Genomic DNA, 54621 nt, shown 5'->3' on the forward strand with positions numbered 1-54621 from the left:
GCGACCCGCACCTGCTGTGGTGGGAGGCGGTCGCTACCGTCGTCGTCGGTCGGAGACGCACTCTCCGGCCACATCGGCCCTGGTGGGTCTAGCCACCCACCAGGGCCTCTGGCTACTTCGGTCAGGGGTTGTGTCAGGTTTTCGCGGTCAGACGCCCAAGTCGTCGAACCATCCGGGCGGTGCAGCGACGAACTCGTTGCGCAGCGCCGGGGTGTTCTGATGGGAATCGCGGCTGCACCGGTACATCGGGCCGTGTTCGGCGTCGAGCATCGTGCGCAACTGTGGGTCGGCGTGATGGACCCACCACCCCGACATCGCCGCCCCGTCGTCATCGGCGGCCGTCGCGGACTCCCACGCGGTCCACAACGAGTGCAGCCGCACCACGACTTCGGGGTGCTCCCACCAACTCGGGCAGAACACCTGGTTCTTGCCGGGCGAGGATGACAGTTTGCGGGACACAATCGCCGAGAACCACGCATCGAACCAAGCGTCGAACGTGGGAAATCGTCGGGGCTTTTCTTTGTCGGTCGAGGGGATCTCGTCGTGTCCGGTCTCGTCGAATGTCGTCTCGTCGAAACTGGTCTCGTCGTATTCGGTCATCGGTACGGCTCCTCGTCGCTGATGGCCGTGACTGTCTCTGCGGTCGGGGCTGCGGTTCGCTCGACCTGGATCCGGTCCTTTTCGGGGATGCCGTAGCGGGCGAACGAGGAGTTGATGCCGTCGGCGTTCGGTCCGTCGGACCAGTACACCTTCACCACCAACACCGGCCGGTTACCGGAAATAAGAACCAGTGCACGGGTTTTCGGGATCGCTCCGAGGTCGTCGACGGTCAGGATCGGCTCTTTCGACCAGGACTGCGACTTCGAGGACGAGCCGCTGTCGAACATGCCGCCGCTCCGGGAGTTGGACCAGCGTTCGACGTCGTGGTCACCGACGAGCGCGGACAGCTCGGACAGGGTGGTCTTGTCCTTGAGTCCGCCGCCGTACCAGAGGAAGTTCGCGGCATCGAGGAGCTGCTTGACTCCGTCTTGGCCCCACACCTTCTGGGCCTGGGAGAGGTTCTGCACGATTGTCATCACGCAGATCCCTTGCGAGCCGAGGTGGGAGTACCACGCCGGGAGTTCGGGGAGGCGGCAGACGTTCGCGGCCTCGTCGAGGATGCACAGCATCGGTACCTGTAGCCGGCCGCGCGGGCTGCGGCGTGCGACGCGCTGGGCGGCGTCGATGATCGACCCGATCAGCGCGGTGGTCAGCGCCGAAGAGGAATCAGGGCCTTCCTTCGACAGCGCGTAGAGGGTGTCACGGCTGGTGACGAACTTCTCGACGACGAACTCTGTCATCGCGTGCGGATATCTCACTCCGGCACCGATCGTGGTGTCCGGAGTGTCCTCGACCCCGAGGTCGGCTCGGTTCGGTGGCAGGATCGACATCGCGTACGACTTCTCTTCCAGCAGGCCGATGAACCGGCGAGCCATGTCGTACAGACCATCTCGCTGGCGCGGGTTGAGATCGCTCGTCGATTTCAGGCGCATCGCGACGATGGCGTGCCCGTGCTCCAGCAGCAGCTTCTGGGGGAGCTCGTTCGCCTCGTCGGACAGCCAACCGTAGACGTGCAGGAGATCTCCGCCGCCGCACGCGGCCGCGAACATCATCTGCGCGAGCAGTTCCTGCGCGCCGCCGTCGAAGTAGGCATCGACTTTGGCCGAGTCATCGCGCGATGCGGCAGCGAAGTACGAGGCGAGCTTGCGGGCGGCGACGATGGTGTCGATTCCGCGCAGCGGATTCCACCAGAACCCGTCGCCCGTGGTGTGCGGCCCTTCGGCGATCCCCTGCAGGTCGTAGCGCCACACCGTGCCGACCTCCTCGCGGACACCGCGAGTGAAGTCGTGGCCGTCTCGCTTGTTCGAGGTGAACAGCGCCGCGCCGGGCGCGGTGCACAGTGCGTCGATGGCCAACGCCGCAGTCTTGCCCATACGCGGACCGGCGAGGGCGAAGAGCATGTCCTCCCACGACATGAACACCTTCTGCTTGCCCTGGACGGTGCGTCCGACGACGACTCCGATGTCGGAGTCGTCCAGGGAGTCCAACTCGGCAAGATCGGATCGCAGCGACTTCGCGCGTTCGCGTGCCTGCTTGCCTGTCACCCCGGTCAGCTTCGATGTCGGTCCCATCAGGCGGGCCTTGGCGTCGACATCGTTCTTCTTGCCGCTGCCCGTCGCGCGGGCTGCTGCGGCGACGCCGGTGAGACCGGAGACGATGATCACCGCGATCACGAAGATCCATGTCGACACGCTCGGCCACGTCAGCGTCCCGCCGGCGACCGAGAACAGCGCCCCGAACGGGTTGACGGGGATATTCTCACCGGTGTCGACGAATACGTGCCCGAGCCACAGTGAGCCGTAGCCGAGCGCGATCAACACGATCACCACCGAGACGGCGATCAGCGGGAACGCCGACGACGATGTCCCGGCTCCCTTGGAGGTCGGCTTCTTGGTCACCATGCGTCCACACCAGCCCCGGTGGCCGTGTCGACACCGCGGTCGATCTCGATGACGTTCGCGACTCGGTCGGTGATGTCGACGACCGAGTCCGACGGGCGGTTCTGGCGTGGTGTCTCGAGCATCAGATCGGCCAGACGGATCGGTTCCACGTCCGCAGCGGTGGAGGACACATCGAGGGTGCGTTCGGCGATGTCGTCGAAGTCGAGACCGTCGAGCTCGGCCGGTAGCTCGAGAGCATCCAGAGAAAGCCCTGGACGCAGCACAACCTCGTCGATGCCGTTGTCGATCAACCGTTCCCGCCAGGCATCCTCGTGCACAGCCGTGCGGTCGAACGTGGCGTCCGCCCACTCCTGCTGCACCGGGTCGGTGAAGGTCTGCGCTGCGATCAGCTCGTGTGCGACACCGGTCGCGGCGAGAAACGCCGCAGCCCGCGCCAGCGAGAGATCGGAATCGAGCAGACCGAACGCGCGACTGTCACTGCGCGGCTCGTAGGAGTGCGAGCGTGCGCGAATTTCTTCGCGCCGGGTGTGTGCCCGGTCGGGGAGACTGCGGCGGCGTGCGGCAGCCAGGGCGGCGCGGCGACCACGTTCGTAGGCGGCGGCAGCGATCTGTGAGCGACGCTGCAACTCGGCGGTCGAGACGGTGCGAGTGGTCATCGACGGTCGCCACCGTCGACATGGGGCGGGACTGGAAAATGGCTCGGCGAGAGCGGATGAGGAATCGACATGGAGGGCCTTCACTGGGAGCGTCGGCCAGCCGACAGCATGAGGACACCGGCAACCGAAAGTGGTGCGGTGCAGCGCTGTTGCTGGATGGACGCTCGACCGTGACCCTCATCGACGGTCGAACAGGTCAACCTTAACCCATTGCTGCCACTGTGCAAGAGGTCTTGTGCGACGGTGTGCTGTCACACTTGAAGGTAAACGTGGGCGTATCGGGCGAATCCATCAGATTGGCGGCCGTGTCGGCGATGTACATGGACTGCGCTCTTGGTCCCGATGTCGGTCAGGTATGCAGTGCGTCGAGGTTCGCTTCGTGGGGTACGGCGACCAGTTCGCGCAGCACGTCGTGGAACGCGCCGATGTTGTCGCCTGCTCTGGGGCCGATATCGATGAAAACGAGGTAGATGGCCTCGCCGAACCCGTGTATCTGGAGGGGGCGTGGAAGGCTGTGTCCAGGTTCGAGGCAGACCGGATAGAGCAGCCCTGAGAGCGCGCCCTTCCACCGGTCGTGTTTGCGGTAAGCAACCGCCTGATAGACATCAGCGCGACTGACCTTGATTTTTAACTTGTTCGGCAGTTCGAGCGACTCGCCATCTTCGGACGACTGAGAACTTCCTTGGGACAGGGCTTGTTTGTATTTGGTGTCGAGCAGGACGTGAGCTCCGTTGGTCATAGATTTGATGACCAAGTCGGGATCGACAGGGCTGGAACGTAATTTGACGCCGTTGTTGTCGTAGATGGTGGCTCGCGGAGGTGCTGTTGTGTCGAGGGCTATATCCGGAAACGATGAGATCAGGCCGCGTACAGACTCTTGAAAAAGAGTGGGCATATGCCACATGAACGATTGGGTTTCCGTGTCTCCATGATGGTCGGTCAAGAATTTGTGCGCGAGTAGCTCCTGCGTCGCGCGGAGGATCGGACCGTAGTGGCGTTGAGGCCCGCGCGTCGACATATTTCGGATGTCTGCGGGTGTGAGATTGATGTCGGAAACCTGCGCGAATTTGGGAAGTGTGGCCGCGACTTGCTTCATGACGGCCCTGCTGGCAGCTGGGACGGGAAGTATATGGCTGAGGGCTGCGATGTACCTCAGACCGGCCTTGAGTATTCGATTGTTCGCGGTGTCTTGCGTTCGTTCGATTGTTCTGCAGGGAACGGTGTTGGGCTCCCCGACGGCCAGGTGACCTTTGACGTACTGACCTACCAAGACTTTGCCCTTGATCTTGCCGGTGAACGTCTGGTCTCGGCGTCTGTAGTCTCGCCGAAGCCATCTCGACGCGAATTGACTTATCGATCGGGCGTGCCACATCAGTAGGCACGCTGTCGGGTCGTCACGCACGGCGTCCACTAGGGGAGAATCGAAATCGAAAATCCGCAGTGGTTCATGGCGTTGGCCGAAGGCGTAGTCAGCTAGAAAGAAGACATCTGCGCCACGCAGTTTGGCGGTGACGTTCAGGGTCACGTCATGGTTTTGGCTGATGGAACGGATGACGCCGGTGCTGTCACCCGCAGTCAACGTCCACGCGTCGTCTCCTGGCGCGCGTTGTACCTTGCAGTCGGCTGCCTTCCAGAAGGCGGTCGAGATTGAGCCGGCCAGTTCCGAGCCGATCGTCGTGGATTGCCGCTCCTGGACGATGATGGGGAGGCTTGCGGGAATCACGGGTCGGTGGGCTCGACGGTTGCGATATCTTGACTGTCGGTGCCGCTGGCCGCACTCGCTTCCGCCGCAGTTGCGGCCGCTGGCTCGTCCTCGAGGGATGACGTAGTGGCCGATGGAATATCGGTCAGGTGCTGGGCCAGTTTCGAGACCTGATCTGGCTGGGATACGGCGGCAGAGATGCCCAAGCGTTGCCGAAGGTCGACCAGGGCGGTTGGGTCGAGTTCGCCTTCCATTTCGTACTCTTTGAGCAGGGGCAACACCTCGTAGACATAGCGTGAAGCGAGCACGTGTATCGCCGTGTCGGTCCCGTCCCGTGAGGCGAGGAAGTAGGACGGGCCGACCTTGAGTCCTGTCGGGGCGTCGGCCAATGCTGTTCGGGTGAGGTTCGCCAAGTACAGGGCTGCGGATCGGGTGGCTTCCCCGTCGTATGGGTAAGAGTGGAGCGCTGCGTCGGTGGCGGCGATGTCAAGAAAGACAAAGCGGCGTCGGAGTGCGTAGTCGATCACGGCGATGCTGCGATCGGCAGTGTTCATCGTCCCGATGATGGATACGTTCTGAGGCACCGTGATCGACGCATCTCCATCAATGGAGTAGGGGGTCGATACTGCTTCGTCTCGATACTCCAGTGCGTAGAGCAGCTCGCCGAAGATGTTGGGGATGTCACCGCGGTTGATCTCGTCGAGAACCAGAACCAGCTCGGCGGGGTGGTTGATGCGTTGGAGTTCGACGCCCACTGCCGCGATCAGGCTGAAAATTCGGTGTTTCGGAGTGAAGGTCACTCCGTTTGCATGGGGCTCGGCGACCAATGCTCGTACGAAGTCCGTGTAGTCGTAGCCGGGGTGAAACTGGACGATGTCCCAGACTGCGGTAAGCCCGCGTCGCGTGATCTCGGTCGTGATAGCAGCGATGGTGCGCTCGTTCTCGGGTAGAGCGTCAATGATCGCCTGCAGCCGGCTCTCTTCGGTCCGGCCGGCGGTGGCCCAGGCGATGTACTGCCGGGCGACGTAGGTCTTTCCGGCCCCCGGTGGGCCTTGGAGGACGACCTGGCGCTTCCGTCGTAGCTGCGTCGCCAGCTCCTTCAAACCAGCCGGGATATCTTCGCGGGTGGTTCGAGGCCGCTGGGGCTCGTCGACCTGTGTCACCGCGTTAATGAATTCGGATCGAGAGAGGCCGAGCCACCGATTGGCCCCGATCGCGAGGGCCAAATCGATTTCGCCCCCGGGCACGGCCTCGACTCGTTGGGGCAGAAGTCGTTGCTGCACAAGGGTTACGAGTGACTTTGCAGCGCCGCGCGTCGGTAACATCTGTTCGATGCCGACAATCGAGCCGCCGCGCTTCTCGGGGACGATGATCAGGCATCGCTCGAGAAGGCTCAGTATATTGGTGACCGACTTGTCGTCTTTGGGGAAGTCGATGGTCCCGGTGGCTTCTGCGTGGAGCGTAAGGCGTCTCTGCAACTCTGTCCGGTCGACCGCAGTGGCATCGAATCGACCGCTCGAATCGGTGAGTATGGAACGGGTGATCTCGTCCAGGCGGGTATCGGCGAGGTTCAGGGCGGCCCAGAACAGTACGTACTTACAGTCGGCAGATTCCCGCGCAGCTCGAAGCAATTCGTTGTCGACGGCGAGCTGGTCACCCGGAGTGGCGCGTGGTGTCGTCAGCGGTGGGTCGTAGTCCAGCAAATCGTTCCACAACGGGCCAGGGACGGAGCCCTCGGGGACGGAGTCCAACAATGCTTGTACCTGCAGTGCGGTGGACGTTCCGGGTTCGACCTGCGCCAACCGCTGCATCGTTGCTTCAGGGGCGGTGAACTTCGTGAACGAGATCTTGCCGACCGTCGGTACTGGACTCACCGCCGTCAGTGTGCCAGGTGAGCCGTCGGATCACGTAACGCTCGTCTCGCGCGGGGACGTGGATGCTGGCCATCGGACACGCACCGTCTACGGGACAGTATGGCTCCTGGCGTCACAACTCGATGTGTTTACCCTGCTCGCGCAGAGGACCCGTCATCTTGAGGAGAGTCCGCACTCGTTGTATCGAATAGTCGGTTTGAGCTGTGAGGTCGCGAATGCTCGCGCCAGCTTCGTACTCCTTGCGGAGCTTCTTGGCTGCGAGCTCGCGTTCCTCGCCCACGAGCCGCTGGTGCTTGCGCACCGGCGTCACAATCTCGCCCCCGGAGTACCCCTTGTGGACCTGCCCTCGTGGAGTGGCGCTCTCTTCCGACTCGTCACCCCAAGCCGTCCATCCTGGTTGAGGGTGGCGGGCGAACATCTCCAAGTACGGCCCCGGTGAGCATGATTCGATGAAGTCGTACTGCTCGTCGGGCTTGCGGGAGTGCTCTCGCTTTCTGGTTTCGATCATGTTGACCTGGCTACGAGCCGGGGCCAAAGTCCGCATGGAGCCTTTGACCCCGAACAGGATCAACTCGGTGACATTGCGAAAGTAGAATCCGACGCCACGGCCGTCGGGGCCGCCGTCTTTGCGGCGCTTGGCCCAGACGACATTGCTCACGTACCGAAAACCCCATGCTTCGAGTACCTGCATACCTTCAGGGAGAAGGGCGTTCGGTACCCACAGGTACAGATGTGCATCCTTGGCGGCGACGTCCGCCACCGGCAGGGCCTTGATGCCGGCCAGGTCCATGGTCGAGTAACGGTCTAAGCGGCGATGCTCCGGAGCAACCTTGCCGGTGCGATTCGTGAATCGCCAAGGGGGGTCGGCCAAGATCGTCTTGAATCCACCGTCTGCCTCGGGCAGCGGCGGCGGAGCGAGCTCAGGACGAAGTGGTTCGGCGGCGGTCATGCAATGGACCCTAACAATTAGATCTGACAAGAGATCTAATTGGGTTCGGCGTGGCGCGCCATCATGCCGAACTAGCTGCATCCGTTGCGAGGAAAGGGGACCAGCCGGTCTGCGAACAAGCAGTGCCACACCGATTCGTAAACCAACAGAGGCTGCGGCTGAGCCGCGGGGAGCCTTCTAGTGCTCGTCGAGCCCGAGCTCTCGACGAAGCTGGACGCGTTCCTCCTCGAGGTAGGCCCACCGCTTACGCGTCATCTGACCGACGGACATCGACATCACGTAATTGCACTGAGTGTCGTCGAACTGGTGAAGCCGCTTCAGCGACTCCTCAAGCTCGTCCGTATCGGCGCATTGGACAGCGAGTTCTTGCAGCTCCACCCGATGCTCGATCGCCCACAGCAGACACTCGACACCGGCCAGTCTCGCCTGGGAATAAGACGGCGGAAACATAGACGGCCCTCCCTTCTCTCATCTCAGCGTACGAAGAATTGATTCAACTGGTCGACGATCTCGACGGGTCGGTCATCGACGGCAAGCGCCGTGGCCACGGCGGCGGCCCCGGAGGTCGCTATCTGGGTACGTGCACTGTTCCATCTGAAACGGCTCGACATTAGCGTCAAGGTATCTTGACGACAGTTGTGTTGTACGGACTTCTCAGACCGTACGGTCTGCATTAGGGTTCGGTCATGTCTCCGATGCAACGTGGGCTACGACCGCGCCTGATCGTCAGTGCAGTGGTTGCTCTGACGACGATGTCATCCATATCGGCTCATGCCGGCACCCCTGAGCCGGACGTTTCGCCTTTGATGTGCGCTGGGTGGTCGGTCGAGACTGTGGCGAGTGGCCTCGACGAACCGGAGAATTTGGAACCCGACGGCGCTGGCGGGTTCTACGTGTCGGGGGCCTCGAGCATCGTCCATGTGGATGCAGACGGCCGCGTCGAGCCTGTACTGGACGATCTCTCAGCTCCGCGAGGGATGCAACTGCATGACGGCATTCTCTACTTCGTTGTCGGTTCAGGGCTTTCGCAGTTCGATACCCGAACCGGAGAGGTCGGCACGGTGACCGAGATGGCGGGCCACGGACTGCTCCGACTACCGAACGGAGACTTCCTCACCACCGACGTCGGAACCAACATCGGCTCGCCCTCGAAGGGTGTAACTCGATATGACCCAGAGGCCGACTCGGTCCAGGTGAATTGGTCGCCGGTTCCTCGATCGGAGGGATTGGCGCTCAGTCCGGATCACAGCCGGGTGTACACCGACGATCTGTTCACCGGCCAGGTCATCGAAGTGCCACTCGATACCCCGGACGACTGGTCGGTCGTAGCCACAGTGCCGGGAATCTTCCCAGGTCTCGACGACCTGACCATGTCCGACGCGGGTGTGCTGTACGCCGCCGCCCACGTCGAAGGTGCGGTGTACAGCATCGACCCGACGACGGGTGCGACCTGCGTCATCGCGGCAGGTATGTCGCCTGGATGGACGGGACCGAGCTCGGTGCGCATCGGACCGTCTTCCGACGGGTGGGCACTGTATGCCACCGTCTTCGACGGAACTCTTCGTCGCTTGACTCCCCCGCCAGGAGTGGACATCGAACCGGTGAGGCTCTAAGGCGGGCACCGAACACAAGGCGAGGAGTTCGTGGGAGGCGCAGAGCATTTCGAGATGCGGCGCTAACGCCGAAGCGACCGTAAGCGCCGCTTCTTGCGCCGGTCCAGCCATAGCGCAAGAGCTCCGAAAGCCACCGCGGCTACAACGTAAGGCAAGCCATGGACTGGGTTGCCCGCCCGAAAGAACGCAAGAAATACTGTCATGATCGACACGATGCACATCAGGGACGCAAGGATCGCTCCGGCCGACAGCAACAGGGAGGCAACCCCTCCAGAACGTTCCGCCATTTACGCTCCCTGCTCGATCACATTGAGTGCCAACGTATCACCGCCTGATGCTCGTCGGTGTCTGGTTCTACAGTGGCGAGTGTGAGCGACAACGAGTCCGTGGCCACGGTGCCTGAGCGTGTGCTCGATGAGTGTGCGCACGTGTTGATCGACAAGATCGATCAACTACTCGATCGGGTGACCGACCGCGCTGTGGCAGCACCGACGCCGGGGTCGGCGGCGTGGGAGTTGGAGTGGAGCGTCCGAGACACTGCGATCGGACGTGCCCGCGTGGCCGAACGCTCCCGTGTGCGAGAGGAATTGGCGCGCCGCGCGTTTGCCGGCCTCGGCATCGCCGAAGGTTCCGCACCGGCGGTGCCGGCTCGGCACGCTCCCCCGGTCCGACCCCGCCGGACGAAGCCCGGACGTGTCCGCGTCGACGAGGCACAGCTGACGTTCTTCTGAACCCGGCGCTCGAAGTCGTTTCCCGATGGGTGCAGGTGCGCGTTCTCGCTGCTGTCCTGCGGCACCCGTTTACCGACGCACGGTGCGTTTTTTGGTGCCTGCGGTGGATTTGCGGTCCTCGAACTTCAGCTTGAATCCAAATGTCTTGCTGCCCTGGTAGGTACCTGCGGCCAGTGCGCCTCGGGCCCGGTACGTCTTACCTGTCTTGCTTGTGGCGTCGAATTCGATGGTCTCTCCGGCCAGTAGCCTTTCGAGTTCCTGCTCGGTGAAGTCCTTGCCGGGCCAGTGGTCATTGGCACCCCATCCGCGGCCTTTGAACGTGACCGGTTTGCCTTTCCACACTCCGCTGACCAGGTCGGTCCGAGGTGCACGCTCCTCGAACTGAGGGTTGAAGCTCACGTGTGGATACTGCTTGCCGTCTTTCTCTCTCACGCCTGGTTCGAGTTTTCCCGTGCAGGTGAACGTCTTTCCCGACTTCGCGCTCGTTGCGACGATCTCGATGACCTGTCCGGACAACAGTTTCGCTACTTCGGTGTCGGTGAACCGGTGGCCACCGAACACCCGCTTCGCGCGGGTCACGACCGTGCCAGCGTGGGTGAAGTGCAGCTCCGGTGGCAGGTCGATCATCTCCACCGCTGCACGAGTCACCCCGGCCTTGCCCATGCGTGCCGTGAGCTCGCCGGACAGCGTGCTCGAATTTGCCTTCATCGTCGCGAGGTCGCGGCGCACCAGATCCGCCACCAGGGACAGATAGTCGGCTGCCTCACCGGTTCCGGCCTCGATCTGCGCCATCTGCTCGAAGACCTGCTCGGTGATCGTCAGATCCCCGATGTGTGTACCCGGCAGAATCCGATGGTTGAGTTCACCGATCGCGCTGAGAGTGATCTTGCCGCGCTGCTCGACCATCAGGGCCTTGCCGCCCGAGTTGTTCGTCACCTCGGCATAGGTGCTCGTCCGGGTCGCACCGGTACCTACGCTCCGCTTCTCGAGCTGCTTCATCAACCATCCCATCGTCGGATGCGGGGGCCGCGGCGGGAAGCCCTCGTGGACGAAGGGGTCCGCGACAGTACCCAACGCCGTCACACCAGTGGGTTGCTCGTCGCGTTCGCCGTCCTCCTCCTCGACGACGAACACGCCTTTCCATCCGAGCACGGCGGGCACATTCAGCGATCCGACGAAGCTCGGGTATCTCTCGACGTGGCCGCGGTGCTGGTCGTACTCGTAGTCGGGGGCGAGCATTGTCAGGTAGTTCTTGGCGAGGAGCTCGTAGATCTCCCGACCCAGCTCGCCGTAGGCCTTCTCCACTGCCGCGAGGCTCGGCGGCACGTTGGGCCCTGGACGGTTGGCACCGTGCGCGCCACCGGACTTGACGTGGCTCGTGCGGGGGCCGCGATGGCTCAGCGCCGCCGGATCCACGCCCACCACACCGGCGATCGCGTCGACCGATGGAAGCAGCTCGTTGAACTGCTCGATCGAGATGAACTTGTCCTCGGTGCGCGGGTAGGACACCACCTGCGCCTCGTACATCTTCTGATAGGTGTCGAGAACGTTCTTCGCTCCGAAGCCCTTCTTCGCGAGCAGTGACGACAGTCCGGCCAGGTCCATCAACCGCGGCGGTCCCGTTTTCTTGCGTGTGGTCCCGTCGTGGACGACCGGTGACGACTGCAGGCCGCCGGGAACATCGCTCTCGTTCTCGAATCGATCGACCTCGGGGTCGGTGTACGTCACGCCGTTCTCGTCCCGAAACCGGTTCTCGTAGAACGCCTTCTTGACGTATCCGTGGTGCGCGTCGAGCCCGTCACCGACGATCACGACCATCGCGGACTTGAGCCGCCCGTTACGCAGTACCGTGCTCGCCCCGGTCGTCTTGGTCGCAACTCTGGTGAACTGCATCGAGAGCATGTCCCACTTCGACCGGAAGTCGGCTTTGCGGTAGTCGCCCTCGGCAGTGATCGCGGTGACCGGACGCCGGGCTGTGAAGGCCTTACGCAGCGATGCCGGTGTCTCGTCCAGGAATTCCATGCGTTCGAGCTTCTTGTTCTCGAGGCCCAGGTACTCCACGATCTCCCAGCCCAGCAGTGAGCCTTCACCGGTCGGATCGAGATCGGCTGCATTGCAGATGCTCTCGCAGCCCGAGAGGGTCGTTTTAAGCTCGAGGAGCAGGCTTTTGGCGTCCGGATCGGTGACCAGCTTGCCGCCGGACACCCGGCGCCGGATTTCTCGCTCCCAGCGGAAGTCGTCGGCGTTCCACGGGAGATGCTCGAGCTCCCAGCTTCGGTATTTGTCGGTGAGAGGCGCGGGCACCATTGCGGAAGGGTCTTTCAACTCCAGCAGGTGGCCGCGAGCGTGGACGATGACGTACTCCGTGCCTGCGAACGTGCCACTCATACCCCCCAGTGCGGCGGCGAAGTTACGTGCTGCGGAGGGCTTTTCGGTGAGGATTCCGACTTTTCCCATGACATCGATCCTTCTTCTCTGCGGTTCGTGCGGCGTGTGGACAGCGAGGGTGTGGACAGTCGGCTAGAGGCCTGCGCTGACGAGGCGATAGTTCGCGACCTTCCAGCCGTCAGCGGTGCGTTCGAGGTCGACGGCCCCGGTGTAGCCGGTGAACGGGGTGATCTCACCGCTGCGGTGTTGGACGACGCGGTCGATGACGACAGCCACGGTGGCCTGGTTGTCACCGTCCATCTCGGCGGCCGTGCCGTCGGCGTAGATGCTGGTGTCTGGTCGAGCTACGGCGGTGACGACGTCTCCGCTGCGTGCCCATGCCGACCACTCCGGGATCGGCTGCGGGGCTGGATCGGGTGGCGTGGCGGCGGCGGTGGCCATCGATCCGGTCACGTTGTTGCGTTGCGCGTGCAGGGCATCCCACGGTGAATCCTGCACTGCGGGTTGCCAGGTGAACACACCGGACATCACCGACGTCGCGACGCCGACCGGGTCGGTGGCCGACGGGTCGATGGCGATCCCGGCGTCCGTGCCCGGTGGTGGCGGTGTGTCCGAACCGCGGAACACGAACACGATCAGAGCGGCAATGGCGACCACCCCGACGAGACCGAGACACGCGAACACGATGCCTGCTCTTCGGCTCATCTCGTGGTCTCCTGCGAGTCGGAGTCGTTCGCTGATTCAGCGTCGGTGTCGCAGATCTGGCCCAGCGCAGCGGCTTTGGCGATGACTTCGAGCCAATCGACGATCGGTGCATCCGCCTGGCGGTTGTGGAGAATCTGTGCCATGTCTGTGCTCCTTGGTCTGTGATGGTGCCAGTGTCCTGGTGGCCACCGACAACAAATGTGGTTGTGTGCCGCGCTAGCTGTAATGACCAGGGACGGTGGGAACTCCTGCTGCGGCGACAACGCTGACCGTCCATATCGCCCACATGACGAGCGCGGTCGCCGCCACGTGGATGGCTTTGCGGAGCGCAGTGACAGTCCAGTTCTGCGCTCGCGCAGAGGCGTCGGCGACAGCGATGAGGCTGCCTATGGTCATCGCCGCGGTGACGACGATGACGGCCCACCAACCATGCGCGAGAACGTCCCTGGTCGCTGCGGCGCGGCCGCTGTCCTCGATCGTGGTGATCATCGACTCCAGGATCAGTCGGGCGACGGGAACAGCCCACACCGTCCATACGATGACCGAGGTCAGAGCAAGGGCTGTCAGTGCTCGATGCCGATCGTGGGACGTCAGGTGGTGGCTGGTGCGTGTCGGTGCGGTGCTCATGAGTGGGCCTTTCCGTCGAGCATTGGTCGGTGGCGACTATCGGGCCAGGTCGTAGTCGGATGCGGTGGCGGTGATGGTGGTGACGTAGTTCTGGGTCTCCGAGTAGGGCGGGACGCCGCCGAACTGTTGGACCGCTCCTGGGCCGGCGTTGTATCCGGCGAGCATCAGCTCCACGGGATCACCGGTGATAGAGCCGGATTCGATGCCCGGCCGTAGGGTGTCGGCGACCGAGCAGTTGTAGCGTCCCTGCGCCATGACGGCGTCGCCGATGTCGTTGGGATCGCCCTCCCCCGCAGCTCCGGTCACGACGCCCTGATCGTCGACGGGGAAACCGAACGACGCCCACGTTCCGGGGAGGAACTGCGCATACCCTTCGGCACCGGCCGGGCTGGTCAGACCGGGTGTGAAGCCGGATTCCTGTTTGAGCTGAGCGGCGAGGATCGCGGGTGAGAGCTCGCGGCACTGCGCGGACGACAGAGCGAGCCACGGCTCGAACTCTGGCGGTACCTGGCCGGCGGCGAGATCTCCGTGATCACCGAGACCGGCACCGGGTGCGGTGGTGCAGGTGCCGGCGGCCTTGGGTGCGGATCCACTGCCGCCGGGGACGGGCCCGTAGGTCTGGCCGGGTGCCGGTGCGCCGTGGCCGACGGTGGTGACGTGGACGTGGTCGAAGTGGTTCTGGGTCGGAGATCCTCTGTTCTCCATGGTGTTCGGTTCACCTTGGGAGGGGATGTATTCCTGTCGCCAGATCATGTATTCGATCTGGAGGTAGTCGCGGTTCGCCCATAGGTAGTCCTTGACCTGGTCGCCGAGTGCTTTGCCTTCCTCGGAGGACCAGTTGTCGATCATGATGTCCGCGGCCCGGCCGGAGGGGTGGTCGTCGAATCCCCCACCGTCGGCGCGCCACCCACCGATCGTGGTGATCTGCGGGAACTTCGCGTGGATGGCGCGGGCGACGCGGACGGTGTCGACCTGGAAGTGTTCTTCGGAGCCGACGTCGGCGGGCAGCGCCGCCATCTCCGCTGTACTGCCGCCGGTCGGGGCGGGCGTCGACGGCGACGGTAGTGGGCTCTGGCCGGTCTGTCCGCTGCCGGGTTCGGCGGCGGCCTCGTAGAACGGCTGTGGGTCGATCGCGTTGTCGGGCGACCACGGGCCGGTGTGGTACTCGAAGTGCAGGTGCGCGCCGGTGGTGTCGCCGTTGTTGCCTTCGTCGGCGATGTGCTGACCGGCGGTGACACGTTCGCCTGGCGTGACCAGGACACCGTCGGGGAACATGTGCCCGTACACCGTGGAGACGGTCTGCCCGTCGATGTTGTGCTCGAGGACGATCCACATCCCGAACCCGTCGGCGGGTCCGGCTTGGGTGACGATGCCGTCGGCGTAGGCGTAGATCGGTGTACCGACGGGTCCGGCGAGGTCGATGCCCTTGTGCATCGTCCCCCACCGCGACCCGAACGGGCTCGTCAACTGCGCCTCGGAGGTTTTCATCGGTTTGGCGAACGACCCGGCCGGAACCCCACCCGCGGCGGAGGAAATGCCTTTCCCGGGAATGCAGTTGGTGGGTACTTCTTCTCGGACCCCGGTGGTGACGAACAGGACCACGAACAGGGCCAGCGCGAGCACGACGGTCAGAGCGATCGCGCCGCCTTTCTTCACAACGCGGCCGCCGACATCGACTCCGCGCCGATCGATCGCGGGGCGTGGGCGGCCAAACGCTCGGTGAGGGTTCGGTTCTCCGAACGCAGTCGGGTGATCTCCTCCTCGGCGGCACGTAGTCGTGCGGTCACCTCGTCCGCTGCGGGGCGACGCGAGGGCCCGTACTTGTCCTTGATCCACCGGGCCACGGTGTTCTCGTGTGCCCCGATCGAGAGTGCCAAGGCTGCAACGCATTCGGCGCGGGAGGAGTAGTTGTGTCGCGACTTCTCGTATTGATCGAGCGCCCACTCGCGGGTCTGCGCCGGGTATTCGGCGCGGGGGTACTCGGCGGTCATCACTGCGCTCCGACCAGTGCCGTGTCGTGCGCGTAGTGGGCGTCGTCGGTATCGGCGGCGTGGTGCTGGCCGCCGGCGAAGTACTCGGCGAAGCGGGCGTTGGTGTCGTGGACCCCGGTGTCGTATTCGACGTCGGTGAGCACCGTCTGGATGGGGATGCCGGGGGTGTTGTCCTTGGCGACCTTGATCAGGAACTTCCCGCGCCCGATCGGGTTGCGGACGGTGCGCCGTTCGGACCCGCGTAGCGCTGCCCCGCGCGACCAGGAGGTGACCATGCCGGCTTCGGCGTCGGTGAACTTCAGCTCCCCGGACAGGCGCTCGACCTCACCGATCGGTAGGCCACCGCACACGACCATGCCGGCGCGGTCGATGAAGCCTTTGGCGGTCTTGATGTCGGCTTCGGTGGGCAGGGTTTCGAGGTCGCGGCCGGTGTGGGTGATCATCAGCAGCCCGGTCGCGTCGGTGCGGTTGAGGCGGGTGATCTCGTTGACGCGGGCGACCATGCCCGGTCCGGCACCGATGACCTGCCACAGCTCGTCGAGTGCCATCAGGAACAGGCGTTGGCGGTCCAGCCCTGCGTCGGCGAGCAGGTGCGCCGCTTCGACGGTGCCGTAGGCGTCGGCCCAGCAGGAGAGCATCACGGCCGCTTTGAGGGTGGTGTCGCCGCGGTCGAGGCTCGAGACGTCGATGCAGATCATCGGTGCGTCGAGGTCGATCGGTTCGGTGGTGTGGTCGGCGAAGATGTCCCCGAGCGGGCCGGAGGTCAGTGCGCCGAGGGCCTGCATCAGTTCGGTGATGGCCTCGCGGTAGCCCTCGTGATCGGTCTTGTACGCGGCTTGGAGCATGTCCGCCGATCCGGCGTCGATGCGGGTGTAGAGGTCTTTGAGCAGCGGCGGGTGGGTGTAGGAGAACCCGCCGTCGGCGTACAGCTCACGTAGCGCGATCCCGATCAGGGAATTCTCGAAAGCCTTCACCGAGTGGGTGTCGTAGCGGATCAGCTCCACCAATGCGCAGACGGCGTTGATCTGACGGGTGGAAATGGTGATGGTCGCGACGTCGATCAGCTCGTCGAGCTCGGCGATCCGATCGGGGTCGGTGGCCTCGTCGCGGGCGGCGATCGCGCGGACGACGGCCTGGCCGAGGGCCCCAGCGGCGAGGGGGTTGAGGTGACCGCCGCCGTGCCCGAGGGTGATCACCTGCCCGCCGACTAGGTGGGTGAGCTTGACGTACTCGCCTTTGATGTCGCCGGCGACGATCGGGGTCTGTCCCCATCCGCACGCCCCAAGCAGGATCTTGCGGATCAGCGTCGACTTCCCCAGGCCCGGCAGGGAGAGGACGAACATCGACGGGTTTCCGATGAGCTTGTCGCGGAAGTACGCGAACGGATCGCACGAGACGGCGTTGCCGGTGATGGCGTGCTGACCGACGATGGTGCCCGCCGAGGGTGCGGCTGCGCCGATCGCCCACGGGTTCAGTCCGCACATCTGCACCGAGGTCGCTTCGTACTCGATCGGGGCCGGGACGGTCGACATCCGGCCGCCGCCTGCACCTTTGAGGCCGCGTGCGCTCGACGACAGTGCTGCGCGCCACCAGGGGTCTCCCGCTGCCTCGTGGACGGCTTGTTCGGCCCGTGGGTGGTCGTTGCGCCACCGGGTCAGCCCGAGGCCGCGCCGGGACAGAGCGGAGGGCTCTTCGGCGTCGCCGGTGGCGATGAGGGCGGCGAGCTCGGCGTAGTCGGTGTCGCCGATGATCCACCGCACGAACGCCGACGGTTGCGGCGCGGTCGTCTCGTACAGGTCGGGCTCGTCGTACCTCGTCTCGTCGTATCGAGGGTCGTAGTTCCTGCGCGGGCGGTGGTCGGTCGTCGTCATTGGGGTGTCTCTTTTCTCGGGCAGGGGTGGGCCGGATGCGGTCGGCGGCGCTCTAGCTGCGGCGCACGAGGATCGAGGTGGAGATCTGATCGGGCAGCAGCACTCCGACGCCGAGGCCGGCGGCGAACGCGGCATCTTGGAAGGCGAACGCACGCCGCAGTCGCAGGCGGGAGCGGGCGGCGAGGGATTCGGTGACGGCGGCGGCGTTGGCGATCTCGTCGACCGATCCGACGGTGATCGTCAGCAGTGCCGAATAGCGTTCGTATCCGGCCCCGGAAACCATCTCCCGGCGGGCCTGCTCGGCGATCTCGTGCCGCTTCTCCGACCCGGCGGAGGTGATCTTGTTGCCGCGAGAATTGATCGCGTGCAGGGCATCTCGGTGTTGCTTGTCGACCTTCTTCGCGGCGTCCCCAGCGGTGTAGGGGCGGTAGACGAGCGTCAATCGCTTACGCGGCAGGTCATCGTGCGGCTGCAGGAGCGGTTTGAGGACGGTGTCGGTGAACACCGACTCCGGAGGCGCGGCCATTTCCCACACCACCGAGACTCCGCCGTCGTGGCGGTAGTGACCCCACTCGGTTTTCGCGCGTCCCGGGCCGGCGTCGTCCCAGTCGACGCCGTGCTCTTCGCCGGAGATCTCGAGTTCCTCGAAGTCGTTCTCGGTCGAGGGGTTGTAGGAGCGATGCACGGCCGCGGTGATCTCGGCGGCAGTCATCGGTTGTGCGTCGATCCCGGCACCGGAGAGCGACTCGTACAGATCCGGTAGGCGGCGGGCCAGTTCGGTGGCCATCTCCTCGGGGTCCTTCTGTCGTTCGCGGGTGGTGGCGCGGAAGGTGATCGACAGCCGTGCCAGGGTGCGGTGGCGACCCGAGGGCATCCGGACGGCGGACTGTTCGACGAACGCTTTCGCCAGCGGCGGTGCGCTCCCCACGAGTTCGTGTTCGGCGCGCCGCGCCAGTCGCAGCCCGGTAGCCGGGATGTTCTCCACCACCACCACGGCTCCGACGATGTCGCCGGGTAGTCCGAGGTCGGCGAGGTAGACGCCCCAGTCTGCGGTGTAGAGGTCTTTGTCGCGCTGAACGATAGCTTCGTCGCCGCCCGGGAGGGCATCGAAGACGACGGTGTAGCGGTGATCGTCGGGGTTGTGGATCATCCCGAATTCGTTGCCGTGTCGGTCGATTCCGATGTAGACCTTGGTGCGGGCGAGCAGTCCGGGGAGCTTGTAGCGGCCACCTGGGATCCGTGAATGTGGTCCGGCGTGGTACTCGGTGGACTTGTCGATGTGCTTGCGCCGCATCCATTGCATTCTCAGTTGTCCTGTCTCGTAGAGGGTTCGGCCGTTCGGGGCGATGACCAGAGGGGTGAGGATGAGCGCGCCGACACCCATCAGAGCCAGTCCGACGACGACGTGGACGAAGATCAGGACTGCGAACGAGACCGCGAAAAACCCTGCACCGTAGGCGATGACCTTCGTCGGCAGGCCGAACGCGAACGTGCTCTGCGGCCGGTTGCCTGCTGAGTAGATCGGCGGCTCGTACGGGGCCTCGAGCTGCGCGCTCATCGTTGAATCCGTCCGTGGTAGTTGCCGACTGCGCCTTCAGCGGCCGAGCCGAGAGTGGTCGAGACCGAGCCTGCGGTGCGGCCGACGGTGCCCGCGGCTTTGAGTGCCCCTGCTGCGCCGCGCAGGGTTGCCGAGGTTCCGGTGCGGCCGGCCGATGCAGCGGCCGATCCGGCTCTGCGGGCTGCGCCCATCGGCCCGGACGATGCGCCCGCGTGCGAGGGACTCGATCCACCGTTGTAGCGGCCCTGGAAACCGGGAGACGAACGTGCGCCGGTACCGGCCGCACCCGAAGACCCGCCCTTGCCGCCACCCGAGGATCCGCCGACGGAGTTCGCGACCGAGCCGAGGGCACGCGATGCAGCCATCCCACCGGCACCCATCACCGCCCCGCCTGCTGCGCCGAGTTGACCGACTTCGCGGCCACCGGCGGAGATGGTGTCCGCTGCGGGAGCGACGATCTTGATCAGGGTCGGCAGGGAGAACCCGATGATCGCCAGGAGGACGGAGCCGATGATGACCGTCGCGATTTGGTCGGAGCTCGACGCGGACGACGCCCAGAACGCGAACAGGTACAGCAGCGTCGCGACCGGCTTGAACAGCAACGCGCCGAGAGTGAAGGCGATCATCGACTTGTAGGAGCTGCGCCCGGTGCCGGTGGCCGACGCGGCAGCAGCGAGCGGGATGACGGCGACGACGACACACAGCACCGCCTCACGGATCAACAGTGCGATCAATTGGGCGACCGACCCGAGGAACGCGAACCCAGCGCACGCGAGCGCCAGGATCGGGCCGAGACCGGTCTTGTCGTCGAATGCCGTGATGGCAGTGATTTTTTCGTTCAGATCGCCGCCGACGAACTTTTCCAGCGCGTATGCCGAGGCGATGTCTCCGCCTTGGTGGAACATCAGCACCAGGATTGGGAGCAACGAGACGGTGACGACGGTGCGGACCAGCATGGTCGCGGTCTCGGTGGCTCCTTCCATCACCGCTTGTTTGCGGGCGATCGCGAGCTTGATCATCGCGATGATGATGGAGGCGAACAAGGCGACGACGGTGAACCCGGAGATGAGGTTCCGCAGACCCGACATGGCGTTTTCTGCGGCCAATCCGGGTATGCCAGAGGACATCCAGAAGGTCATCACCGACCGGAATGCTTGGGTGTTGCCTTCCATGACCGATTTGGCGAAGTCCCCGACCGGGTCGCCCCAGAATGTCGAGAGTGTGGAGTCGACGGCGGTGGAGAAAGCGTCACCGGGGTGATCACTGAACGCGTTGTCCAGGCACAGTGCCTCGTCCATGAAGCCACCGACTGCGGTTCCCTCGAGCGCATCGTTGAGCCAACCGTCACCGAGGACCGGCGAGCCTTCGGCGACGCACTCGCGGCGTTGTTGCTGGAAGTCGTTGCCGTCGGCGTCGGGGTTGATCTGCTCGGTCAGATTCGGTGCTGGGGCGGGGGTGGGGTCTTGGGCGTGTGCGAGTCCGCTGGCCCCGACGACCGCGATCAGTGAGAGCAGTGCAATGACGACAGCGCGGGCGGCCAAGGCCGCTGTGCGGGTCACAGTGCCCACCGGGTGAAACCATCGAGCGAGCTGTACGGGCCGCCAGTAGTGGCACCGTCGAGTTTGCTGACCTTCCAGGTGCCACCATCCCACGCCATATTCAGGCGCAGTCCTGTGTAGGTCGGGTTCTGCATCCGTCTACCGGCGTCATCGACATCGCGGATCTGAGCGAGCTCGACGACGGCGAAACTATCTGTGCAGGAGAGAATCTTGAACGCCATGGGTGCCCGCAATGCCACAGTCTCGGTGTTGACCGGTTTCGCGAGTTCTGCTTCTTTCTTCTCCTGGGTACCGATCTTCTCGTCGGGTATCAGGGTGAGCTTCTCCGTGGATTCGACAGCCACAGGTCCGCCCGCGAGTCCGCGGGGTAGGAAGTTCGCTGCGGCCAGTGCCGCCCCTTGCGGGGTGCGGGTGTAGCCGGCGAGGACCAGGCCGTCGATGTACGACGGCCCATCTGTCTCGGAGTAGAGGGTCGAGACACCGAAGTTGCGTTGGATCATCATCGACTCCGGGGACGTCACCGGACGGCCGTCGTTGGTGCATTCGACACGCGGGCCGGTCGGCGCACGTTGCGGCAGTGGTTGCCCAGCCGGGTTGTTCGGGACCATCACCGTGCGCCCGGACAGATCGGCGTCGGGAACACCGAAGCCTTCCGCGCCGGTGTCGAGCTCGGAGTCACCGGGGGTAGGTGCTGCTGTCGTGGGCGGTGGACCAGCGGTGGTCGGCGGGGTGTCGTCGTCGTTCATGTTTGGGACGATGAAGAAGATCGCTCCGACGACTGCGACGACGACCAGGGCCGAGACTGCGATCAGAATGCTGCGGATGCGGCGGCTCATGAGGTGCGCTCCAAAGTGGTGTAGCCGTCGAGGGAGTTCAATTCGACGGCGTCGATGTTCTCTTGCGCGGTCGGTAGGACGATGCGCCAGTCGTCGGCGATCCATTGCAGTGCAACGGGATAGGAATAGATCTGGTCGGCAGTTCCGATGGTTTGTGCCACCGACACCCCCGCCGAGAGCGGATCATTGGAGTAGTCGGTGACCTCGAACCCGACGAACTTCGGTGCAGCGTCGGCCGGGACGGATCCGGAGACGGTGACGGCGGCGCGTGCGGCCGCGAACTCGTCACGTCCGGGCCCGGGTGCGGTGACGGTGTTGACTACTTCCGGCCACGCGCGGTCGTCGGCGACGGCGAGTGCGGTCTGCCCGTTGATCGCGGCCAGGACAGCACCTTGTGGGGTCTGTGCATATCCGCTGCGATTCACCGATGTCCCAGCGAAGGGCCCGTCGACCCGCGAGGTCGGCACCGATACCCCTGCGATCTCGCGCCAGGTCAGCTCGGCCGGGGCGGAGCGCAGATCCGGTGCCGGATCCGGGGTGGCGGTCGCCGTGTCGTCGTTGCCGGATCCGCACGCAGCGAGTGCGAGGACGGTCGCCGCTGTCGCGGCGATCCGGAGTGTGCGGGAGACGGTCATCAGGAGAATGCCTTTCGGGTCGATGCAGTTCGGGCGCAGAGAAAGTGGGTTTGTCAGGCGAGTACGGCTTGGGCGATTCCGGATGCGGATCCGATGATGGCGGCACAGATAAGGATCCGGGCCAGGGTGGCGTCCTCGACCATCTGTGTTCCGGTGGATTTGCGTTGGTTGACGAATACCGCCCCGCACACGAACAGTGCTGCGATGCAGGTGACGATGGCGAACCAGAGCAGCCACGACAGGCCCGTCATGATCGGCTGCCACACCTCGTCGGGCCACTCGACCGGTGAGGTCGGTGGTTGCGCGAGCACGTCGGTGTTCATGTCATCGCCGCCGTGGCCACTGTATTCGCCACTCCAGCAACGAATCCGAGCAGTATTGACGCATACAGCAGTCCGGTGGCCCGCTGGTTGGCCTGACACCAGCGGCCCCTGAATTGGTCGTACGCAAGCTCACCGCTGCCGACCATGACTCCGACAATCGAGGCAATGATCAGACCCCACAGAGTCCAGTTCACGATGGTCATAGGACGAGCATGTTGACCAGGCCTGCGGCACCACCGATGACGATGGACCCGAACAGTCCGCCGACGAGTTTGCCGGTCGCGTTGCCGCCTTGGCCGCCGCCGGAGATTTTCTCGTACGCGAGCATCGCGCCGCAGATCATGATTCCGGCGACGGCAGCGATGATGCATCCCCACATCAGCCAGGACAGCAGGGTCAAGATCTTGTCCCCGGTGGGGCCGTCCGGTGCTTGGGGGCTGACGTCGCCGATGTTCTGCGCGAGGAATGTGGTCGTCGATGCGGTGAGGCTGGCAATCATGGTGTTCTCCTTGGGTGTTGGTGAGAGAGTGCGGTTCAGTGGCCTGACGCATTGCGGGCGGCGGTGAAGATCTCCCGCCCGATCGCGGCGAGTTCGTGGTGTGGGCTGGTCGTAGAGGGGGCGGGGGCTCGCATCCGCCCTGGTGGGGGTGGGTCTGGTTCGGTGGGGGTCCAGATCGCGAGTTCGTTCTGTCTGTGGGTGCGCAGATCCTCGACGTACGGGACTCGCCACACAGCTGGTGCTGCGGAGGCGACGACGTCCCCCCATCGGCGCAGGGTCTTGGGGAGTGGGCCGGGGGCGTCGGGAACAAGGACCAGTCCGAGGAGAGTGCAGTCGCCGACGAGGCCGGCCTGAGCTTGCAGGAGAAGATCGTGGGCAGCGTCAAGGCCGGCCCGGTCCGTACGGCACACGACCACGACGTTGCGGTGCCGGTCGGCTGCGGGCCAGCCCCGGCGAGCATCGCCCGCCGGGGCCCAGATCTGAGCGAGTGTGCCTGCGCCGGAGCGCCCGTGAGCGGCGAGGAGCCACATCACGGGCGGGCGACCGTGGACTGCAACCGGGTCGTCGTGAATCGGTGCTCGGCGTTCGGGCGGCGGTATCCGCAGCCCGGCCGGGGTGACCGACACGTCGTCGTCTCGGTAATAGTCATGGTGCTCAGCTGGTTGTGCGGCCATCTCGGGCGCACCTCCTTCTCCGGCGTTCTCGGTCACCGAGTGGTGGTTGGTGAGACGGTGGTCGGCACAGCGGCAGAAACAGAGGGGGTCGTCGTGGTGGCCGCTGAGGTCGTCGTTGCGGTTCCGGTGGCTCCGACGGTGGCGTGGGCGGCGAGGATGCTCCCGGCACTGCGGACGGTGTCCGTGGTGGCGAACAAGGCCGCGCCCTGTTTGATCACTGCCCCGACCTTGTCGGCGAGAGACTGATCGCCGGTCAGGTCAGCGGCGAGTGCGACAATCCACCGCACGGTCAGCTCGACGGGGGTCTCACCTTTGGATCCGACCGGAACACTGTCGTAGGAGCCGTGTTTGGTGGCGGTGTTCCAGTACGAGGTGTCGGTGACGAGCTGCGCGAGACCGGCGTTCTCGTCGATGGTGTTCGACACTTCCTTGAATGCGACGTCGACGGCCGAGTCGATGGTCGCCGGGGGCACGAGCTTGACCGCCGAGGACAGCACTTTGGTGGCGAGTATGCCGAGGGCTGCGGGTGGGTTGGTCAGACCGACGGTGGCGAGCTGGCCGATCGTCTCGGGGGTGATGACGTCCTTGGCGACGGTGATCGCCGCGCCGATGGCCATACCGGCGATCTTGGTGACCGCACCGACCGCTTCGTCGATCATCTCGTCGGTCGAGGTGGCGGACGGGTCGGAGTACTTCGCCATCTTCGACAGAACGGTCTCCGACGAGGAGTTGACCTCGAATCGTCCTGCCTTGGAGTCGAAGTCGATGTTGTCGTTGATCACCGACGCACCGGTCATCAGGGCGGTGCGTCCGACGGCGGTGGAGACGTCGGTGAGGATCCGGACGGGGTCACGGGTGTCCATCGAGGACTGTCCGGCAATGGATGCCACCAGCTTGGCGGCGGGGGCGTCGACGGGGGTGTCGCACGCGAGATCGCCTGCGGTGCAGTACGAGGCGACCCGGTCCGACACTGCTCCGAATCCGGCGATCTTCGGTGTCGGTGCGATACCGCCACCTGCGGGGGCGGCTGCGGCGACGGCCGGGGCGAGTTGGACGGTGTCCACGGCTGCACCGCTGGTGCCCGGTGCCGGAGCGGGGGTGGAGCCGCCGCCGGCGATGACGTCTTCACCTTCGGCGCGGGTGGGGTCGGAGAACAGTGCTGCGCCGGCGAAGTGGTCGGCGTCGACGGGTCCGGTTCCTGCCCCGATGTCGCGGGTTACCTGGGAGGCGACCTCGCCGCCCTGGGAGTAGCCGGAGAGGAAGACTTTGGTGCCGGGGCACCGTGCGGCGATGTCGGAGATCATCTTGGTGGTGTTCTCGACGCCGATGTCGACGGACTGGGCGTAGGGAACGGCGGAGCGGTCCCCTGGCTTGCCGCCGAACGATGCCGGGTAGGGAACGTAGCTGCGTTCGAGAGCGGGTCCATCACCGGAGTTCGCATCGCGCATCGCCGGGACGGTCAGGCGGGAGAAGAAGCCGGAATCGGTGTCGGGTGAGGTGTTTTCGTCGATCTCGGTGGTGCCGGGGACGACGACGAGATGTAGTACCGGGCAGTTGCCGTCGGAGCTGGATTGGCTGGTGGTCGCCGATCCGGACGGTGTGGGTGTGGCGGAGGGCTGCGCGGCCGCGACGCCGCTGGCGGAGACCGCGACCGTCATCGCGGCGGTGGCGGCGAGCAGGCGCGGGGTAAGGCGGCGAACCTGGTCGATGGTTGTGTGCACGGCTTCTCTCTTCTTCGGTGGGATCCAGCGGATGTGCCTGGTCATGGGGTCAGCGCGGGACGATGGCGGAGATGAGCGTTGCGCCGTCCTGCTGCTCGGTGGTGGTGATCCGTTGACGGCTCATCCGGCCGTCGATCCCGGGTCCGCGCTCGACGACGGTGACGTCGTAGATCCCGGCGTCGATCGGGTCGGCCAGGACACAGAACTCGATGTCGGGTTCGAGCTGGTCGATCCCCTGCTGGAGTCTCTGCGCGGACGCCATCACCGCATCCGGTGCACCTGCTGCGCGGGCGGCGGCACCGTCGCGGTCGAAGTAGAAGGCCTTCTCGAACCGCCAGATCGCCACCGCGCCGGGGTCGTCACCGTCTTCGGTGACCGGGTCACCGTCGGCTTGCCCCCGGCACCAGGTGACATCGGCGGCGGCGGCACCGGCGGCAGCGGGAGCCGCCGATGTGGGAACGGTTGTGGTGGTGACGATGTCGTCGGGAAGCAGTGCGGCAGGGGCCTGCGGTTTGTCACCGACACCGGTGAGGACCAGAGCTGCTCCCAAGCCTCCTCCGACCAAGACCGTGAGGGCAATCGTGACGGCGACAGTGGACCGGTGGCGACGCCACCACGACCGTGGGGGCGGCGTTGGCGCGGTGTAGGGGCCTCCAGCGCGAAGTAGAGAGGTCCGATCGTCGAAGGAGCTGTATCCATCCGCTGGCCGGGCGGAGCCCATGTCCTCCGCAGAGTCGCCAGCGAACCAGTCGTCGTCGGGATCGACGTCGGTGTGGTGCTGGTCGGTCAGGACGGTCAGTCTGCGCTCGGACGCTGCAGCGGCAGTCTCTGTGTCGGCGACGACAGGGTCGGCGAACCAATCATCGGAGCTGTCGTCGGGGGTCTCTCGAGGTGCCACAACAGGGCCTTTCCGAGTGTCGAAGTGCAGGAACGGGATCGAACCTTCGGATACAGCCCGACCACCGGTGGTCGGGCTGCACCCGGAGATCAGATCGCGAGGTTCAGGCCTGCCAGGGCAGCGTTCGCCTGGTCGAGAACCGGTGCGACGGCAGTGCTCACCGCGGCGACGGTGTCAGCCACAGCGGGCTGCTCGAGCACTGTCGAGGTGAACTGCGTGGCCTGCTCGAAGGCCGGTTCGGTCCACACCGGGGCGTCGACGGCGCTCTGAACGCTGGGGGCATCCAGTGCCAGCGGGGCGGCGGTGACCGGCGGGGCCGGGGGTGCCGGGACGGCCTCGGGTGCCGGGAGCGGGGCGGGCTCTTCGATGATCTGCTGCTCACCGCCGAGGACGGTGGCACCGAGGACGCCGCCGATCGCAGCGCCTGCACCGGTCAGGCCCAGCACGATCGGTGCCGACAGGGCTGCGCCCACGCCTGCTCCGGCGAGTGCTGCTGCGCCGGGGATGAAGACCCAGCCGACCGGTCCGCCCCAGACGATCGCTCCGGTGCCGGTAGTCGCTGCGACGCCGAGTCCGCCGCCGATTGCAGCGGCGGTGCCGGTGATGACTGCGGCCGGGACGGCGGATGCGGCGAGGCCGGCCGCGCCACCGGCGACGACGCCGGTGATGGTGCCCGCAGCGATTCGGTCAGCGCGGGATGCGTCGGCGAATCCGTTGTCCACGAGCCAGTTTCCACCGTCGGCCTGAATGGCGGCCCCGGTGTTGTTGAACTGCTCGACCAAGTTCGGATCGAGCAGGTTCGGGTCGTACGGCACGAGCTCGCCGCCGACGAGGACATAGCCCTCGGGTGCGTCGATCGGCGCAATGACCTTGCGCTGCACGGTCGGAACCGGCGGCGGGGTCGGCGGGGCCGCTTGCAGGGCGGGCGGTGCGTCGGTCGGTGCGGCCTGCGGCGCGGGGGCGGGCTCGTAGTAGGTGTTCTGGTACGACGACTGCTGGTTGCCGGACCGGTAGTCGTTGTAGCTACGCCATTCGGTCTGCTGCACCTGGGGCGAGGGCTGGTAGTTGGGCAGGAACTTGCGTTCACTGGTTGGGGCCGGCGGCGGCGCAACGGGGGTGGTGTCGGTGGTTCCGGACTGTGCGGTGTCGGGTGCAGTCACGAAGTCCTGCGGTGCCGCATGGGCGGTCGCGGTGCCCCACGCCAGTGCGACGGCCACGGGAACGGCAGTGAGAACGAGAGCCCGGTCCCTGCGGCGGCGGTGACGCCCACCAATTCCTTGCTGAGGAGACATTGTGTGGCTGTGCCTTTCGTAAACCGCTGTGATGCAGCGGTATTGGGTGATGTGTGACAGGAGTGGTTGATGGTGGAACCACCACCGTCCGCGCTGGGGAACGACCGAAAACGAGGGTCAGCCTTCGGGTGAACCCTCAGCGCGGACGACAGGTGATGCCTTGGGAGTGGATGCCAGCGGGCGTCCGTTGCACGCTGGCATCCACGAGCACTCAGCCCAGTAGGCTGAGCCAGAACCAGAGCTGCGAGAAGATCCAAGGCATCGGGCGTATTCCTTTCTGGTAGAGCCAATTTGAGTGAGATGCTGATGTCCCGGCGGGGTCGCACGGTTCGGCACATGACGAGTGAAGCGTCGCCGCGCGACCCTCGCGCCGGTCCATCGGTCGACTGGGCTCAGGGGGTGACCCCAGTCGAGACTGGGGGTCAGGCCACGTGGCTGAACTCGATATCCCGGCGAGGTTCGTTGGTGGGCTCACGGAATGTCATGTCCGCGTCGGTCCACTCACCAAGGAGTTGACCGGAGTCCTCGCACCGAAGCTGATGGATGTCGTGAGTGCCCGCAGGGAGCGAGCAAACTGCGAAACCAGGAATGCCGGTGTTCATCGCCGGGCAAAGGGGCAAGTTACGGTCCGAATCGAGGTGTAACACTGCGCCTGGATGAGAAGATGTCATTGTCGTCCTCCAAATCGATTGCAGGTCGTTGACGGCGAAGTGCGGGTGCCAGCCCGTACTTGCCTAGATCGGTGGTTGGTGTGGAGCTCGATGGAGAAGAGGCCCTCAGCGCCGCCGTAGACGCCAATCAACAAAGGCGCTGAGGGTTCCTCGCAGTCCGGACGTGCAGGGTTCTGCTGCTTACCCGGGCTACTCGCTCAGACGAATCCGAGCAAGAACTGTGAACTAGTTGCTGGCAACCCCTCCTTGGGTTTTCCGTCCAGCGAGCTGGACATGTGAGCTAGTCTGGCCAATCGAGTCAGCCGACATAATCAGCCAATGTGCCAACCCTAAACGTTGAGGGGCATCGTGTCCAGTAATGTCAACCATCCCGATTCCGCGACGGCTGGCACTGTGTCTCGCCGCGTGATGCGCGGTTTCTCCGCTGCCAGGCTTCTCGAAGCCCGAACGGACGCCAAGCTCACGCGCAACGAGCTGGGTCGGCTTGCCAATGTCACCGAGTCCGCGATCGGACGATGGGAAAAGGGAATCCGTAGTCCTCAGATTGATGTGCTGGTGCGTGTACTGGACCAGCTGGGCAAGTCTGTTGAAGACATCGTCGACATCGCGCCTGACGACCGCTACCCCGGTGACTGGCGCATCATCCGAGGTCTCACGCAGCCTCTGCTTGGCCGTGTGGCGGGCGTGAGCACGGCAGCGATCGGTCGCATCGAACGCGGTGAAGGTGGTCTGACTCCGGACGTGGAACGTCGGGTAGCAGCGGCCCTTGAGATCACGCCCGAAGAGCTGCGGAAGGCGTTCGATCGAGCACGACTTCGCCCGAAGGGCGAGCCCGCTTAGTTTCATCTGTAGATCAACCCCCTTGCCTTGCTGCACGCATCACAAATGGGCCCACAAAGGGCCTGCTTTCTGTGTGCGCGGGCGGGCACCGGAAGGGGTTGCTCCGCAACCTCGCAGTGCGAGGTGCGCTGCCATGGCGACCGGGCCCGCGCCCAAAGGGGTCACGTGCGTCATCCCGTCAAGACGGGATCTAGATCAACTCAGTTGGCAATTAGTCAAATTACACCATGATCACGACAGGGGGGAATCGGCGCGCGCCTTTTGTAGGAATCCCCTATACCGGACCACTTGTGCGGTTATCAGGACAGCGATCACGCCAGGCGCTCCGAAGACCCGCCACAAAACCCAGGTGTCCGTAGACACGGAGAAAGCGAGAGCCAAATTCAGCGCTCCGATTACTGCCAGGATTACTATCCAAATTTTGGTAAGTCGAATCCACAGCTCGCCTGGTGCGTCGAACCATCGACGGACTATTAGTTCGATCGGATTCTTATCCATAACCAGAGCGATGCCAAAAGTCGCAGCAATCAGCCAGTAGACCGCAGTTGGCCGCAACTTGATAAACGTATCGTCGCGCAGAAGGAGCGTTGCACTCCCCAGTGTGGTCACCACGACTAAACCGATCCATTGAAGCCGGCTGACCTTTTGCCTAAGGGCGACAGTAACGATAATTTCACCCGCCACCCCCGCCATTACAACGATAGTGGCCGCGAAGATATCCTGCCGGAGATATACCACGACGAAAGCGATGAACAACGCCACGTTGTATACGATCCGCCAGGATGAGAGGCCCACGCCTTTCATTGGTTGCCGCTCTCGACCGCTGAGGTATCAGGCTGGATCATCACCAGAGCAATCTTCGGGTTGACCTCAGGGTCGAGAGGCGTGGTGTTGAACTTGGCGGTCAGATAGCCGCCACCACCCCTTCTGGCCCGCACTTCCCCGCTGACCATCTTGCCTTCATCGAGCTCGGAGATCCACTGAACGATTTTCGGAAAGTCATCCTCATGAAGCGCGAATGTTCCACCGGTACTGACGCCATGCCCCAAGCCGGGGAGGTGCTCGGTAACCCATTTTACGAAATACGGATACTTGTAGCTCGTATCACCGACCCCGACGTACATATCGGATGCAGCGGCCAAGACGGTGCTGAGCCACGAATCCAGCATCGACTCTCGAATTTGCTGTCGTGGTGCTTCCCCTATCCAACACACACCTTGAATTCGGCGGTCACTGACCGCGCGTTCGCAGTAATGAAGCTGCTGTGTCACCTCGCCACGAGAAATGATCAAATCCGCCGCCTCGATAGGGCTCGATTCTGCCGTCAATGTATCCGGCATAGCGCGAAGCTTGCGAATGTGGCGTAGTGAATCGGAGAGACGTGCAGATCGTGTGTAGAGGTCGGCTGGACCGAATACAGTCCGGTCGCGATGCTCCTTCTCCATTCCGATGTGGTCCAGGGCTACCGAATCCATGTAGAGCTGTGGAGGTGCGGGATCGTCCTCGTCTGCGTCGGTATGCCACTCCCAGGAACCGATCAGAGGTCGATTGGGGATCTGGCCTGCTAGCGAACCGCACCAAAATTGTACGGCCGTGACTACCGTGCTGTCTGCATTGAATATCGGATATGCGACTGCCGATTCTCCCAACGCCTCGCAGGCTTCCTTGGGTATATTGTCGCTTTTGCGGTATTCTTTGTGTGTTTCGCATTCGCGGATCAGGGAAACGACCGTCTTGAGCGCCGCCCCTCGAAAAAGATTCTTGACAGTGCGAATACGCGGGACGCTGCCTTCGGCCACGATCTGGTAGGTACTGGGGTTGCTTGCGGTCGGGTCGACGAAGACCAAGAGCCAGTCCCGGGCAGGTGTCATCGGTTTTCCTCTTTGCTCTGGGTGTCGTGAAGCAGGGTTGGAACCGAGGTGGGGCCGTGTGTTCGCCACGTTGGTCGCTGTGGCAGTTGGTCCACGGTCCCTAGCACCTCCAAGCCAGGAAAGCGTGCGAACAGCTTCCGGACGGCTATATCGAGCTGCATCATGGCGAGGTCGGATCCAGGGCAGAAGTGCGGGCCGCGACCGAAGGTTAGATGCGGCCGCTCTCCTCTATTTGGGTCGGTACTTGCCGCTCTCAGTGATAGGTAGATGGGCAGCCCGCGTGGAATCACGATGCCTGCGACTTCGATGTCCTCGGTTGCGAACCTACGAGTTGCGTACGAGCCAGGAACAGCCTCGAAAGCCAGTGATGGCAAGTGTTGCCGCCAGGCGGCTTCGTCTTGCATCAAGCTCAATAGGTCTGCACGATCTCGCGCCGCGAGCACTGCGATCGCGTTCGCGATTTGATAGACCGAGTTCTCGAAGCCCGCGAGAAACACGAGGAAGGCGAGTGAGAGGAGCTCTTCCTCGCTCAGTTTGTCCGAGGAGTCCCTGGCAGCTATCCATTCACTGATCAGCCCACCGTCCGGCGACGCCCGCTTCTGAGCGATCACCTCGTAGAGGATGACGACGATCGATGTCATGGCTGGTACTCGCGGGTCGCCAGATTTGCCGGATAGCTTGGACGGGACCTCGACCGCCATAACGTCTGCAGCCGCCTCGCGGAACCGGCGGGCTGCATCGTCTTCGATGCCGAGCATTTCGGCGATCACCCGCGCAGGAAGTGGAGAGGTGAGACCGGAAAAGAGATCGACCTGCTCCCCGTTGTTGCCAGCTTTGGCTAGACCGTCGAGCTGTGAGTCCACGTGCGAAGCGACCAGATCTCGGACCTCTTGGAGGTGACGTCTGGAAAAGGCTGGTGCCGCGAGTCCTCTCAAACGGCGGTGGTCATCGACATCGGTGTTGAGGAGGTTCCGAGCCAGCATCGGCGGCAGCGGCAATCCAGGGCTGCCTTTCGGGCCACCTGGCCGCACATTGACGATCCTGCGGTCTGCGAGAAGGGCGGTGACGTCGTCGTAACGGGTCACAATCGCTGCGTCATGCCCTTCCGGTCCGAGAGTGCGATGGACCGGCGCGGCCTCACGCAGCTCATCGTGGAGTTGTGTTGCTGCCACAACGCTCAGACCGAGAGCGAACGGATCGGAAACAGGCACGGAACTTCCCCCGACGTAGCTTGCTGGCGCTCAGGCCACACCGACCGCTGTGCTCGGCCGCGTGGCCTCGTTCGAGAAGAAGGCTACCTCTCGCGTGATGGCCCGAATGAACGGTCCCTACCGCTGGGTAACATCTGCGGGTGCCGAAAGACAACGACGCCGAACGCCCCAGAAGTAGCCGCGTCTTGATTTGTGCAGTCGCTGGAGCTGGCTCATTTTTGATCGCAGGCTCCGCAACCCTGGCGACGTACGGGGCCAGCGAACTCAAGGTGATACCCCTCAGCGTGCAGTCGGACACGACCTCGCTCGCGCCCGACGCCGCCGTGCTCGACACGACGTCCACCCTGCGACCTGGGCCAATAGTGACCGACTCGGGCGTCGACCTAACAATCAACACATACGTGACCACGGAAGACCCGGTCTCGGACGAGATCACGACGCTTCAAGCAGCTCAACAGACTTTCCGTACCGACAACGGTCCTCAAAGTGGTCTCGTTTCGGCGTCCATCGACCGGGTGACTCTGGACCGACGATCCGGATATCCTCTCGAAGACCCTGCTTCCACCACCCAGACGGAAGCTGACGCGCCGGCCGTTCACACACCTCGGGCCGGCCTCCAATACAAGTTCCCGTTCGATGTACAGAAGACGTCGTATCCCTACTACGACGGCACGTCACGTCAAACGAACCCAATCGACTTCGTGGATGCCGATCGAGTTGTGGACGGGCTCCCTTTGTTCCACTTCGCACAGACCATTCCGGCGACAGATCTAGGTGCGAGCATCGGAGATGCCGCCACACTGACCCTCCCCGCGAACAAATGGGGCCTATCGGGCGACACACCTACCAGGATGAATCTCTACTACGAGAACACCCGGAACATATGGGTAGAGCCGACATCAGGGTCCATCGTGCTGGTCGAGGAGCATCCACACCGGTGGCTTGCGAGAAGCGAGGGTGACGCCAAACCCGTCACAACTCTCGACGCGAGGACGGTGTTCAGCGATGACACGGTCGCGCGGCTGGCCGATCAGGCAGCAACCGCCAAGCGCTCGATCCTCTGGGGAACTCGCTACGGACCGCTCGGTGCGGCTGTGGCAGGCATTGTGCTCCTGGTCGCAGGGCTCTTCCTCGGAGTACGAGCGTGGAAGCTGGACAAAGCCACGGTGACTCGCAGACCCCGAAAATAGACCTACCCGAAAATTCCTCGAGGTCGGCGTGTCCTACCGCCTTTTGCCTAGGCGTTAAGGCACGCTATGCGACATGACTAGGAGTGATCCACCTCGGCTCGTAGGCCGGCCGCGGATACATAACTATGACGGTGTGCAGCTCAACTGCACGGTTCATCCTGCCGTCAAAAAGGCCCTCAAGGACGAGGCTGCGAAGCGCGGACAGAACGCGAACTCGTTGCTCTCGAAGGCCATTGCGGACCTAGTCGGCGTCCGCCTCGAAGAGCTTCTTCAATCCGGTGAGGAAGCGGGGACCCTAAGACACACCGCTTGAGGTGACCTGAAACGTCAATAGAACGCACCTCTTGACGCAACAGAGCCCCCGGTGGTCTGACCGGAGGCTCTGAGCTCAAGTTGTTGACGAACGAGCGCCAACTCGATCGTCATACTGCGTGACCCCCAGGAAGGGACACTGTCGTGCTAGACAGGTCTCAGGGTACATCGCGCCCTGATGAAGGTACAAGATTTAACGCCCGTGTCGGCTCGCCAAAGTCGTCACCCGCCGCCACTTGGAGACGGCTGTCGCCGTTGCTGGCCGCTCGACGGTCAATGCGTGTGTGCGGAAGCACTGGCAAGTTCGACACGTCACGACGTCTGACCACTCGGTTGCCAGCCGTACCGGCCGCCGTGCCGATCTACGTGCGTGGCCGGACGAGCGTGCTTGCGCTGGATTTCGATGCCAAGCAACACAGCTCAGCGCAGGTAGATGCCGATGTCGAGCGAATCCTGACCTGGCTGAGCGAATGCGGCGGCCGCGCGGTTACAGACCGCTCCACCAGCGGAGGCCGACACGTCCTGGTCCCACTGGCGACTGACACCCCGCTACGGGTCGACGACATCCGCGTGCTGATGCAGCTCTTGGACACGCGACTGGCCACCTTCGACCCAGTGCCCATGCTCAACGCACTCACAGGGTGCATCACTCCCCCAGGCTCACCGTGCCGAGAAGGCGGATACCGACAGCTCGATGGAACGGTCGACGACGCCGTCGACGCATTCACTCTCAGATCCGAACCCGGCGTCGTCGCGCGCATGGTCGCCCTCCTCGGTGGCGCAACTCCCCCACGCCACCGCACCCCAGTAGACGCCGTCGCGGCCGCGATCACTCGAGATGAACGAATCGTCGGGACCGGCGACGACCAACGGCTGCACCATCAGTACCACCGGCGCAGCCCCACACCAGCCGCAGTGGAGACCTACGCGGCCACTGGCGAGCTCGACACAACACGGTGGTCCTCCCACTCCGAAGCACGCCAGTCCGTCATCAGCCACGCAGTCCTGCGCGGTGCCAGTGCCACAGACATCGCGGCCTCCCTCTCCACCGACCAATGGGCGGGCGTCAAACGGTCCTACGACAAGTACGGCAATGGCGCACCTGCCGCCCTGCTCAGAGACGTAGGCAAGGCCTTGACCTGGGCAGCGACAAACGCAGGAGAATTCCATCAACTCACGCACAAGAACAAGCACACGGGGGGGCATGGGGTTTTCCTCAACGACGAAGTACGCCGGCGATGGTTAGCTCACGCCACGATATGGATCGATCGAGAATTTCTTGGTAGCCGCCACAGGCAGGTACTGCTCGCGGTTGTCCAGGCCCTCGCCTACAGCTCAGCTCTGGCTGGTGAGCTGGTAGAGGGTGTGGCAGTGGTGGCCATCGGCGGGCGGAGTCTGTCGCACTCGGCTGGATTGATGTCGGAATCAACCGTGTGGAGCGCGTTGCGGGTGTTGCGGGATACCCCAGGATCGCCAGTTCTGTTGGTGTCGCGCGGTGCGGGACAAGAGGCTGACAGATACGCCTTGACTACACCGGCGGCCAAGGAACCCAGTTCTGTCCGGATCCTGCGGGCGCGAGTCGAGCCGGTCCACCACGCCTGGAGCGTGCTCGGGCTACGCGGCCGTACCGTGTACGACCTGGTCAACAACGGTCTCGCGACAAACGTCGACGACGTCTTCGCAGCAGCGTTGTTGAGACCATCCAACGGATACGCAATTCTGGCGGACCTCATCGCCGCAGGACTCATCAAACGCACGGGGGGCACCCTGAGTACCGGCGACACCTCGTTGGACGACGTAGCAGCCGCTCACGGCCTCTATGCGGTGACGAACGAACGGGTGATCCGACATCGTGCCGAGCGGCTGCTGTGGCACGTCTGGCTCGAAAACCGCTTCGCGCCACCACCACCGGACACAACAGCTGGCGAACAGGTACCTGACTGGTTGAGTAGGGCCCCCGCTCCCCCGCTCGACGAACGAGACGCGGAGCAACTGTGGGCCGCACAGATGGCTGCTGGGCCACCGCCGACAGATCCAGTCCTAGAAGCGCTCGATCTGCTCAGTCACGAACTCGGCGCTGTCATTGTCTAGTGGGTTCTTTGCGCCCGGCACCACCCACCAACCCCGTGAACAATTTGCCCGCGGTCTAGACAGAGAGCGCAGAGACAGTAATGCCAGTTATGCCAGCATTACCAGTATGCATGTCGTGGAGGCCGTAAGGGAGGTGTGGGAGGCAGTGCTTCGTGGGTCCGCACGAGGCACTGCTGTCCGGTTGAGGCAGGCCGGACAGCAGGAAGGTATACCAGTAATACTGTCATTGTCCCCAGGCGTGTCTTGTGACAGTAATACTGCTAATCCTTGTTGACCTGCGAAGGTGTACAGATCAGTCTCGCGTTGCGCAGTGTTGCGGGTCGTTGCAGAGCAAGATCCTTCTTGCAATTGACAGTAATACTGCTAAAAACAGCTTTGCAGTGTATGCTGCTAATACGGGCTGTACCAGCAATGCTGTTTTTCCTGCTATTACCCGTTAAGGCTGCAATGGCAGTATTAACGCTATTGTCTGTATTGCCAGTGGTAAGAGTTCAACGCCACCTGTCCCGTACGACGAAGACAAGGAAGGGTCGATCTACTGATGAGTGCGAACGACACGTACGACCGCGACAGAGTCGTTGCGTTCATAAACGGTAAGGGGGGCGTCATGAAGACCACGCTCTCCGCCAACGTTGGGGGATTGGCCGCAGCCTCGGGTTACCGAGTGCTGATCGTTGACTTCGATTCCCAGGGCAACCTCGCGGAAGATCTCGGCTATACGGACACAGACAACGATGACGACGGACGTGCGCTCGCCGCTGCGCTCACCTTCGGTGGCCGTGCAGAGCCTGTTCGAGGAGTTCGTGAGAACTTGGACGTCCTGACGGGGGGAGCGCACTTGGAGCAGGCCGCAGCTGCGTTGGCCAACAAGGCAGCGAAAGATCCAAGCGGTGCGAAGCTGGCGCTCGCGGACCTTCTGGCTCCGCTGGCCGAGCACTACGACCTGATAATCATCGACTGCCCGCCCGGTGATGAGACTCTGCAGAACGCTGCGCTTGCCGCCGCACGGTGGGCGATTGTGCCGATCAAAAGCGATGCGTCGAGCCGTAAGGGCTTGAAGGCAGTCGCCCACAGACTCGATGCAGTGCTCGACATCAACCCTCGGCTCGACTTGCTGGGCGTCGTCTTGGTCGGAGTAGGGAAGTCGGCGACGGCTGTCCAAGCCAAAGCGCGCGCCCTCGTCGCCGAGGCTTTCCAAGACGACAGCGTCATGTTTACGAACTTCGTGCGTCACGCAGAAGCAACAGCCCATGCCACGCGTGAGCGAGGCCTTCTGGTCCATGAGCTCGACGACGCCGTGAAGAGTGGCCCGAAATGGTACGAGGTGATCAGAGGGGAAGCGCAGGCCCAAGCGCTATCTCCGCGATCGTCCAGCTCAGTCGCTGATGACCTCCTCGCCATCACCCAAGAAGTAATCGCGCGCATCACCGCAGCAGAAGGGGAGGCCACCGCATGACCGAGCCTCAGAAGCGAGTGGTCACCGGGTTGGCTCCACGTCGCTCGCACCCGGTGACGGGAGACCTTTCGAGGCTGCAAGCGAAGAATCGGACCGCAGCGCCAACTCCGGCCGCTACACCGCCACCAGACTCGAAGACGGCCCCGAATGGCTCCGCAGCTAAGGAGTCGAAGCGAATCACGGTCTACATCGACCAAGGTGTGTTCGCTCGGGCGCGCGGAGTATTCCGAGCGACATCTCACCTCGAAGACGACAAATCTTGGTCGCAGTTCGTAGAGAAGGCGCTGCTTCGCGAAGCGGAGGCCCGCGAGCTTGCCCACAACGAGGGGAAGCGGTATGACGACTCCGATGCTCAGCTTTCGGCTGGTCGTCCTCTCACCGATTGACGGCTGGGTCTGTCGAAGGGGTGTCCTGTTTGACGTTCGTCTATCGAGACACCTCAGAGCCGATTCGGTCGACGCTCCGGACCAGCCTGTCGGTGTCCTGGTAGATAGTGTTGCAAGTAATTCCAGTTTGATCGCACGATCCGAGACGGAGGGCTCCAGGTGGACGAAAACCTGATCGGGTACGCCCGATGCTCCACACGAGGGCAGGATCTGCGAGCGCAGCGCACAGCCCTTCGCCGGATGGGCGTCGATACCGGCAACATCTACACCGACCGCGGATACACCGGACGTAACCGGGAACGACCCGGCCTCGCCGAAGCCCTCGCGGCAGTGGGGAAGGGGGACACCTTGGTGGTCACGAAACTCGACAGACTCGGCCGATCGGTCACCGACCTGAACGCCATCGTCACCGAGCTCGACGCCAAAGGTGCACGGTTGATCTACGGCGGCCAGGTCTACAGCCCCGGCGATCCGTCGAGCAAGATGTTCTTCACCGTCCTCGGCGCGATGGCCGAGTTCGAGGCCGACCTGACGCGCGCACGCACCCGCGAGGGCGTCGCGATCGCCAAAGAGCAGGGCCGGATGACCGGCCGCAAACCCAAACTCACTGCACTGCAACATGAACGCATCCTCAAGGACTACGAATCCGGCGAGTTCGGTGCCGTGAAACTCATGGAACTGTACGGACTGAGCCGATCAGCCGTATACGCCGCCCTCATCCGTGCCCGCGAGCAGCGTGACGGAGTACCCACACCCCGCCCCACAACCACCAGGAGCTGAAAAGCGATGACCCCCAACGCCAGTCGCCACGCCATTGGTGTGTTCGATGGAGCTAAGTTCGGCCCCGTCGTCGAGTCGATTTCATGACCGCCGAACGGGTGGTCATTCGGTGCGCGTGGTGCGACCAGTGGCACTCCGATACTCCGGCGAGTCTGGTGCCGTCTCATCCGGTCTATCACGACGAGTGTCGCCCAGTGGGAGTGAACGGCTGGACCGCCGCAGCCGCCGATGCTGCTGGTCCTGCTCGGCCCCGCCGGTAGCCCGCGCCATGACAACCAGGAGCTGAACGACGATGACTACCACCAAAGCCGATCGCTACGCCACCGACTGGCTCGCCAAAGCCCACTTCGCCCGCAGATGCAACGATCTGGCCCGAACCGTGGCCTGCATGGTCGACCGGTGAACTACTCGCGGTCGCCGTGATCTTGCAGGACATGCGCAAGCTCGCTGACCTCGATTGCACCGAAGTCGATGCCCTAGAACGTCTTCGGTACGACATCGACTTACCTGATCTCAATACCGCAGCGCAGTGGTTCGAGGATCTACGCGCCCGGTTGTGAGCAACCAAGTACCCCATCCGGCCACAAAGGCCCCGGCAGTGCGGACACACCGCCGGGGCCGGTCGATCACAGAACGGACCTGCGATCAATGAACAACGCTAGTACTCCCGACCTCGACTCCACCAGCGAGGACACCCTCGACATCCACCCCCGCGTGCTGACCGGTGCACTGATCACCGGGCTGGCCATCGCCGTCGTCGTCGGCGCAGCATCCTTCAAGCTCTCCTTCTCCACCTTGCTCGACCTCGCCGTCATGGCCGGCATCCACCAGGCCGATGCCTGGGTCATCCCCGTCGCTCTCGACGGCCCGATCCTCGCCGCAGCTGTCATCCGGATCGCGCTCTCTCAACACACCGACGCCGCCACCAAAAGAGGCCGGCGACTCGTCGTGGCAGTGCTGACCGTCTCGGCGATCCTGTCCATCGCAGGCAACGCCTACCACGCCGTCCTGACCGCCACCGTCCTCAACGCCGCCGTCGCAGCAGCAATAGCAGCATTAGCGCCAGCGATGGTCCTCACGATGAGCGAAATCGTCGCTGTTGTGCTCCGTGCACCTCGCCGACGCCGTGCCGCAACCACGACCCCGATCGAGACCCCCCAATCGTTCGACACGACCACCGACACAGCTCGCATCGAAGACCCGCTCGACCGCGTGGAGAGCGAACAGTCCAGCACAACAGCAGGATCGGCACTCGCCGGGATAGACGAGGACCTCGACAACGGCCTGCTCAAGCCTGCCGTGTGGACCAGCGTCGACCTCTACCTCGCAAACCCCGACTGGTCATTCAGTGACATCGCACGCCACCTCGAGCTCCACACCTCGACGGTCTCGCGGCACATCAAGACCTGGACTCAGGTACAGCAGAACATCGCCAGCGAACGCAGCACCGCAGCTCCCACCGCCGTCGACCGGGCGCATAACGCCGAAACCGATCACGGCCACGGTGCCGACGACGCGGCCGAAGCGAGTTCCGGCTACGACGACGCCGATTACGACTCGGCGAGCACCGATCGCGACTACGCGGGTGCGATGCGATGACCCAGAAGCGGGCCCTCCGAACACGCGCGAACATAGTGCAAGGAGCGGCAACAGAATTCGCGCAGTACGGGTACGCCGGATCGTCGATCACCCGAATTCTCGACAACACGTCGAGCACCAAGGGTGCGATGTACTTCCACTTCTCCTCCAAGCGAGAGATAGCTGCCGCGGTCCTCGATACCGCCGCCGCCGCCTACACGGCAATAGCGACACGTTGGAGTACTGCTGACGGTGTCCCTCCGCTCGATGCGATCGTTGGCATGGTCGACGACGCTGCGCAGGCCTTCGACCACGACGTCTCCTTGCGCGCCGAAGCCAGGTTGAGCGTGGAACCGGACTTTCATGCTCATCGCTCGTCCGCAGCGTGGGAGGCGGCGGTACTCGACCTCGCACGCCGAGCTGCCGAATCAGGCTCGTTGCGAGCAGGTTTCACCGCAGAGAAGTTCGCGCGCGTTCTGGCATCTTCACTGGCCGGGTATCGCCTACTGGCCCACATCGTCCCGACAGGGTTCAGGGCGTCGCTTTCCAGCGGTTATCGAGAGTGTCTCGATACCGTCCTCGCCGCAGCGCGCAACACCGATTCCGTGGGGTCTGCGTCGTCGGAAATGAACACCGCGTCATCTCTGCGGCGCGCCACCGAAAATGCCGATATCGCTCGGGTATGAACGAGGGGTGGACACCGTCACCGAGCCGACCCGGCCAGCACCGACCCGGCGCCGGCCCAGGCCTCGGGTGCACCGCCCGAACGAGGACCGGGTTGTCATGATCGACATCGACGGTGTCATGGCGGACCTGTCCGCGCACGCAGGCGTGTTGGCCGACCAGGAGATCGACCCAGCTCAGCGGTGGCGCGAATTCTTCGCCCACGTGCCCGAAGCCGCAGTGCTCGCCGGCGGACACGATCTGGCGTGGGCGGTGCACGGTCTCGGCTACACGATCGTCTATTCGACGACGCGGCCCGCATATGCCCTGCCCGCGACACGTGCGTGGCTCACCGACCAGGACTTTCCCGAGGGGAGAGCGGTCTTGGGCCGCCCTGCCTCCGAGTACAACCACCACACACGGCAGGCCTGGCAGATCAAACTCGGGCACGCCAGGGCAGTGATCAACCGGCACCCGGCGTGGCTGCGCGGCTTCGTCGACGACGACCCGGACGCCGTTCGACGCCTGACCGGCAGTGGTGTCCGGGCACACGACGCGGGCACTCTCACCCGACTCGGAATCGCGTCACTACGCGACCGACTGGACAATTCGTAGCCCCTGTCACCGAACACTTTTCGGGGCGAGCACCGAGCGAGCGCCGCCACCCCGCATCACGGGATGTGGGGTCGACCCGCATCACCACTATCGAAGAACGGGAAGAGACATGGACGCCGAACAGGCGCGGTACGAGGTCACCGAGATCAAGGTGATCCGGGGTACCGAATCGAAAACGATCGCAAACAAGCAGCAGGAAGGCTGGGAACTCGTCGACCGACAGGACGGTCTCGTGCGCACCACCATGACCTTCCGTCGACCAAAGCCGAAGCCCCCCTGGCGAATGTGGGCCGTACTCGGCGGAGTCGGTGTCATCCTGGCGGGCATCATCACCGTCGGGGCGCTCGCAGAGGACGACGACGCGTCCACGACCGACGCCGCAGCGGCCTCGAGCGCCGAACAATCCTCTCCGCAGCCTGCCCCGGCACAGGAAGCGGAACCTTCCCCGGCCGACCCGATGATTTGCGACACGACGGGAATCGAACTGTTTCCCGAACCATGCAAGTTCGGACAGACCGCGATCTACAGCAGGAAAGTGCGATCGGGCCAGGTCCAACTGGAGATCACCGTCGGCGCACCGGTCGAGTTCACACCGAGTGAGAACGCGATCACCGCGTACGACCGGCCTCTACAGCCGGTCAGCGTCTATTTTCCGGTCACCGTCAAGAACACATCGCCCGACTCGACCATGCCGGATATTGTCTCTACCCAGGCGACAAACGCCGAACAGGGCGAGTACAGCGGTATTCAGGAAGTGAGCGATGGCGACGTCGATTCGTTCGCGGTCAGTCGAATTCAATCGCTGCCCATGGGTGAGACGTTGATCGTCAAGGAGGGCTGGAACATGACAACGCTCGATGGTGTGCAGTACAGCCTGGCGATCGACGGTCAGGCCGGATACACCGTCGAGTTCGCGCGGTGATCCTGAAGTAATGATCAGTGTGCAGCGTTGAATGCTTCTTCGATAGAGGCGGGAATGCGCCCCCTGTCGCTGATTTTGTGGCCGTTGTCTGCGGCCCATTGCCGGATCGCTCTGGTCTGAGCCGGATCACGTGTGGCCCCGCTGTTCGAGGGTGCAGCAGATGGAGCCGTGGAGGTGGGGGAGTGCCGACGCTTACGCCCGCCGACACGGGTCGCGTGCTCGATGTAGTAGCCGATCTTGCGGTGAAACTCGCTGGCGTTCTTCGCTTTCAGGTCTACGAGGTAGTCGACACCGTTGACGGAGAATTCGATCGTCTCGCCTGATTCGTCGTCGATGACGGAGCCGTCGATATCGTCGACCAATTGGGTGAATACTTTTTTCGCCACGGTTCTATGCGGCCTCTCTCGAATGGAAACACACTTCTGTCGATGACCACCCTAACCAGACCGAACCCGCAGGCAGATGAACCGGATGAGGAAATGCGTAATACGCACTTCCTCCGTGTCGACCACAGCACCGACACTCGACCATATTTTGTCTAGTCAACTTGACTAGAAAGCGTCCAATCGACTAGACTAAAGTCATGGTTACCGAGCAGCCCACGCGGAAAGTGGTCAAGGCCCTCAAAGTGGCCGGGTTCACCTCGGTCCGCACGGTCGGATCACACAGCACGTGGGTCTCGGCCGACGGCGCAGTCAAAGTGACTGTGCCCGATGGGCACCGGACGATCTCGCCCGGTGTCTACCGCAAGATCCTCGCAGCCATGAAGGAGGCCCAGCAGTGAACAAGACCTACACGGTGTCGGTCACCCGAGACGGCAAGTGGTGGATGATCGCCGTCCCCGAACTCGACGCCCTCACTCAAGCCCGTCGGATCGACGATGTCCCCACCGCAGCGAAAGAACTCATTGCCCTCGAAACCGGAGTCGCCCTCGCCGATGTCGAGATCGAGCAGCACATCGAACTCGAACCCGGGGGAGAGGATCTCGCGGTCCGCATCGCCGAGATCGCGACACAGCGAGCACGTCTGGCCGAGGACGAAGCCCGCGTCAAGGCCAGCACCGAGGCCTTCGCGAAGAAACTCGCCACCGCTCAGGTACCCGTCCGCGACATCGGAGCACTTCTCGGAGTGACTTTTCAGCGAGCCAGTCAACTCGTCAACAGCTGACCACCCAACCGTGCAGGCACGGCGAACGAGATACTGATCCCATGACCAGCGACCGCAGTTTCGATCCGAATCCCGATCATGGACAGGCCGGATGGGTGACGCTCCCCAGCGGACAGCGGGCCTACCGCTACGACGGCTCTGACGACCTGATCTACGACACGGGAACCGCGCCCGACGCCGCCGCGTCGAACTAAATATGGACCCAGACGAACGCGCCGCCATCATCGACGAGGGCTACGACCCCGACGACCCGACTGTGCGCGCGGACCTCGATCACATCAGGCGTCTGCTCGCCCAACATCGCCACCTGACGGCCGACCCCGAACTCTCCCTCGACCACCTCGTGAACGCCGCCAGGGTTCGCGAACCAGGGCCAGCTACGGGCACACGCAGGTAGTTCGACATCGAACGTATGTTCGCATAGATTGAGGGCACTGATCCGTTCGGCGAAAGGTCGCACTCATGGCCGGTACCGCCGACACGATCCCCGACCTGACCAACCTGGACAAGGCTGCGCAGCTTGCCGCTCTTCGCCGCAGTATGGCCGCGATCCCCGGACGCCGCGACCACGCACCCACCGACCCCGACGACTCGCCCGCATTCGCCCCCTCACAGCCGAACGCGCAGGCCACCGCGACCGACGGCGATGAACGGGCTCTGAGCGGCCCCGTGCGCTCACGAACCCTCAAAACCCTGCCGGTACCCATGCCGCTGTCGGAACTGCTCCCACGCGGCGCACTGGCCCGAGGAACGGCCCTGTCGATCACCGGTGCCGGATCGATTCTCGTCGGACTCGTCGCCACCGCCACCGCGGCCGGCCACCACGTCGCACTGATCGGTCAACCCAAGTTCGGGCTCCTCGCCGTCCACGAACACGGCGGGGACCTGTCCAAGATCGCCCTGATCGACCCCGGTCAAGCAGACCCTCTCGACGCCGCCAATATCTGCATCGATGGGATCGATCTGGTCATCAGCACCGTCCACGGCCGCGACGTACCACCGACCCGAGCACGTGCCCTATTGGCTCGAAACCGAACTCACGCAGGGATATTCGCGATTACGGACGGTCGGATGCCCGGTCTCGATCTGACGATTTCCTCTCGGCCCGTCGGCTACGGCGGCATCGAGCAAGGCAGGGGCCGCATCCGCTCGATCACCATCGACACCACCGTCCACGGACGCGGCATCACCGAGCGCACAAGCCGCTACACCCTCGCAGCACCCATGTTCGGCGAACACGGCTTGCGCTGGACCCCTGCGGTCACCGACGCAGCCGCCGAACATCGGCCGCACCGATTGGCGGTCGCCCAATGACCCCCGACCTGTACGAGAACTGGCCCGTGAGCTTCGATCCCCCCACGCGCCACATCGTCGATCCGCCTCGGAGAGTCCTGGTCAACATAGCGCTCACCGTGGCAGGCTCATCCGGAGGATCCTTCCGTGACGGAACACCTCTCAAAGTCCGCTCGGAGGGGCTGGCGATGGATACCAAATCGCCCGGACTGCTCCATGCGTGGGCGAAAACTGGACGGGGTCAATGGATTTGCCAACTCAGTTTCCAGATACCGATCGGCAACGGCAGGGGATTCTTGCGGCTCGAAGGCCAGTGGTGCCCCGCCGAGGCTGCGACTCCCGTCGATTAGAAGCGAATTGTTCGTCAACTATCTTGGCTAACGGTTTGCTTATAGTTGCAGGGTTCGGTTTCCCTCGCCGCGAAAGCGTGACGACGGTTTCCGCTATTTTGAAACGAACTCGGCGAGCCACCTTGAGAGTGGGAGGCTTGAATCCGAGTCTCCAAAGGTTCCTTTGGTGACCACCGTCGGGGTGCCGTCGAAGTCGAATCCGATGCTTTGCTCCCAGCCAACAGTCAGCTTCCGCCCCAGAAGGGCTTGGACTGTAATTGGAATGAAATCACCGTGGTTCTTCGAACCTATTAGGGGTGTGTGCTGCTGCGCCCAGAACCGGCCGTCAGGAGTCAGGATGCTGAGACTCAGCAGTCCGCCCTTTTCGCTTCGACGGTGGTACAGCGCATAACCCTCGGGAGAACGTTTCGGGCTCCAAAGCTTACTTCCAGGCAACTCGTACTTCTCCGGTGCTTTCTTGCCGCTCAGATGGGATGCGCACTCCTTGAGGAGACGCATCGTCTGCGGCACTGCACTGCTCGCCGGTACTTCTATAGCGCGCTGAGCCTCCGCGGCTACGCTTTGGCCGAGCGCATTCAGAGCTGCGATGCGCTCGACTTCATCCTTGAACCCAGCCATGCCGGAATTGTAGCGTTAGGGCGCGATGCTGATCGGTCGCAGGAAAGAGTCATCGTATGGGCCTATTGCCATCAACTCCCGGTTGAACTGTACGTCGACCTGGCCGAGCAGGGGTAAGGACGCCGCTACCTTCGACGGAAGAAACCAGGCATGGACCACCGGTCGCACCGACCCGATGTGAGTCGCAGTCTCGATCATCCTGCGCTGTAGGCGATTCGAGCGTGCGGGGTTCTGCCGTTCGACGCACGAAATACGGCCCGTATTCGTAGTTCCACCGAAAGTCGTTGCAGGACTTGACAATACAGCGTGACGCTGTAAGGTTAGGGGCATGGGAGAAACTGAGCAGAACCTCACCGCAGTCACCTCCGAATACGGCGACGAACGCCCCGAACGCGGCCTGGGAGTGTCCATTCGGCGAGGCGGCATCGAGGTCGAGTACATCGACGCGCCCGGCATCGAGGAGCACGCACCGATGGACTGGACCCCCGACATGGCGCAGGTGCTGCTCGCCCGTCGCGGATACGCGATCACCGGGCGCTGGGTCGACATCAGCGCTCCCTGTGCAGAAGATCCGATCTGGGAACTACCCGTCGTGAAGACCTCCGACCGCTGACCCTCGCTCGACCCTCCACCTGCGAACGGGCACCGGGCAGCTGATACCTGCCAGGTGCCTCACCTGCACACACTAACCAGGGAGACCGCCATCATGACCACCACCATGGCTGCACAATCGGCACCGACCTCGACCGGCTACACCCTCGTCGACGCCGACCCGCACGCCCTCGACATCACCGCCAACGTCCGCGACGGCGTAGACATCACCGCCGACCCCGAGTTCGTCGCCTCCATCGCCGCCCACGGTGTCCTCCAGGCGGTTTCGGCGGTCCGCCGCGCCGACGGAACCCTGGTCGTCCACGACGGACAGCGCAGAACTCTCGGGGCCCGCGAAGCCGGTCTCACCTCGATACCGGTGATGGTGCGCGAGCAGTCCGACGACGAGAAGGCCGCAGGGATCGAACGCATCACCGAGCAGGTCGTATCCAACGACCAGCGCGAAGACCTCACCACCGGGCAACGCGCCGCCGCCGTCACGGGCCTGCTCGACCTGGGCCTGAACGTGCAGAAGGTCGCGACAGCACTGCACGTCCCCAAGGCGTACGTCGAAAAGGCCGGTCGAGCAGGACGATCCGAGCGCGCTCGCCGCCAGCTCGACGACCGGCAACTCACCCTCGAAGGAGCTGCGTTGCTTGCTGATCTCGAAGCCGCCGCACAGACGGAGCCGTGGATCACCGAGGCAATCGAGCAGATCTTCGACAACAGATTCGGTTTCGAGTACCGCCTGGCCACCCTCCAGCGCCGCATCGACGAACGCGCCGAGACCACTGCCGCCGCAGCCGACTACATCGCACTCGGCTTCACGTTGCTCCATGACGAACCGTCCACCAGCGAGGGGGAGTGGTACTCGCTCGCGGACCTGCGCACTGCCGACGGCAGTGCAGTCCCGGCCGACGCCCCGGAGCAAGCGCCGCACTTGTGGCACGTCCATGTCCACGAGACCGGCACCGTCTGGGTCGACAAGACCACCCGCGAGGAAGTAGACGAGGGCGACATCGACTTCGACACCGAGGACGACGACGCCGCCGAGGCGTACGAGGAGCTGCGACACGCCAACACCGTCGAGAAAGTGACCGCCTGGGGGTACGAGTACTTCCTGCGCCACGACCGTGTGTCTGCGGCCGGCCTCGAACTTGCACCCGAGAAGATCGCCGCCGCAGAGGGCGTTGGCACCGAGGACGGATTGACCCCGGCGCAGCGCACAGCCGCGCGCGCCGAAGCCGAACGCATCGAGACCGAACGCGCAGAACGGCGAAAGGTGAAAGCCCTCAACCGCGCCGGAGCGACCGCCACCGAAGCCCGACGTGCATTCCTCACCGGTCTGCTCGCGGGCAAGACCGCCCCGAAGAACGCCACCAAGTGGATCGTGACCGCGCTGGCGGCTCATGGTGATGTGTTCACCGAATCCAAGTGCTCGGAGCGGTACGGCGAGATCATGGGTTCACCGCTGGGCGAGGTCGACCGTAAGGCCACCGGTGCCACGCCCGCTCGCGCCGAGGTGTTGCTGCTTGCCCGTGTGCTCACCGCGTTCGAGGCCCGCCTGACGGGGCCGCAGGAAGCCAAGGACTACTGGCGGTTCTCCTCGAAGCACTACCGAGGCATGGTCGGCATCGACAGCTACCTGACCTTCCTCGCCGACAGCGGGCACACTCTGACCCCGGTGGAGCAGGCCGCGATCGGCAACATCACCGTCGACGCCGCGTACGCTGCCGTAGACGACGACGCTTGACCATCCGCTGGAGCTTCGCAACCAGCACGACAGGAAGGCCTCGACCATCACGCCGATGGCCGGGGCCTTTCCGGTTCGTCAAGATATGTTGACGCGCTCAGGGGTGAACCGGGAATGTCGAACGGCGATCAGCGTGGGTACAGGTCGGTTCGTGCACCACTGCCGGGTCGGCCTGCGATCCACGCCTCGATGTCCTCCCGCGAATACAGCGGAGTGCGCGAGAGGTGGCGGGCAGGTTTCGGGGCCTGGCCACGAGCGACGTAGGACCGCCACGTCGAGGACGCGATCGCTTTCCCGGTCGAGGCCTCGATCAGTGCCAGAACCTCCGAGAGGGTCAATTCGGCATCGGTCACGGTTCCTCCGATCCCCGCACGAGCATGATTGTCGACATACCCGCACCTTACAGCCCCACGCTGTAAATAGTTCGCCGAACCCCTTGCAACCATACAGCGTGACGCTGTATGGTTTGGGTATGACATCGACACGCACCGGCGAGATCGAATGTGACTGGCAGTCAACGCTGTTCACGTCCTGCGCATTGCCCGGGTGTGCTGTTCCGGTCGCTACACCGGGCGATGTGTGTCAGTCCTGCCGCGCAGCGTTCGGGGACATGCTGAACGTACGAACCGACGGATTGGCCGTAGATCCGGAGCAGGTCCGCGCCGACCTCGCTGCCCGTGATGCGAGCACCCGTGAGCAATACCGCGCACAGGCCGCCACCGTGGCTGCCGCGCAACAGGTGTCGACCCGCAAGCGCAACCAGATCTGCTGGCTCTGTGAAGAGCGACGGACCTGCACCTCGACCGCCGGGCGCTGGGAATGCGCCGACTGCCAGACCTTGCCGTCCTGAACGCCTGCGCACAGTCCCCGACCGTTGCCGCTCACCACTTTCTCCGCCCGACCTTGGAGCATCCATGACCGCCACCCTGGCCGCACCCGCAACGGCCGCACGTCGCCGCCTCAAAGGAGTTGGAATGAAACTGATTTCGCTCGACACCCAGTTCGACGGAACGATCATCGACATTCTCGGCTATCGCACCGCACCTGCAGGCCGCGTCGAGGTCACCGCCCTCCTCGACGCACCTGGTGCCTGGTACAGCCGCACCCACCCCGTCGTCGTCGACGCCAGCGACGTACGACTCTCCCTCGCCGTGCAGTCCATCACCGGCCCCGAGCTGGGCGTGCGGTGATGGCCGAGACCGCAGGCCAGATCGACATCTTCGAGGTGCTCGCCGCCGCCGAAGCCGACGAGCAGAACCTGCACATCGACCGCCACGGCATCCCGATCCTGTTCGCCAGCCCCACCCGAGGGGTGCAGGCCCGCGTAGCCGAATTCGAGGCCTGGGCGACCACCTGGGGACGGCACGGCTCGACCGCCGCCTCTCACGCGTTCCGTCCGGGAATCTGTGACCCGTCCACACCCACCGAAATCTGCCAACCCACCTGTGTTGCAGCGGACCTCGACTGCTGCTGCCCGGACACGAGCAGGGACACCCCCTGCCAGTGCGTCGGCGGCGACGTCTACCGCGGCGCGTGCACCGGCTGCTCGTGGGAAGGGGAGAACCGCGCCGACGAGTCCGAGGCAGTCTGCGACGCCCTCGATCACGCCCACCCCGGCTGGATCGACGACCTCCCGATCGTGACACCCGAACGCACACCGTCGCAGAAGGATCAGGTGTGGACAGCGAAGGTCATCGACATCGTCGGGGAGCGCCCCACCGGATGGCCCGTCATCACCAGACGCGGCGTCACCATAGGCCTGCGCTCGGTCCCGCACCGCTCACCCTGGGGCGGCTACGACGTCGCCGCCGCCACCGCCGAAGCCCACCTCGCCCGCCGCCCCTGATCTTGCTGCCTCACCCGAGCCGGAAGGCCCCAGCACCGATGAACAATCCAGTGCCCCAGACGATGCCACCCGCTTCAGCGGACATCGAGATGCTCCTGTCCTTCCTGATGTGGGGGTGCACCACGCTCGGTGTCCTCGCCATGATCGGCGGCGGAGCCAAGTTCTTCTGGTCACGCATGTACGGCGACGACGACAGGACCGCGCTTCAGATGTGCGGGGGAGGGCTCGTCGTCGCCGTCGCCGCGACGGCCGTCCGTTCGATTCTTTCGCCGGTGTCTGCCGAGGAGGCGACGAACCTTCCTCCCGCCGACCCGCACGCAACACTGGACGCCCCGGCACCGCCGTCCATGGTCGATACCGCACCCGACGCTCCGACGGACTGGACGCCCCTGGTCTGGATCCTCGTCGCAGTGATCGCAGTCGTGCTCGCCCTCGCACTGGCCACGTACCTGATCACCCGGACCCGCAGTCACCTCGTCGACCGCCGCAACGCGAAGAAGGCACTCGCGGACGCCTACGCCGCCGCGCACGCGGTCTACAGCGAGGTCGCGGACGCCTACGCCGCCTACCTGGCCGACCCGTACTCGATCTTCGTCAGGCCCCTGCTCGACGACCTCACCGAGCCCCGCACCGCAGCCTTCATCGACGCCTTCGCGACCATGAACGACGTTCGGCCCGAACAGTGCCCCGACACCCTCGAGCGTGTGCAGGCTTTCGCCGCAGCCGCTCAGAAGACGAACACTGCCTGGCGCAGCGCCGACGGCTACGCCCGCACCATGGGTCTGCGTGTGACCAGCGTCGACGATCAACGAACCGTGCGCCGGATCCGCAGCGCCCTCGGTATCGCTCTCGATACCTCGGCCACCGGACAGGAACGCGAGACAGCGCTGCGCACCGTCGAGGAACTCGCGGCCGACATCGTCACCATCCCCGACCGCATCTACGACAACGCCAAGATCGCCATAGAAACCACCACACGCAAACAGCTCACCAGCTGACCCACCACGACCCACCGCCGCCCGGTGGCGGTCGACACCCAGCAGTATGTCGGCCCCACCTGGCAACATGACCCACCAACGGCACAACGACACACACAAGCGTCGATCACGACCTACATCCGAAGTGAAAGGCAGAAGCAGCCACCGTGAATGGAGAACGCCAATGAATATCGTCAACACCACGGCCTTCATCGTGTTCGTCGTCCTCGTCACCGGGGCCTACACCGTCGGCACCCTGTACATACGCAAGCCGTCTCGAACGGCACTGCACAGCAACGCACTCGCCCTCATCGGCCTCGCCGTAGTCGCCGCCAGCGTCTTCGCCATCACCTACCCAGACGTCGCCTGGGGATGGAAAGCCGCCCTCACCGCAGGCTCCATCCTGTTCGGCTACCTGATCGCACGTGAGTTCAACAGCACCCGCGCCGATTACGAAGACGACCAGAAACGCAGCTTCACTCGAGCAGCCCTCGACGACGACAGGAACAACCGATGAACCCCCTCAGCACCTTCCGCAACCACGCCAAGATCCGCCAAGAATTCCTGTTCGACGACAGCATAGAAAACGCGGAACGCTACTTCGAGTCTGCGGACGCAGTGGACCGGCTCCGGTACGCGCTCAACCGATTTGCCGCTGTCATGGTGGGCATACTCGGAGTGTCCGCTGCCGCATACAACGTCAAGATGAGCTTCGACGGCAACGACATCAGCCTCATCGAAACCGTATTTCCCGCTCTTGCAGTGGCATTGGTGTTCGCTCTTGTCCGTCTCGGCAACGAGCTGGGATCGAAAGGTACGAGAGAGGTCGTCGTCACCGCGAACAGGGCAAAGTTCATCGGCGACCAACGCCGTAACACCGCGTCCGACCACTAACTCACCGACACCGACACCACGAACGGGGAGACTATGGATATCGCCACTGCATCGGCCGAGCACCAGAAGGCCCTCGATTTGCTCCATGCCCCGATCGGTGATCGAGCATGAACCGCAAAGCTCCATCGACGACGATCGACTGGTACCGACTCGATTGCCACATCCAAAGAGATATCCACGAACTCGGAACCCACCTCTTTCGCGGACTCGACACCAAATACCTCCCTCGCGCGCTGGAGCGTGTCACCCAGAGAAAAATTGAAATACAGAGATGGATGAACGCACTGAACGACCTCCGCAGCGAAGCCGCACGAAACACCACACCCGAACTCGTACAAGAATGGATGCAATTGCGGCGGCAGATGGTCTCGAGAGGCCCGCTCGGAATCCGCAGGTCCCTGGTCCCACACCGCACCCGACAGTACGAACTCGACTAGCGATAGCCCCCCCGACTGACGCCGCCGTAGAGCAACAGCTCCGGCGGCGTTTCGCATGTCTCGATCGCGGCGTCGCACCAGTAGTCGGGCGACGGCACCATGACCCAAATGCGAAATGAACTGTCCCCCGTCGCTTTTTCGCATTCCTCTCCGTGTACTGCCGATAAGGAAACGCAACCGACGTAATTGCGAACTGCTAGGCAACTAGGAATCTATTGCGCGCCAACACATTCGAGTTAAAATGCCTCGCTTCATCTATGGCTAATTAGGCCAATGTGAGATAAAATGGAACCTATCGGAACAATTCTCTCGAGGAGTGAGCTATGTCGATCACTGTGTACACGAAACCCGAATGCAACAACTGCGATCAAACAAAACGACGCCTGAACAAGCACGGGATCGACTACACGACCGTCGATGTCACCGAAGACGCAGCGGCCCGCGAGTTCGTCACCAACGGACTCGGCTACCGGCAGATGCCCGTCGTGGTCGTCGACGAGAACACCCACTGGTCCGGCTTTCGGATCGACGCCCTCGACAAGCTCGCCGCCGCCTGACCGACCACTCCGTTGACCCCTGTTCGAGATTGACCTGCGAGAACGAGCCCGACGATGACGCCACTGAGCGCAGTTCCACCGCCCGACGAGCCCGAGCGTGTCGTTCGCAGCCTCGCCGCTGTGGACGACGACACTGCCGTCGACAACGAGACAGCTCACGAGCCGTCCACCGACCCCGAGGCACTGCTGCTCTGCGCCCTGATGTGGAGCGCCCACACCGGTGGAGTGTCCGCCGAAGATCTGCGCATCACCGCGATCGTGACCGCCGACGACTTCGACGACGTCGCGTACCGGCGAATGTTCGTCGTGATCGCCGGTCTCGTCGCGACCGGCGAACCCTACGACCCAGCGAGCGTCACCGCAGCCTTCATGCGATCCGGATCCGGCGGAGCCAAAGACGCGCCCCTGCGCCGCCGCTTGAACGAGGTCATCACCGCGGGGGCAGACGGCTTCACCGCCGTCCACTACGCCGACATCGTTCTTTCCCAGTCCTACCGGCGCAGTTACCGGACCGTGGCAACGGCCATCGTCCACGCCGCCGAAGAGCTACCGGAGGAGTACCTGTTCGATCACCTCGTGGAGCACGGACGCGCTCAACGCGCACTGTGGCAGAGGCTCAACACGTTTCGGGCGGGGCAGTGACCATCGACAGTCCCCGCACCCGCACCGGGCCCGCGCCGAACGCCGCACTCTGACCGCGTGGGCACTGGCGGCCGGCATCTTCGGCGCACCCTGCACCGCGCCGCACCCGAAGCACTGACCGCGCGCCCAACCCGGCGCGAACGAGAAAAAGGCACCCACACAGGGCTGTGTGGGTGCCTTTCTCGCGTGTACGGCCGAGCCGAGTCGGACGAGCGGTGTCAGTGGCGATCGCCGATCCGGACCTCGTCGCCGAAGTCGATGTCGTAGTCGGCCAGATACGGCGCATCGGGGTCACCGCTGAATATGTATCGCGGGTAGAGACCCTTCTGCTGTTCGGTCTGAAGAACGACCACGCGTACCCGGCCTGGCGTGATGTGGATTTCGCGGAGTACGCCGGTCATCGGTTCGTTCCACAGCACCGCCTCGAACGCCAGGACCGCGCCGAGGTCGCCGCCGTCGAGCCGGAACGCAGGCTTACCGCCGCTCTCGTCGTCGGTCGCGTCGGACCGCTGCGGGGGCCGAGGTAGTCGGTGCCGCCCTTCCCTCCTCTGCGGTGGGATCTGGTGGTCGGTGGTCATCCGAGACCGTGATCGGCAGACCGCGATGTCGCCGCTGTGTGCGTCGGGGCAGGGGCGGTGTGCAGCGTGGACGAAGTGGCCCGTGCAGCTCCGGACGAGCGTCCGGTCGGGGGAGTGACCAACCCGCGCGGACGCGTCGACGCACGGTCGACCTCGACTGAGACCGAAGTGGACGGAGCCGAAGTCGATGCAGCTGCAGAGCTGTCCGGACGCGCGGCCGGCCTCGATCGAGCTCGCAGATCGTCGAGGTCGGCGGCGAGTGCGGTGATGTGTTCGGCGTCGGCGACCGGGTCGAGGACGGAGAGGTTCGCGCGCAGGTTCCGTACCTGCACGGACCGCTCGGCGGCGATGCGGTCGGTGTCGGAGACGTCCGCGTCGTGGGTCACGCGCAGCACCGTGTCGTTGCGCATCGGTTCGATGGTGCCGCCGAGATCGGCGGCGAGCTGCTCGGCGATGCGGTGCGCATCCTGCGGTGTGAACGCGCCGACGTCGGTGCGCGAGTTGGGGATCGGGCCGGGTCGGGTGGAGTACACCTCCACGTCGAGAACCGCGACGGCGTCGGGGCCGTTGACCGCCGAGTCGGGTAACGGGGGTGACGTTTCGACGACAGCGGCCACGGCGGCGGTCACTGCGCGTGGTGCGGGGATGACGGTGCGTCGCGCGCCGGAGGCGTAGGCGGGGAGTGCGGTCAGTTCGGCGGCGAGTTCGCCGGGGGTGCCGATGAACTCG

Annotated in this window: 61 protein-coding genes (1 of these 61 only partly in view); 27 read left to right on the forward strand and 34 right to left on the reverse strand. The window is 64.1% G+C overall.

The genetic code is table 11. From position 1 onward, the window contains the following. Positions 1 to 147: 147 nt before the first annotated feature. The 8 genes from AC5WEY_RS25135 to AC5WEY_RS25170 all read right to left on the reverse strand — a co-directional run bounded on the left by AC5WEY_RS25135 (position 148) and on the right by AC5WEY_RS25170 (position 8293). A complete protein-coding gene (locus AC5WEY_RS25135; RefSeq protein ID WP_052057161.1) occupies positions 148 to 600 on the reverse strand; it encodes a DUF4913 domain-containing protein in 453 nt (150 codons plus the stop codon). Then, positions 597 to 2501, reverse strand: a complete 1905-nt coding sequence (locus tag AC5WEY_RS25140) for a type IV secretory system conjugative DNA transfer family protein (protein ID WP_495648000.1) — start codon at positions 2499 to 2501, stop codon at positions 597 to 599. The genes AC5WEY_RS25135 and AC5WEY_RS25140 overlap by 4 nt, the downstream gene beginning before the upstream one ends. Then, positions 2495 to 3157, reverse strand: a complete 663-nt coding sequence (locus tag AC5WEY_RS25145) for a TraI DNA relaxase (RefSeq protein WP_495648001.1) — start codon at positions 3155 to 3157, stop codon at positions 2495 to 2497. The genes AC5WEY_RS25140 and AC5WEY_RS25145 overlap by 7 nt, the downstream gene beginning before the upstream one ends. Positions 3158 to 3506: 349 nt before the next feature. Further along, positions 3507 to 4880, reverse strand: a complete 1374-nt coding sequence (locus tag AC5WEY_RS25150) for a 5-methylcytosine restriction system specificity protein McrC (RefSeq protein WP_495648002.1) — start codon at positions 4878 to 4880, stop codon at positions 3507 to 3509. Beyond that, positions 4877 to 6733, reverse strand: a complete 1857-nt coding sequence (locus AC5WEY_RS25155) for an McrB family protein (RefSeq protein WP_495648003.1) — start codon at positions 6731 to 6733, stop codon at positions 4877 to 4879. The genes AC5WEY_RS25150 and AC5WEY_RS25155 overlap by 4 nt, the downstream gene beginning before the upstream one ends. 112 nt (positions 6734 to 6845) lie before the next feature. After that, positions 6846 to 7682 carry an MT-A70 family methyltransferase gene (locus AC5WEY_RS25160; protein WP_032386858.1) on the reverse strand — a complete coding sequence of 279 codons (837 nt, stop codon included), beginning with the start codon at positions 7680 to 7682 and terminating at the stop codon, positions 6846 to 6848. A 177-nt stretch (positions 7683 to 7859) separates the two neighbouring features. Continuing rightward, the gene (locus AC5WEY_RS25165; RefSeq protein ID WP_495648004.1) at positions 7860 to 8132 is read right to left on the reverse strand and encodes a hypothetical protein; all 273 of its coding nucleotides are present in this window, start codon (positions 8130 to 8132) and stop codon (positions 7860 to 7862) included. Between the two features lie 23 nt (positions 8133 to 8155). Next, entirely contained in the window at positions 8156 to 8293 is a 138-nt protein-coding gene (locus AC5WEY_RS25170; RefSeq protein ID WP_495648005.1) for a hypothetical protein, read from the reverse strand. Between the two features lie 75 nt (positions 8294 to 8368). Here AC5WEY_RS25170 and AC5WEY_RS25175 point away from each other — a divergent pair, with 75 nt between their 5' ends. Both AC5WEY_RS25175 and AC5WEY_RS25180 read left to right on the forward strand, forming a co-directional pair. After that, positions 8369 to 9295, forward strand: coding sequence for an SMP-30/gluconolactonase/LRE family protein (locus AC5WEY_RS25175; protein ID WP_495648006.1), 927 nt, complete (start codon positions 8369 to 8371; stop codon positions 9293 to 9295). A gap of 368 nt (positions 9296 to 9663) precedes the next feature. Next, positions 9664 to 10026, forward strand: a complete 363-nt coding sequence (locus AC5WEY_RS25180) for a hypothetical protein (RefSeq protein WP_495648007.1) — start codon at positions 9664 to 9666, stop codon at positions 10024 to 10026. A 69-nt stretch (positions 10027 to 10095) separates the two neighbouring features. On the opposite strand, the gene AC5WEY_RS25185 is transcribed toward AC5WEY_RS25180, so the two are convergent. From AC5WEY_RS25185 to AC5WEY_RS25270, 18 genes are all read right to left on the reverse strand, one after another. After that, on the reverse strand, positions 10096 to 12483 hold the full coding sequence (locus AC5WEY_RS25185; RefSeq protein ID WP_495648008.1) for a DNA topoisomerase III: 2388 nt from the start codon (positions 12481 to 12483) through the stop codon (positions 10096 to 10098). 63 nt (positions 12484 to 12546) lie between these two features. Further along, a complete protein-coding gene (locus AC5WEY_RS25190) occupies positions 12547 to 13119 on the reverse strand; it encodes a hypothetical protein (protein WP_495648009.1) in 573 nt (190 codons plus the stop codon). Next, complete coding sequence (locus AC5WEY_RS25195) at positions 13116 to 13262, reverse strand: hypothetical protein (RefSeq protein ID WP_155288950.1); 147 nt, start codon at positions 13260 to 13262, stop codon at positions 13116 to 13118. The genes AC5WEY_RS25190 and AC5WEY_RS25195 overlap by 4 nt, the downstream gene beginning before the upstream one ends. A gap of 73 nt (positions 13263 to 13335) precedes the next feature. Then, positions 13336 to 13746 (reverse strand): hypothetical protein, encoded by a 411-nt coding sequence (locus AC5WEY_RS25200; RefSeq protein ID WP_495648010.1) that lies wholly within the window; start codon positions 13744 to 13746, stop codon positions 13336 to 13338. A gap of 36 nt (positions 13747 to 13782) precedes the next feature. Next, positions 13783 to 15402, reverse strand: a complete 1620-nt coding sequence (locus AC5WEY_RS25205) for a VldE C-terminal domain-containing protein (RefSeq protein ID WP_495648011.1) — start codon at positions 15400 to 15402, stop codon at positions 13783 to 13785. Continuing rightward, the gene (locus AC5WEY_RS25210) at positions 15399 to 15737 is read right to left on the reverse strand and encodes a transposase (RefSeq protein ID WP_495648012.1); all 339 of its coding nucleotides are present in this window, start codon (positions 15735 to 15737) and stop codon (positions 15399 to 15401) included. The genes AC5WEY_RS25205 and AC5WEY_RS25210 overlap by 4 nt, the downstream gene beginning before the upstream one ends. Continuing rightward, entirely contained in the window at positions 15737 to 17608 is a 1872-nt protein-coding gene (locus tag AC5WEY_RS25215) for a putative type IV secretion/conjugal transfer ATPase (protein WP_495648013.1), read from the reverse strand. The genes AC5WEY_RS25210 and AC5WEY_RS25215 overlap by 1 nt, the downstream gene beginning before the upstream one ends. A 52-nt stretch (positions 17609 to 17660) precedes the next feature. Continuing rightward, complete coding sequence (locus AC5WEY_RS25220; RefSeq protein WP_495648014.1) at positions 17661 to 19166, reverse strand: SCO6880 family protein; 1506 nt, start codon at positions 19164 to 19166, stop codon at positions 17661 to 17663. Then, entirely contained in the window at positions 19163 to 20725 is a 1563-nt protein-coding gene (locus AC5WEY_RS25225; protein ID WP_495648015.1) for a hypothetical protein, read from the reverse strand. The genes AC5WEY_RS25220 and AC5WEY_RS25225 overlap by 4 nt, the downstream gene beginning before the upstream one ends. Then, positions 20722 to 21561 (reverse strand): DUF8175 domain-containg protein, encoded by an 840-nt coding sequence (locus AC5WEY_RS25230; RefSeq protein WP_495648016.1) that lies wholly within the window; start codon positions 21559 to 21561, stop codon positions 20722 to 20724. The genes AC5WEY_RS25225 and AC5WEY_RS25230 overlap by 4 nt, the downstream gene beginning before the upstream one ends. After that, positions 21558 to 22196, reverse strand: a complete 639-nt coding sequence (locus tag AC5WEY_RS25235) for a DUF8175 domain-containg protein (protein WP_495648017.1) — start codon at positions 22194 to 22196, stop codon at positions 21558 to 21560. The genes AC5WEY_RS25230 and AC5WEY_RS25235 overlap by 4 nt, the downstream gene beginning before the upstream one ends. Positions 22197 to 22249: 53 nt before the next feature. Continuing rightward, a complete protein-coding gene (locus tag AC5WEY_RS25240; RefSeq protein WP_068050840.1) occupies positions 22250 to 22519 on the reverse strand; it encodes a hypothetical protein in 270 nt (89 codons plus the stop codon). Then, positions 22516 to 22722, reverse strand: coding sequence for a hypothetical protein (locus tag AC5WEY_RS25245; RefSeq protein ID WP_068050841.1), 207 nt, complete (start codon positions 22720 to 22722; stop codon positions 22516 to 22518). The genes AC5WEY_RS25240 and AC5WEY_RS25245 overlap by 4 nt, the downstream gene beginning before the upstream one ends. Next, the gene (locus AC5WEY_RS25250) at positions 22719 to 23018 is read right to left on the reverse strand and encodes a hypothetical protein (protein WP_051364808.1); all 300 of its coding nucleotides are present in this window, start codon (positions 23016 to 23018) and stop codon (positions 22719 to 22721) included. Before AC5WEY_RS25250 ends, AC5WEY_RS25245 begins: the two co-directional genes overlap by 4 nt. Before the next feature lie 35 nt (positions 23019 to 23053). Continuing rightward, complete coding sequence (locus AC5WEY_RS25255; protein WP_495648018.1) at positions 23054 to 23692, reverse strand: DUF6668 family protein; 639 nt, start codon at positions 23690 to 23692, stop codon at positions 23054 to 23056. Between the two features lie 32 nt (positions 23693 to 23724). Further along, positions 23725 to 25458 carry a cutinase family protein gene (locus tag AC5WEY_RS25260; protein WP_495648019.1) on the reverse strand — a complete coding sequence of 578 codons (1734 nt, stop codon included), beginning with the start codon at positions 25456 to 25458 and terminating at the stop codon, positions 23725 to 23727. Between the two features lie 4 nt (positions 25459 to 25462). After that, on the reverse strand, positions 25463 to 26311 hold the full coding sequence (locus AC5WEY_RS25265) for a DUF8176 domain-containing protein (RefSeq protein WP_495648020.1): 849 nt from the start codon (positions 26309 to 26311) through the stop codon (positions 25463 to 25465). An 89-nt stretch (positions 26312 to 26400) separates the two neighbouring features. Then, complete coding sequence (locus AC5WEY_RS25270) at positions 26401 to 27603, reverse strand: hypothetical protein (RefSeq protein WP_495648021.1); 1203 nt, start codon at positions 27601 to 27603, stop codon at positions 26401 to 26403. 1019 nt (positions 27604 to 28622) lie between these two features. Here AC5WEY_RS25270 and AC5WEY_RS25275 point away from each other — a divergent pair. Further along, complete coding sequence (locus AC5WEY_RS25275; RefSeq protein WP_495648022.1) at positions 28623 to 29114, forward strand: helix-turn-helix domain-containing protein; 492 nt, start codon at positions 28623 to 28625, stop codon at positions 29112 to 29114. 231 nt (positions 29115 to 29345) lie between these two features. On the opposite strand, the gene AC5WEY_RS25280 is transcribed toward AC5WEY_RS25275, so the two are convergent. The 3 genes from AC5WEY_RS25280 to AC5WEY_RS25290 are packed head-to-tail and all read right to left on the reverse strand — an operon-like array spanning position 29346 to position 31968. Then, positions 29346 to 29876 (reverse strand): inner membrane-spanning protein YciB, encoded by a 531-nt coding sequence (locus AC5WEY_RS25280; RefSeq protein ID WP_495648023.1) that lies wholly within the window; start codon positions 29874 to 29876, stop codon positions 29346 to 29348. 38 nt (positions 29877 to 29914) lie between these two features. Next, positions 29915 to 30985, reverse strand: a complete 1071-nt coding sequence (locus tag AC5WEY_RS25285; protein ID WP_495648024.1) for a GAF domain-containing protein — start codon at positions 30983 to 30985, stop codon at positions 29915 to 29917. Next, positions 30982 to 31968 (reverse strand): cytochrome P450, encoded by a 987-nt coding sequence (locus AC5WEY_RS25290; RefSeq protein WP_495648025.1) that lies wholly within the window; start codon positions 31966 to 31968, stop codon positions 30982 to 30984. Before AC5WEY_RS25290 ends, AC5WEY_RS25285 begins: the two co-directional genes overlap by 4 nt. Before the next feature lie 368 nt (positions 31969 to 32336). Here AC5WEY_RS25290 and pgfA point away from each other — a divergent pair, with 368 nt between their 5' ends. The 9 genes from pgfA to AC5WEY_RS25335 all read left to right on the forward strand — a co-directional run bounded on the left by pgfA (position 32337) and on the right by AC5WEY_RS25335 (position 42189). Continuing rightward, complete coding sequence (gene pgfA, locus AC5WEY_RS25295) at positions 32337 to 33386, forward strand: cell envelope lipid trafficking protein PgfA (protein WP_495648026.1); 1050 nt, start codon at positions 32337 to 32339, stop codon at positions 33384 to 33386. A 594-nt stretch (positions 33387 to 33980) separates the two neighbouring features. Further along, complete coding sequence (locus AC5WEY_RS25300) at positions 33981 to 35789, forward strand: hypothetical protein (protein WP_495648027.1); 1809 nt, start codon at positions 33981 to 33983, stop codon at positions 35787 to 35789. A 541-nt stretch (positions 35790 to 36330) separates the two neighbouring features. Further along, entirely contained in the window at positions 36331 to 37245 is a 915-nt protein-coding gene (locus AC5WEY_RS25305; RefSeq protein ID WP_495648028.1) for a ParA family protein, read from the forward strand. Further along, positions 37242 to 37631, forward strand: coding sequence for a ParB family protein (locus AC5WEY_RS25310; protein WP_495648029.1), 390 nt, complete (start codon positions 37242 to 37244; stop codon positions 37629 to 37631). The genes AC5WEY_RS25305 and AC5WEY_RS25310 overlap by 4 nt, the downstream gene beginning before the upstream one ends. Before the next feature lie 159 nt (positions 37632 to 37790). Further along, complete coding sequence (locus AC5WEY_RS25315; protein ID WP_495648030.1) at positions 37791 to 38411, forward strand: recombinase family protein; 621 nt, start codon at positions 37791 to 37793, stop codon at positions 38409 to 38411. A gap of 648 nt (positions 38412 to 39059) precedes the next feature. Next, positions 39060 to 40010, forward strand: coding sequence for a DUF2637 domain-containing protein (locus AC5WEY_RS25320; protein WP_495648031.1), 951 nt, complete (start codon positions 39060 to 39062; stop codon positions 40008 to 40010). Beyond that, on the forward strand, positions 40007 to 40675 hold the full coding sequence (locus AC5WEY_RS25325) for a TetR family transcriptional regulator (RefSeq protein WP_495648032.1): 669 nt from the start codon (positions 40007 to 40009) through the stop codon (positions 40673 to 40675). The genes AC5WEY_RS25320 and AC5WEY_RS25325 overlap by 4 nt, the downstream gene beginning before the upstream one ends. A gap of 97 nt (positions 40676 to 40772) precedes the next feature. Further along, positions 40773 to 41267, forward strand: coding sequence for an LNS2 domain-containing protein (locus tag AC5WEY_RS25330; protein WP_495648033.1), 495 nt, complete (start codon positions 40773 to 40775; stop codon positions 41265 to 41267). 109 nt (positions 41268 to 41376) lie between these two features. Continuing rightward, positions 41377 to 42189 carry a hypothetical protein gene (locus tag AC5WEY_RS25335; RefSeq protein WP_495648034.1) on the forward strand — a complete coding sequence of 271 codons (813 nt, stop codon included), beginning with the start codon at positions 41377 to 41379 and terminating at the stop codon, positions 42187 to 42189. Between the two features lie 14 nt (positions 42190 to 42203). Here the strand turns inward: AC5WEY_RS25335 and AC5WEY_RS25340 are convergent, their stop codons facing one another. After that, on the reverse strand, positions 42204 to 42575 hold the full coding sequence (locus tag AC5WEY_RS25340; protein ID WP_495648035.1) for a histone-like nucleoid-structuring protein Lsr2: 372 nt from the start codon (positions 42573 to 42575) through the stop codon (positions 42204 to 42206). 197 nt (positions 42576 to 42772) lie between these two features. Here AC5WEY_RS25340 and AC5WEY_RS25345 point away from each other — a divergent pair, with 197 nt between their 5' ends. The 5 genes from AC5WEY_RS25345 (at position 42773) to imuA' (ending at position 44670) form a co-directional block, all read left to right on the forward strand. Next, complete coding sequence (locus tag AC5WEY_RS25345; RefSeq protein ID WP_495648036.1) at positions 42773 to 42973, forward strand: type II toxin-antitoxin system HicA family toxin; 201 nt, start codon at positions 42773 to 42775, stop codon at positions 42971 to 42973. Beyond that, positions 42970 to 43356, forward strand: coding sequence for a HicB family toxin-antitoxin system (locus AC5WEY_RS25350; RefSeq protein ID WP_358373406.1), 387 nt, complete (start codon positions 42970 to 42972; stop codon positions 43354 to 43356). The genes AC5WEY_RS25345 and AC5WEY_RS25350 overlap by 4 nt, the downstream gene beginning before the upstream one ends. A gap of 41 nt (positions 43357 to 43397) precedes the next feature. Further along, positions 43398 to 43550, forward strand: coding sequence for a hypothetical protein (locus AC5WEY_RS25355; protein ID WP_176460132.1), 153 nt, complete (start codon positions 43398 to 43400; stop codon positions 43548 to 43550). A gap of 2 nt (positions 43551 to 43552) precedes the next feature. Then, positions 43553 to 43753: a hypothetical protein gene (locus tag AC5WEY_RS25360; RefSeq protein ID WP_495648037.1), complete on the forward strand. Its 201-nt coding sequence runs from the start codon at positions 43553 to 43555 to the stop codon at positions 43751 to 43753. 65 nt (positions 43754 to 43818) lie between these two features. Next, entirely contained in the window at positions 43819 to 44670 is an 852-nt protein-coding gene (gene imuA' / locus AC5WEY_RS25365; RefSeq protein ID WP_495648038.1) for a DnaE2-dependent mutagenesis accessory factor ImuA', read from the forward strand. A gap of 422 nt (positions 44671 to 45092) precedes the next feature. On the opposite strand, the gene AC5WEY_RS25370 is transcribed toward imuA', so the two are convergent. Beyond that, positions 45093 to 45617: a hypothetical protein gene (locus AC5WEY_RS25370; RefSeq protein ID WP_495648039.1), complete on the reverse strand. Its 525-nt coding sequence runs from the start codon at positions 45615 to 45617 to the stop codon at positions 45093 to 45095. 328 nt (positions 45618 to 45945) lie between these two features. Here AC5WEY_RS25370 and AC5WEY_RS25375 point away from each other — a divergent pair, with 328 nt between their 5' ends. Continuing rightward, positions 45946 to 46230 carry a hypothetical protein gene (locus AC5WEY_RS25375; RefSeq protein ID WP_495648040.1) on the forward strand — a complete coding sequence of 95 codons (285 nt, stop codon included), beginning with the start codon at positions 45946 to 45948 and terminating at the stop codon, positions 46228 to 46230. A gap of 93 nt (positions 46231 to 46323) precedes the next feature. Continuing rightward, positions 46324 to 47961 carry a ParB/RepB/Spo0J family partition protein gene (locus AC5WEY_RS25380; RefSeq protein WP_495648041.1) on the forward strand — a complete coding sequence of 546 codons (1638 nt, stop codon included), beginning with the start codon at positions 46324 to 46326 and terminating at the stop codon, positions 47959 to 47961. A 128-nt stretch (positions 47962 to 48089) separates the two neighbouring features. Here AC5WEY_RS25380 and AC5WEY_RS25385 read toward each other — a convergent pair whose 3' ends face one another. Further along, on the reverse strand, positions 48090 to 48314 hold the full coding sequence (locus tag AC5WEY_RS25385; protein WP_314145649.1) for a transcriptional regulator: 225 nt from the start codon (positions 48312 to 48314) through the stop codon (positions 48090 to 48092). 257 nt (positions 48315 to 48571) lie between these two features. Here AC5WEY_RS25385 and AC5WEY_RS25390 point away from each other — a divergent pair, with 257 nt between their 5' ends. From AC5WEY_RS25390 to AC5WEY_RS25425, 8 genes are all read left to right on the forward strand, one after another. Beyond that, entirely contained in the window at positions 48572 to 48811 is a 240-nt protein-coding gene (locus AC5WEY_RS25390) for a hypothetical protein (RefSeq protein ID WP_495648042.1), read from the forward strand. A gap of 64 nt (positions 48812 to 48875) precedes the next feature. Then, positions 48876 to 49151 carry a hypothetical protein gene (locus AC5WEY_RS25395; RefSeq protein ID WP_495648043.1) on the forward strand — a complete coding sequence of 92 codons (276 nt, stop codon included), beginning with the start codon at positions 48876 to 48878 and terminating at the stop codon, positions 49149 to 49151. Continuing rightward, entirely contained in the window at positions 49151 to 49807 is a 657-nt protein-coding gene (locus tag AC5WEY_RS25400) for a DUF6349 family protein (protein WP_495648044.1), read from the forward strand. The genes AC5WEY_RS25395 and AC5WEY_RS25400 overlap by 1 nt, the downstream gene beginning before the upstream one ends. Positions 49808 to 49845: 38 nt before the next feature. Continuing rightward, positions 49846 to 50805, forward strand: coding sequence for a hypothetical protein (locus AC5WEY_RS25405; RefSeq protein WP_495648045.1), 960 nt, complete (start codon positions 49846 to 49848; stop codon positions 50803 to 50805). A 163-nt stretch (positions 50806 to 50968) separates the two neighbouring features. Continuing rightward, positions 50969 to 51301: a hypothetical protein gene (locus AC5WEY_RS25410; protein WP_495648046.1), complete on the forward strand. Its 333-nt coding sequence runs from the start codon at positions 50969 to 50971 to the stop codon at positions 51299 to 51301. Next, on the forward strand, positions 51298 to 51678 hold the full coding sequence (locus AC5WEY_RS25415) for a hypothetical protein (RefSeq protein ID WP_495648047.1): 381 nt from the start codon (positions 51298 to 51300) through the stop codon (positions 51676 to 51678). The genes AC5WEY_RS25410 and AC5WEY_RS25415 overlap by 4 nt, the downstream gene beginning before the upstream one ends. 760 nt (positions 51679 to 52438) lie before the next feature. Continuing rightward, positions 52439 to 52672 carry a glutaredoxin family protein gene (locus AC5WEY_RS25420; RefSeq protein ID WP_495648048.1) on the forward strand — a complete coding sequence of 78 codons (234 nt, stop codon included), beginning with the start codon at positions 52439 to 52441 and terminating at the stop codon, positions 52670 to 52672. A gap of 54 nt (positions 52673 to 52726) precedes the next feature. Then, a complete protein-coding gene (locus tag AC5WEY_RS25425; RefSeq protein ID WP_495648049.1) occupies positions 52727 to 53314 on the forward strand; it encodes a DnaB-like helicase N-terminal domain-containing protein in 588 nt (195 codons plus the stop codon). A gap of 218 nt (positions 53315 to 53532) precedes the next feature. Here the strand turns inward: AC5WEY_RS25425 and AC5WEY_RS25430 are convergent, their stop codons facing one another. Together AC5WEY_RS25430 and AC5WEY_RS25435 are read right to left on the reverse strand one after the other, a co-directional pair. Next, a complete protein-coding gene (locus tag AC5WEY_RS25430) occupies positions 53533 to 53892 on the reverse strand; it encodes a hypothetical protein (protein ID WP_495648050.1) in 360 nt (119 codons plus the stop codon). Then, positions 53889 to 54621, reverse strand: the 3' portion of a protein-coding gene (locus tag AC5WEY_RS25435) for a hypothetical protein (protein ID WP_495648051.1). It continues 209 nt past the right edge of the window; 733 of the gene's 942 nt are visible here — the last part of the coding sequence; its start codon lies off the right edge, out of view; the stop codon is at positions 53889 to 53891. The genes AC5WEY_RS25430 and AC5WEY_RS25435 overlap by 4 nt, the downstream gene beginning before the upstream one ends.

The organism is Rhodococcoides sp. S146-33 (assembly GCF_059489205.1).

Excerpts from the sequence above, each read along its gene's own strand:
- AC5WEY_RS25135 (WP_052057161.1), bottom strand. The coding sequence starts at position 600 with ATGACCGAATACGACGAGACCAGTTTCGACGAGACGACATTCGACGAG.
- AC5WEY_RS25140 (WP_495648000.1), bottom strand. The coding sequence starts at position 2,501 with ATGGTGACCAAGAAGCCGACCTCCAAGGGAGCCGGGACATCGTCGTCG.
- AC5WEY_RS25145 (WP_495648001.1), bottom strand. The coding sequence starts at position 3,157 with ATGACCACTCGCACCGTCTCGACCGCCGAGTTGCAGCGTCGCTCACAG.
- AC5WEY_RS25160 (WP_032386858.1), bottom strand. The coding sequence starts at position 7,682 with ATGACCGCCGCCGAACCACTTCGTCCTGAGCTCGCTCCGCCGCCGCTG.
- AC5WEY_RS25165 (WP_495648004.1), bottom strand. The coding sequence starts at position 8,132 with ATGTTTCCGCCGTCTTATTCCCAGGCGAGACTGGCCGGTGTCGAGTGT.
- AC5WEY_RS25170 (WP_495648005.1), bottom strand. The coding sequence starts at position 8,293 with ATGTCGAGCCGTTTCAGATGGAACAGTGCACGTACCCAGATAGCGACC.
- AC5WEY_RS25175 (WP_495648006.1), top strand. The coding sequence starts at position 8,369 with ATGTCTCCGATGCAACGTGGGCTACGACCGCGCCTGATCGTCAGTGCA.
- AC5WEY_RS25185 (WP_495648008.1), bottom strand. The coding sequence starts at position 12,483 with ATGGGAAAAGTCGGAATCCTCACCGAAAAGCCCTCCGCAGCACGTAAC.
- AC5WEY_RS25190 (WP_495648009.1), bottom strand. The coding sequence starts at position 13,119 with ATGAGCCGAAGAGCAGGCATCGTGTTCGCGTGTCTCGGTCTCGTCGGG.
- AC5WEY_RS25195 (WP_155288950.1), bottom strand. The coding sequence starts at position 13,262 with ATGGCACAGATTCTCCACAACCGCCAGGCGGATGCACCGATCGTCGAT.
- AC5WEY_RS25200 (WP_495648010.1), bottom strand. The coding sequence starts at position 13,746 with ATGAGCACCGCACCGACACGCACCAGCCACCACCTGACGTCCCACGAT.
- AC5WEY_RS25210 (WP_495648012.1), bottom strand. The coding sequence starts at position 15,737 with ATGACCGCCGAGTACCCCCGCGCCGAATACCCGGCGCAGACCCGCGAG.
- AC5WEY_RS25215 (WP_495648013.1), bottom strand. The coding sequence starts at position 17,608 with ATGACGACGACCGACCACCGCCCGCGCAGGAACTACGACCCTCGATAC.
- AC5WEY_RS25220 (WP_495648014.1), bottom strand. The coding sequence starts at position 19,166 with ATGAGCGCGCAGCTCGAGGCCCCGTACGAGCCGCCGATCTACTCAGCA.
- AC5WEY_RS25230 (WP_495648016.1), bottom strand. The coding sequence starts at position 21,561 with ATGAGCCGCCGCATCCGCAGCATTCTGATCGCAGTCTCGGCCCTGGTC.
- AC5WEY_RS25235 (WP_495648017.1), bottom strand. The coding sequence starts at position 22,196 with ATGACCGTCTCCCGCACACTCCGGATCGCCGCGACAGCGGCGACCGTC.
- AC5WEY_RS25240 (WP_068050840.1), bottom strand. The coding sequence starts at position 22,519 with ATGAACACCGACGTGCTCGCGCAACCACCGACCTCACCGGTCGAGTGG.
- AC5WEY_RS25245 (WP_068050841.1), bottom strand. The coding sequence starts at position 22,722 with ATGACCATCGTGAACTGGACTCTGTGGGGTCTGATCATTGCCTCGATT.
- AC5WEY_RS25250 (WP_051364808.1), bottom strand. The coding sequence starts at position 23,018 with ATGATTGCCAGCCTCACCGCATCGACGACCACATTCCTCGCGCAGAAC.
- AC5WEY_RS25255 (WP_495648018.1), bottom strand. The coding sequence starts at position 23,692 with ATGGCCGCACAACCAGCTGAGCACCATGACTATTACCGAGACGACGAC.
- AC5WEY_RS25260 (WP_495648019.1), bottom strand. The coding sequence starts at position 25,458 with ATGACCAGGCACATCCGCTGGATCCCACCGAAGAAGAGAGAAGCCGTG.
- AC5WEY_RS25270 (WP_495648021.1), bottom strand. The coding sequence starts at position 27,603 with ATGTCTCCTCAGCAAGGAATTGGTGGGCGTCACCGCCGCCGCAGGGAC.
- AC5WEY_RS25285 (WP_495648024.1), bottom strand. The coding sequence starts at position 30,985 with ATGACACCTGCCCGGGACTGGCTCTTGGTCTTCGTCGACCCGACCGCA.
- AC5WEY_RS25290 (WP_495648025.1), bottom strand. The coding sequence starts at position 31,968 with ATGCTGGCTCGGAACCTCCTCAACACCGATGTCGATGACCACCGCCGT.
- AC5WEY_RS25305 (WP_495648028.1), top strand. The coding sequence starts at position 36,331 with ATGAGTGCGAACGACACGTACGACCGCGACAGAGTCGTTGCGTTCATA.
- AC5WEY_RS25310 (WP_495648029.1), top strand. The coding sequence starts at position 37,242 with ATGACCGAGCCTCAGAAGCGAGTGGTCACCGGGTTGGCTCCACGTCGC.
- AC5WEY_RS25320 (WP_495648031.1), top strand. The coding sequence starts at position 39,060 with ATGAACAACGCTAGTACTCCCGACCTCGACTCCACCAGCGAGGACACC.
- AC5WEY_RS25325 (WP_495648032.1), top strand. The coding sequence starts at position 40,007 with ATGACCCAGAAGCGGGCCCTCCGAACACGCGCGAACATAGTGCAAGGA.
- AC5WEY_RS25330 (WP_495648033.1), top strand. The coding sequence starts at position 40,773 with ATGATCGACATCGACGGTGTCATGGCGGACCTGTCCGCGCACGCAGGC.
- AC5WEY_RS25335 (WP_495648034.1), top strand. The coding sequence starts at position 41,377 with ATGGACGCCGAACAGGCGCGGTACGAGGTCACCGAGATCAAGGTGATC.
- AC5WEY_RS25345 (WP_495648036.1), top strand. The coding sequence starts at position 42,773 with ATGGTTACCGAGCAGCCCACGCGGAAAGTGGTCAAGGCCCTCAAAGTG.
- AC5WEY_RS25355 (WP_176460132.1), top strand. The coding sequence starts at position 43,398 with ATGACCAGCGACCGCAGTTTCGATCCGAATCCCGATCATGGACAGGCC.
- AC5WEY_RS25360 (WP_495648037.1), top strand. The coding sequence starts at position 43,553 with ATGGACCCAGACGAACGCGCCGCCATCATCGACGAGGGCTACGACCCC.
- imuA' (WP_495648038.1), top strand. The coding sequence starts at position 43,819 with ATGGCCGGTACCGCCGACACGATCCCCGACCTGACCAACCTGGACAAG.
- AC5WEY_RS25370 (WP_495648039.1), bottom strand. The coding sequence starts at position 45,617 with ATGGCTGGGTTCAAGGATGAAGTCGAGCGCATCGCAGCTCTGAATGCG.
- AC5WEY_RS25375 (WP_495648040.1), top strand. The coding sequence starts at position 45,946 with ATGGGAGAAACTGAGCAGAACCTCACCGCAGTCACCTCCGAATACGGC.
- AC5WEY_RS25380 (WP_495648041.1), top strand. The coding sequence starts at position 46,324 with ATGACCACCACCATGGCTGCACAATCGGCACCGACCTCGACCGGCTAC.
- AC5WEY_RS25390 (WP_495648042.1), top strand. The coding sequence starts at position 48,572 with ATGCTGAACGTACGAACCGACGGATTGGCCGTAGATCCGGAGCAGGTC.
- AC5WEY_RS25395 (WP_495648043.1), top strand. The coding sequence starts at position 48,876 with ATGACCGCCACCCTGGCCGCACCCGCAACGGCCGCACGTCGCCGCCTC.
- AC5WEY_RS25400 (WP_495648044.1), top strand. The coding sequence starts at position 49,151 with ATGGCCGAGACCGCAGGCCAGATCGACATCTTCGAGGTGCTCGCCGCC.
- AC5WEY_RS25405 (WP_495648045.1), top strand. The coding sequence starts at position 49,846 with ATGAACAATCCAGTGCCCCAGACGATGCCACCCGCTTCAGCGGACATC.
- AC5WEY_RS25410 (WP_495648046.1), top strand. The coding sequence starts at position 50,969 with ATGAATATCGTCAACACCACGGCCTTCATCGTGTTCGTCGTCCTCGTC.
- AC5WEY_RS25415 (WP_495648047.1), top strand. The coding sequence starts at position 51,298 with ATGAACCCCCTCAGCACCTTCCGCAACCACGCCAAGATCCGCCAAGAA.
- AC5WEY_RS25420 (WP_495648048.1), top strand. The coding sequence starts at position 52,439 with ATGTCGATCACTGTGTACACGAAACCCGAATGCAACAACTGCGATCAA.
- AC5WEY_RS25425 (WP_495648049.1), top strand. The coding sequence starts at position 52,727 with ATGACGCCACTGAGCGCAGTTCCACCGCCCGACGAGCCCGAGCGTGTC.
- AC5WEY_RS25430 (WP_495648050.1), bottom strand. The coding sequence starts at position 53,892 with ATGACCACCGACCACCAGATCCCACCGCAGAGGAGGGAAGGGCGGCAC.